This window comes from Pedobacter hartonius, assembly GCF_900107535.1.
GTDB lineage: Bacteria > Bacteroidota > Bacteroidia > Sphingobacteriales > Sphingobacteriaceae > Pedobacter > Pedobacter hartonius.
The window spans coordinates 230686-288356 of record NZ_FNRA01000003.1 but is presented as its reverse complement, the minus strand read 5'-3'; the positions used below and the strand labels follow the sequence as shown (position 1 = coordinate 288356).

53 protein-coding genes (2 of these 53 only partly in view) are annotated in these 57671 nt (G+C 42.9%); 37 read left to right on the top strand and 16 right to left on the bottom strand.

Annotation, left to right across the window (positions count from 1 at the left end; translation table 11 throughout):
- A protein-coding gene (locus BLW16_RS07280; protein WP_090555896.1) for a ligand-binding sensor domain-containing protein crosses the window boundary here: on the bottom strand, positions 1-2300 show its 5' portion. Its footprint begins 910 nt before the window's first position; 2300 of the gene's 3210 nt are visible here — the first part of the coding sequence; the start codon lies at positions 2298-2300; its stop codon lies beyond the left edge, outside the window.
- A gap of 296 nt (positions 2301-2596) precedes the next feature.
- On the opposite strand from BLW16_RS07280, the gene BLW16_RS07275 reads away from it, so the two are divergent.
- Positions 2597-3628 (top strand): FAD:protein FMN transferase, encoded by a 1032-nt coding sequence (locus BLW16_RS07275; RefSeq protein ID WP_217631531.1) that lies wholly within the window; start codon positions 2597-2599, stop codon positions 3626-3628.
- A 5-nt stretch (positions 3629-3633) separates the two neighbouring features.
- Positions 3634-4839, top strand: coding sequence for a Gfo/Idh/MocA family protein (locus tag BLW16_RS07270; protein ID WP_090555895.1), 1206 nt, complete (start codon positions 3634-3636; stop codon positions 4837-4839).
- Between the two features lie 54 nt (positions 4840-4893).
- Here the strand turns inward: BLW16_RS07270 and BLW16_RS07265 are convergent, their stop codons facing one another.
- The 4 genes from BLW16_RS07265 to BLW16_RS23195 all read right to left on the bottom strand — a co-directional run bounded on the left by BLW16_RS07265 (position 4894) and on the right by BLW16_RS23195 (position 8726).
- Positions 4894-5823 carry an AraC family transcriptional regulator gene (locus BLW16_RS07265; RefSeq protein ID WP_090555894.1) on the bottom strand — a complete coding sequence of 310 codons (930 nt, stop codon included), beginning with the start codon at positions 5821-5823 and terminating at the stop codon, positions 4894-4896.
- 9 nt (positions 5824-5832) lie between these two features.
- Positions 5833-7011: an MFS transporter gene (locus BLW16_RS07260; RefSeq protein WP_090555893.1), complete on the bottom strand. Its 1179-nt coding sequence runs from the start codon at positions 7009-7011 to the stop codon at positions 5833-5835.
- 45 nt (positions 7012-7056) lie between these two features.
- Positions 7057-7797 carry an SDR family NAD(P)-dependent oxidoreductase gene (locus tag BLW16_RS07255; RefSeq protein WP_090555892.1) on the bottom strand — a complete coding sequence of 247 codons (741 nt, stop codon included), beginning with the start codon at positions 7795-7797 and terminating at the stop codon, positions 7057-7059.
- 581 nt (positions 7798-8378) lie between these two features.
- Entirely contained in the window at positions 8379-8726 is a 348-nt protein-coding gene (locus tag BLW16_RS23195; RefSeq protein ID WP_217631530.1) for a helix-turn-helix domain-containing protein, read from the bottom strand.
- A gap of 556 nt (positions 8727-9282) precedes the next feature.
- Here BLW16_RS23195 and BLW16_RS07240 point away from each other — a divergent pair.
- A complete protein-coding gene (locus BLW16_RS07240; protein WP_090555891.1) occupies positions 9283-9471 on the top strand; it encodes a cold-shock protein in 189 nt (62 codons plus the stop codon).
- Positions 9472-9704: 233 nt separating this feature from the next.
- On the opposite strand, the gene BLW16_RS07235 is transcribed toward BLW16_RS07240, so the two are convergent.
- On the bottom strand, positions 9705-11054 hold the full coding sequence (locus BLW16_RS07235) for a RagB/SusD family nutrient uptake outer membrane protein (protein ID WP_090555890.1): 1350 nt from the start codon (positions 11052-11054) through the stop codon (positions 9705-9707).
- Between the two features lie 20 nt (positions 11055-11074).
- Entirely contained in the window at positions 11075-14179 is a 3105-nt protein-coding gene (locus BLW16_RS07230; RefSeq protein WP_090555889.1) for a SusC/RagA family TonB-linked outer membrane protein, read from the bottom strand.
- 739 nt (positions 14180-14918) lie between these two features.
- Here BLW16_RS07230 and BLW16_RS07225 point away from each other — a divergent pair.
- A complete protein-coding gene (locus BLW16_RS07225) occupies positions 14919-17534 on the top strand; it encodes a PAS domain S-box protein (protein WP_175470503.1) in 2616 nt (871 codons plus the stop codon).
- Positions 17535-17827: 293 nt separating this feature from the next.
- Here the strand turns inward: BLW16_RS07225 and BLW16_RS07220 are convergent, their stop codons facing one another.
- The 3 genes from BLW16_RS07220 to BLW16_RS07210 form a co-directional block, all read right to left on the bottom strand.
- On the bottom strand, positions 17828-18811 hold the full coding sequence (locus BLW16_RS07220; protein WP_090555887.1) for an SDR family oxidoreductase: 984 nt from the start codon (positions 18809-18811) through the stop codon (positions 17828-17830).
- 9 nt (positions 18812-18820) lie between these two features.
- Entirely contained in the window at positions 18821-20098 is a 1278-nt protein-coding gene (locus BLW16_RS07215) for a nucleotide sugar dehydrogenase (RefSeq protein ID WP_090555886.1), read from the bottom strand.
- A gap of 149 nt (positions 20099-20247) precedes the next feature.
- A complete protein-coding gene (locus BLW16_RS07210) occupies positions 20248-20826 on the bottom strand; it encodes a YceI family protein (RefSeq protein WP_090555885.1) in 579 nt (192 codons plus the stop codon).
- Between the two features lie 437 nt (positions 20827-21263).
- Between BLW16_RS07210 and BLW16_RS07205 the strand changes: the two genes are divergently transcribed.
- The 13 genes from BLW16_RS07205 (at position 21264) to BLW16_RS07145 (ending at position 37312) form a co-directional block, all read left to right on the top strand.
- The gene (locus BLW16_RS07205; protein ID WP_090555884.1) at positions 21264-24173 is read left to right on the top strand and encodes a CheR family methyltransferase; all 2910 of its coding nucleotides are present in this window, start codon (positions 21264-21266) and stop codon (positions 24171-24173) included.
- Entirely contained in the window at positions 24173-25735 is a 1563-nt protein-coding gene (locus tag BLW16_RS07200; RefSeq protein ID WP_090555883.1) for a PAS domain-containing sensor histidine kinase, read from the top strand. Before BLW16_RS07205 ends, BLW16_RS07200 begins: the two co-directional genes overlap by 1 nt.
- An 18-nt stretch (positions 25736-25753) precedes the next feature.
- Positions 25754-26770: a chemotaxis protein CheB gene (locus tag BLW16_RS07195; protein WP_090556142.1), complete on the top strand. Its 1017-nt coding sequence runs from the start codon at positions 25754-25756 to the stop codon at positions 26768-26770.
- 8 nt (positions 26771-26778) lie between these two features.
- Positions 26779-27429 (top strand): response regulator transcription factor, encoded by a 651-nt coding sequence (locus BLW16_RS07190; RefSeq protein ID WP_090555882.1) that lies wholly within the window; start codon positions 26779-26781, stop codon positions 27427-27429.
- 287 nt (positions 27430-27716) lie between these two features.
- Positions 27717-29807, top strand: a complete 2091-nt coding sequence (locus tag BLW16_RS07185; protein ID WP_090555881.1) for a TonB-dependent receptor plug domain-containing protein — start codon at positions 27717-27719, stop codon at positions 29805-29807.
- A 34-nt stretch (positions 29808-29841) separates the two neighbouring features.
- Positions 29842-30915, top strand: a complete 1074-nt coding sequence (locus BLW16_RS07180; protein ID WP_090555880.1) for an HmuY family protein — start codon at positions 29842-29844, stop codon at positions 30913-30915.
- 170 nt (positions 30916-31085) lie between these two features.
- On the top strand, positions 31086-31946 hold the full coding sequence (locus BLW16_RS07175; protein ID WP_090555879.1) for a heme/hemin ABC transporter substrate-binding protein: 861 nt from the start codon (positions 31086-31088) through the stop codon (positions 31944-31946).
- On the top strand, positions 31943-32989 hold the full coding sequence (locus BLW16_RS07170) for a FecCD family ABC transporter permease (RefSeq protein WP_245735163.1): 1047 nt from the start codon (positions 31943-31945) through the stop codon (positions 32987-32989). The genes BLW16_RS07175 and BLW16_RS07170 overlap by 4 nt, the downstream gene beginning before the upstream one ends.
- A 2-nt stretch (positions 32990-32991) precedes the next feature.
- Positions 32992-33780 carry a heme ABC transporter ATP-binding protein gene (locus BLW16_RS07165; protein WP_090555878.1) on the top strand — a complete coding sequence of 263 codons (789 nt, stop codon included), beginning with the start codon at positions 32992-32994 and terminating at the stop codon, positions 33778-33780.
- A gap of 21 nt (positions 33781-33801) precedes the next feature.
- A complete protein-coding gene (locus BLW16_RS07160; protein WP_090555877.1) occupies positions 33802-34827 on the top strand; it encodes a hemin-degrading factor in 1026 nt (341 codons plus the stop codon).
- A gap of 266 nt (positions 34828-35093) precedes the next feature.
- On the top strand, positions 35094-35858 hold the full coding sequence (locus BLW16_RS07155) for a hypothetical protein (RefSeq protein WP_090555876.1): 765 nt from the start codon (positions 35094-35096) through the stop codon (positions 35856-35858).
- A gap of 88 nt (positions 35859-35946) precedes the next feature.
- A complete protein-coding gene (locus tag BLW16_RS07150) occupies positions 35947-36612 on the top strand; it encodes a hypothetical protein (RefSeq protein WP_090555875.1) in 666 nt (221 codons plus the stop codon).
- Between the two features lie 43 nt (positions 36613-36655).
- Positions 36656-37312: an endonuclease/exonuclease/phosphatase family protein gene (locus BLW16_RS07145; RefSeq protein ID WP_175470502.1), complete on the top strand. Its 657-nt coding sequence runs from the start codon at positions 36656-36658 to the stop codon at positions 37310-37312.
- 538 nt (positions 37313-37850) lie between these two features.
- Here BLW16_RS07145 and BLW16_RS07135 read toward each other — a convergent pair.
- Positions 37851-38621: an alpha/beta fold hydrolase gene (locus BLW16_RS07135; RefSeq protein WP_090555873.1), complete on the bottom strand. Its 771-nt coding sequence runs from the start codon at positions 38619-38621 to the stop codon at positions 37851-37853.
- A gap of 922 nt (positions 38622-39543) precedes the next feature.
- Here BLW16_RS07135 and BLW16_RS07125 point away from each other — a divergent pair.
- The 13 genes from BLW16_RS07125 (at position 39544) to rplT (ending at position 47600) form a co-directional block, all read left to right on the top strand.
- A complete protein-coding gene (locus BLW16_RS07125; RefSeq protein ID WP_090555871.1) occupies positions 39544-39777 on the top strand; it encodes a hypothetical protein in 234 nt (77 codons plus the stop codon).
- Between the two features lie 6 nt (positions 39778-39783).
- Positions 39784-40200 (top strand): DUF6266 family protein, encoded by a 417-nt coding sequence (locus tag BLW16_RS07120; RefSeq protein ID WP_090555870.1) that lies wholly within the window; start codon positions 39784-39786, stop codon positions 40198-40200.
- A gap of 204 nt (positions 40201-40404) precedes the next feature.
- A complete protein-coding gene (locus BLW16_RS07115) occupies positions 40405-40629 on the top strand; it encodes a helix-turn-helix domain-containing protein (protein ID WP_175470501.1) in 225 nt (74 codons plus the stop codon).
- 270 nt (positions 40630-40899) lie between these two features.
- Positions 40900-41523 (top strand): DUF6266 family protein, encoded by a 624-nt coding sequence (locus BLW16_RS07110; RefSeq protein ID WP_090555868.1) that lies wholly within the window; start codon positions 40900-40902, stop codon positions 41521-41523.
- Positions 41524-41569: 46 nt separating this feature from the next.
- Positions 41570-41965, top strand: coding sequence for a hypothetical protein (locus BLW16_RS07105; RefSeq protein ID WP_245735162.1), 396 nt, complete (start codon positions 41570-41572; stop codon positions 41963-41965).
- A complete protein-coding gene (locus BLW16_RS07100) occupies positions 41884-42441 on the top strand; it encodes a peptidoglycan-binding protein (RefSeq protein ID WP_175470500.1) in 558 nt (185 codons plus the stop codon). Before BLW16_RS07105 ends, BLW16_RS07100 begins: the two co-directional genes overlap by 82 nt.
- Entirely contained in the window at positions 42438-42935 is a 498-nt protein-coding gene (locus tag BLW16_RS07095; protein WP_090555867.1) for a hypothetical protein, read from the top strand. The genes BLW16_RS07100 and BLW16_RS07095 overlap by 4 nt, the downstream gene beginning before the upstream one ends.
- A gap of 49 nt (positions 42936-42984) precedes the next feature.
- Complete coding sequence (locus BLW16_RS07090; RefSeq protein WP_090555866.1) at positions 42985-43356, top strand: DUF6266 family protein; 372 nt, start codon at positions 42985-42987, stop codon at positions 43354-43356.
- A gap of 249 nt (positions 43357-43605) precedes the next feature.
- The gene (gene rpiA / locus BLW16_RS07085; RefSeq protein ID WP_090555865.1) at positions 43606-44298 is read left to right on the top strand and encodes a ribose-5-phosphate isomerase RpiA; all 693 of its coding nucleotides are present in this window, start codon (positions 43606-43608) and stop codon (positions 44296-44298) included.
- Between the two features lie 144 nt (positions 44299-44442).
- Entirely contained in the window at positions 44443-46368 is a 1926-nt protein-coding gene (gene thrS / locus BLW16_RS07080; RefSeq protein WP_090555864.1) for a threonine--tRNA ligase, read from the top strand.
- Between the two features lie 13 nt (positions 46369-46381).
- Positions 46382-46951 (top strand): translation initiation factor IF-3, encoded by a 570-nt coding sequence (infC, locus tag BLW16_RS07075; RefSeq protein ID WP_090555863.1) that lies wholly within the window; start codon positions 46382-46384, stop codon positions 46949-46951.
- A 28-nt stretch (positions 46952-46979) separates the two neighbouring features.
- Entirely contained in the window at positions 46980-47180 is a 201-nt protein-coding gene (gene rpmI / locus BLW16_RS07070; protein WP_090555862.1) for a 50S ribosomal protein L35, read from the top strand.
- Between the two features lie 75 nt (positions 47181-47255).
- Complete coding sequence (gene rplT / locus BLW16_RS07065; RefSeq protein ID WP_037439531.1) at positions 47256-47600, top strand: 50S ribosomal protein L20; 345 nt, start codon at positions 47256-47258, stop codon at positions 47598-47600.
- Positions 47601-47673: 73 nt separating this feature from the next.
- Here rplT and BLW16_RS07060 read toward each other — a convergent pair whose 3' ends face one another.
- Both BLW16_RS07060 and BLW16_RS07055 read right to left on the bottom strand, forming a co-directional pair.
- Entirely contained in the window at positions 47674-48057 is a 384-nt protein-coding gene (locus BLW16_RS07060; protein ID WP_090555861.1) for a hypothetical protein, read from the bottom strand.
- 133 nt (positions 48058-48190) lie between these two features.
- Positions 48191-48967, bottom strand: coding sequence for an XRE family transcriptional regulator (locus tag BLW16_RS07055; protein WP_090555860.1), 777 nt, complete (start codon positions 48965-48967; stop codon positions 48191-48193).
- A 134-nt stretch (positions 48968-49101) separates the two neighbouring features.
- Here BLW16_RS07055 and BLW16_RS07050 point away from each other — a divergent pair, with 134 nt between their 5' ends.
- Entirely contained in the window at positions 49102-49452 is a 351-nt protein-coding gene (locus tag BLW16_RS07050; protein WP_090555859.1) for a GIY-YIG nuclease family protein, read from the top strand.
- A 166-nt stretch (positions 49453-49618) separates the two neighbouring features.
- Here the strand turns inward: BLW16_RS07050 and BLW16_RS07045 are convergent, their stop codons facing one another.
- A complete protein-coding gene (locus BLW16_RS07045) occupies positions 49619-52069 on the bottom strand; it encodes a transglycosylase domain-containing protein (RefSeq protein ID WP_090555858.1) in 2451 nt (816 codons plus the stop codon).
- 204 nt (positions 52070-52273) lie between these two features.
- On the opposite strand from BLW16_RS07045, the gene BLW16_RS07040 reads away from it, so the two are divergent.
- On the top strand, positions 52274-53155 hold the full coding sequence (locus tag BLW16_RS07040; protein ID WP_090555857.1) for a polyphosphate kinase 2 family protein: 882 nt from the start codon (positions 52274-52276) through the stop codon (positions 53153-53155).
- Positions 53156-53352: 197 nt separating this feature from the next.
- Here the strand turns inward: BLW16_RS07040 and BLW16_RS07035 are convergent, their stop codons facing one another.
- Positions 53353-53688: a hypothetical protein gene (locus tag BLW16_RS07035; RefSeq protein ID WP_139298272.1), complete on the bottom strand. Its 336-nt coding sequence runs from the start codon at positions 53686-53688 to the stop codon at positions 53353-53355.
- A 101-nt stretch (positions 53689-53789) separates the two neighbouring features.
- Between BLW16_RS07035 and BLW16_RS07030 the strand changes: the two genes are divergently transcribed.
- Positions 53790-54350 carry a pyridoxamine 5'-phosphate oxidase family protein gene (locus BLW16_RS07030; RefSeq protein ID WP_090555855.1) on the top strand — a complete coding sequence of 187 codons (561 nt, stop codon included), beginning with the start codon at positions 53790-53792 and terminating at the stop codon, positions 54348-54350.
- 100 nt (positions 54351-54450) lie between these two features.
- Here the strand turns inward: BLW16_RS07030 and BLW16_RS23190 are convergent, their stop codons facing one another.
- Positions 54451-54615, bottom strand: coding sequence for a hypothetical protein (locus BLW16_RS23190; RefSeq protein WP_175470499.1), 165 nt, complete (start codon positions 54613-54615; stop codon positions 54451-54453).
- A 149-nt stretch (positions 54616-54764) separates the two neighbouring features.
- Between BLW16_RS23190 and BLW16_RS07025 the strand changes: the two genes are divergently transcribed.
- From BLW16_RS07025 to BLW16_RS07010, 4 genes are all read left to right on the top strand, one after another.
- Positions 54765-55040 (top strand): hypothetical protein, encoded by a 276-nt coding sequence (locus tag BLW16_RS07025; protein ID WP_090555854.1) that lies wholly within the window; start codon positions 54765-54767, stop codon positions 55038-55040.
- A gap of 102 nt (positions 55041-55142) precedes the next feature.
- Entirely contained in the window at positions 55143-57380 is a 2238-nt protein-coding gene (locus BLW16_RS07020; protein WP_217631529.1) for a heavy metal translocating P-type ATPase, read from the top strand.
- 8 nt (positions 57381-57388) lie between these two features.
- Positions 57389-57601 carry a heavy-metal-associated domain-containing protein gene (locus tag BLW16_RS07015; protein WP_090555853.1) on the top strand — a complete coding sequence of 71 codons (213 nt, stop codon included), beginning with the start codon at positions 57389-57391 and terminating at the stop codon, positions 57599-57601.
- Between the two features lie 2 nt (positions 57602-57603).
- Positions 57604-57671: the 5' portion of an AraC family transcriptional regulator gene (locus BLW16_RS07010; RefSeq protein ID WP_090555852.1), read on the top strand. It continues 508 nt past the right edge of the window; only the first 68 of its 576 coding nucleotides appear in the window; its start codon is at positions 57604-57606; the stop codon falls past the right edge of the window.

Below are 57671 nucleotides of genomic sequence, written 5' to 3'. Positions count from 1 at the left end.
CGTTCTTTTCCCGTCCAGCTACCTACATTGCTTTCTGCCTGCACCAGGAAAGTATATTCGCCGGCAGACAGATCTGTAAAATAGGCTTTACGGTTGCTGTTGAGATAGGTCCATTGTTTATTCAGCCCCTTCATCAGGTATTTATAGCGTGTGACCTGGGGCGACGAGTAATTTAATGCAGAAAACTGTATACTGAAATTACCCTGATCGTGGGAAAGAACAATCGTATCCGTATACAAAATAGATTTACTAAGTGTGCCGGTTTTGTCATTAGGTACAATTTCCCTGTCGTTGATCTGAAATCCGGTAATATAGGTCGGCGGGCGTGGCTCTTGATGGGAAAAGCTGGCCGGATCAAAGGCTATCATTCCTTTGACTGACCCGAAATACATTTTTCCATTGGCATCTTTATAGGCCGAGTTATAGTTGAACTGATCTGTGATCAGTCCGTTGGACCGGGTATAGGTCTTAAATTTTTCGGTTTGCAGATCAAGGCAGATCAGCCCCCGGAGGGTGCTTACCCACAGGTGTTTGGAATTGTCTTCCAGCATACAAAATATGATATTGCTGGGCAGGCCATTTTCTGTAGTGAATTTCTTAATGGTTTTATGGTCCGGGCTTAATTTCATCAGACCGCTTCCCCCGGTAGCGAACCACATGTTATGGTTGCTGTCCTGCAGAATATAACGTACAGCGGCTTCATTCACATAGGCGCCTTTTACTTTGCCGGCAAAGTGTATATTGCCGCTGCGCCCTGTTTTTGGGTTATAGTAAAACGCCCCCCGGGATACGCTGCCCGTCCAGATATTGCCTTTGTCATCTTCCCGGATATGGAACACATAAGAACCATAAGGGATTTGTTTGATGCGGCTAAAGCTCTTGTGTTTGCTGTCATAGGTAAATAATCCGGAGTCATTATAAGCAGTACCTATCAGTAGGGTACTATCCTTTGTAAGATACATTGACAGTATAAAATCACTCGCATAGTTGTCCTCCTTGTTACGAATAAATTTAAAACGGTCTGTAATTTTCCCTGTGCGGGTATCCATGATTTCCAGGCCGTGGAAAAAGGGGCCAATGAATAACTGATTGCCCACTGACAGCAACCCGTGTATATTTGAATAAGACACGTCGGTTTTTTTTCCTTCGGCGCTGTAGTTAGTGAACCTGCCGGTTTGGAGGTTTAATTTGTTGATACCCGCATCCTCAGTCCCGATCCATAAGTTTCCTTTACCATCAGGGCATATCTCGCGGACGGCATTGCCGGAAATAGAGTTAACACCCGGCTGGGGATAGTATTTTTCAAATCTTGCATTCTCTTTTGAATAATAGCTTAAGCCGCCAAAAAAAGTTCCTGCCCATATGCCGCCCTGATTGTCTTTATATGCAGTATAAACGGCATTGTCAGCAATCGAATAAGGATCAGCTGCACTTTTACGCAGGTTGCGGCTGGTGTTTGTTTTCAGGTTGTAAATATAAATACCCGATTCGGTAGCCACCCAGTATTCCTGTTTGCCGGTAGCGGTAATATCCCGTACGTAAATATTTGTGTCTTTCCTGCCGCTCAGCTGTATGGATTGGGTCTGGCCTGTTTTGGTATGATATATTTTTAATCCCTGTGTAAAACAGCCCACTAACACTTTATCATCCTGCAAGGGGAACAAGGTATTGATAGACCTCAGTTTTGCCGGTATGCTTTTATCAATAATGCGGATGGTTTTAACAGATTTGGTCAGGGGAGAGTATACACTTGCCACTCCCTCATTATCGCCAACCCAGATGTTCTTATGCTGGTCGATTGCCACGCAGTTGCCGGATAGGTTGAGCACCTCAATTTTATTTTGCCGCTGTTTGTACTGGTACAGGGAGTAATCGGACAGGAACCATAAATTATCTTCGGCGTCTATCAACAGGCCCCTGATATAGGATTGCGGAGCGCCTTTTAAAAGAGTAAGTGATTCTTTGTAAGGGTCGTACCTGAAAATACCTGTTCCTGTACCTATCCACAATATTCCTTTTTGATCTTCCTTAATAGTGGTAATCACATTGTTGCCGATATCGCCAAGTGCGTTTTTTGTATTTTTTAAAGTTTTAAATGTATAGCCGTCAAAAGAGCAGAGCCCTCCACGGGTCCCGATCCACATCAGCCCTTTACTGTCCTGCAGTATGGAGGTAACTGAATTGTGCGCCAGGCCATCATCAACCTGGTAATGCCTGAAATAATAGGGTTGCCCCTGGCAGGTAAATACCATGCCAGCCATCAATACTGAAAGCAGGATCGTCCGAAAGAAAAGGTTCATAATTAGTTAGATTCAAATATATTAATAAACAGCTTGTTAGCAGCTTTCTTTTTTACCTTCAAAATCCGTTTTAATTCTGACGTATGTATCCAGGCAGTTATACCCGCTTAAGCAGCTAAAAGCTTGCTCATTGAGACGAATCAACAAAATATTGAACAAAATGTGCAGCGTTCAATAGTTTACAGTAGCCATGATAAACCATATATTTACTCCTGGTATGAACGCGGTTGTAGCACTGTAGTTGAGTAAACAAGATGTCTGTGGATGCCACAAACGGAAATTTCTGATATTAAACAATGAGTGGTAATAATGCAGTAAAATTTATGGTTCCGGCTTTGGTTATGTTCCTGTTGGTCATAAGTTCAGGATGGAAAGTGCCCCTTGCTGCGGATAGAAAAATTGAGATCAGCGGTGATGCACAGGGCACTACATATAAAATTATATATTACGCTCCAGATAGCATAGTCAGCCTTGGGCAAACCGATAGTTTACTTAACCGTTTAGACAGCTCGGTATCATTGTATTTGCCTACATCGCTTATTTGCAGGTTCAACCGGTCAGACAAAGGGATTACCATAGATGAACCTTTTCGTGTACTGATCAGTAAAGCCATTGAGATCAACCGTGCTACAGGCGGCGCGGTAGATGTTACCGTAAAGTCTTTGGTAGATGCCTGGGGCTTTGGTGTTAAAAAGCCTGCTGCAGCTCCGGGGCCAGAATTGATAAAAAGCATTTTGAAAAACGTTGGGCCCGGTAAAATATGGTTGCAGGGTAATTTTCTGCATAAAAAGTTTGCAGGTGTACAAGTAGATCTCAATGGTATAGCCCAGGGGTATACTGCTGATCTGCTTGCTGCTTTGCTTGAGCATCATCATATCTGTAACTACCTGGTTGAGATTGGCGGAGAATTGCGCATAAAAGGGCATAAACCCGATGGCGAGCGGTTTAAGATAGGTATCGAAGCCATTGACGGAAATGACATCCTGCCTGCTCCTTTAAGAAAAGTAATTACCCCGGATGATGGTGCTGTAACCACCTCAGGAAATTACCGTAAACATTTGGAGGCCAATGGCAAACAAATATCACATATTATGAATGCCAGAACAGGTTATCCCGCAATGAATGAGATGATCAGTGTTACCGTTTGGGCAAAAGATGGCATTACTGCCGATGGATATGACAATGGCTTTATGGTGATGGGCTTGAAAAACACAATCCGCTTTCTGGAGAAAAGAACAGATATTGCTGCTTATATCATCTACAAAAAGGATGATGGGGTAGTGGCAGATACGGTTACCAAAGGATTTAATGGTTACGATATACATTGATAAAGATGAAAAGAAGAACTTTCGTTAAAAATACCGGGCTGATAGCAGGTGGACTATGGTTAAATCATGCAGACCTTTTTGCAGCGAATGCCGGCCGGGTGATTAATATCGGCGTTATCGGCTGTGGCGACAGGGGGAAGGGAATTATCGGGATGATGGACCAGTTTCCGCAAAAGTTTAAGGTGGTGGCCATATGTGATGTACTGGATATGCGCCTGGATGAAGCCCGTAAGTTTGTAAAAAACGGTAACTGCAGGCAATATAAAGATCACCGGCAATTGCTGGATAATCAGCAGGTAGATGCTGTAGTAGTTGCCGTGCCGCTAAATATGCACTATCCGATAGCAGTTGATGTTTTAAAAGCTGACAAACACCTGTACCTGGAAAAAACAATGACCTATACTATTCAGCAGGCACTGGATCTGGTGAAATTAGTAAAGAGCAGGCCTAAACAGGTAGTACAGGTGGGGCATCAATACCGGTATTCGCCGCTTTATTTCAGGGTAAAAGAAATGATCAGCAAAGGGTATCTGGGCAAAGTAAGCCAGGTGGACTGCCGCTGGGATCGCAATGCCAACTGGCGCCGGCCAGTGCCTGATGCTTCGCTCGAAAGGCAGATCAACTGGCGTATGTATAAAGAATATTCGGGTGGCCTGATCGCTGAATTATTATCGCACCAGATTGATTTCATCAACTGGGCTTTTGACACCCATCCCTCTGATTTTATGGCAACAGGGGGAATTGATGTGTTTAAGGACGGCCGCGAAACATATGATAACGTACAATTGATGCTGCGCTATCCTGAGCAGAACATGGTAGGAAATTTTGGTGCCACCTGTGGCAACAGCCGCGATGGTTACCTCTTCAAAATTAAGGGAACCAAAGGAACTGTGTCTTTACTGATGGACAGGGGAATGTTTTATCCTGAAAAGGGTTTGCTGAAGGACAAAGGTACAGTAGACGGTGTAACGGGCGCAACTAAGATTACCTGGGATAAGGACGGCGGAACACCCATACTACCCGATGCAACTAAAGATGGAACCTGGTATGCCTTAAATGATTTCTATGACAAGATAGGTTCAGGATTGCTGCCAGACTCAAACATATATACCGGGGCCAAAACGGCTATATGTGTTCACTCTGCAAATCAGGCCTTGTACAACAATGAGATAGTGCATTGGAAGGATGAATATCAGTTGTCCGCACCATAGCATCATCAAAAGTAAGGATGTGCCTATAGTCAGGGCGATTGGTTTTTATGCATATCACAGCCCCTGACTTTTTCGGAATTCAATCGGTGTGATGCCGATGTTTTTTTTGAAGAAATGGCTGAAATTTGGCTGTTCTGCAAATCCGATAGCATATCCGATCTGCTGCAATGGCCAGTCGGTCTGCAATAGCAAGATTTTGCCTTCTTCCAGTAATCGGTTTTTGATGTGTGTACTGACGTTTTGACCCGTCTGTTTTTTTAATAAAGCATTCAGATGATTGGGGTGTATGGCCAGGTGACCGGCAAATTCTTTGGCGGTTTTCATTCGGATTGGATTTTCATAATTGATTCCTGAGGTTTCTTGTTCCAGCAAATGGAAAAAATCATGCACCTGTTTATAATCGTTTGTGCCGGTAACTGCCTTTTGATGATGCCCTGCCTTGCAGCTTTCTACCATAATTAGTTGAAGATATAACTGTAGAGCATCTTCCATAAAAGGGCCGGAAGCCTGTTCTTCCCGGTGCATCTTTTTAAAAATTTGGGTAATCGTGATGATGGTTTCTTTTGGCAATTGAATTACGCTTTTCGCTGTAGGGCTAAAGAGCTCGTATTTCTCTATAGCAGACTTAAGAATTACATTTTTATCAGTAAAACTTCTTTTAAAAATGCAGAAGTACCCGGTTGAAGCTGATTTTAAGCCAAGATTCTTCCATGAAATAATTTCATTGGGATGAACAAACAAGATAGTTGGCTGATCAATATGATAGGTATTTAGTCCTAAGGTGAAAATTCCTTTACCTTCATTGATAAAGATTATTTTATAAAAGTCGCGCCGGTTGGGTGACAAATAGTTTTTGCATACGATTTCCTCCCGGTTGATCACCTTGATGGACCAGTTTTCATAATGTTCCCTTCTCACAGGAAGCAGATCAGGAATGTTTCTCAGATAATCGATTTTTCTTTGGTCTAAATGAGTTGCTGACATATGTTTGTATTAATATTGATTGACGGCTTTTTGTTTTGCTCTAAATTTCTTTTCCATAATTTCCTTAATGCTGAGGGTAATCAGCGCCAGAATGCCAAATGATAACATGACCCATGGTGCACTATGCAGGCCATTACCTGCGATGGATAATCCGCTGATCGCTGTTCCGAGAGAGATACCCAGATTTCCAAAAGAGATAGAAATACTATTGGCAAATTCGGGCGCTTCGGGCGCAGTTTCTATCATATATGCCTGCCCCGTCAAAAAGCAAGGGGTGTGAAAGAATCCCCAGATGGCAATGAGTACAATCACCCAGGGAGACATCGAACCGGAATAATAAATAGGAATAGAAATTAATGTTAATCCTATAAGGAAACTGGCGGTGGTGATGGTGATATTTTTACTGAGCATTTTGCCGGCTGCAAAGTTGCCCAACACGCCTGTTATTCCGAATAGCAGGAGCATTGCACTAATTGTTTTAGGGTCCATTCCATTGATTTTGCCTAAATAATCTGCAAAATAACTGTAGGTAGTAAACATGGTACCATTCATTAAGAAGGTAAAGGTAGCGCTGGCAATAAATAATGGCTTGGTTAATATTTTTAGTTGTGTGCTGTACGATTTCTCTTCCTCTACCGGCATTGATGGAAGGCCTAACCATATGGCTGAAATGGCAATTGAACTGATAACTGTTTGTACCATGAATGATGCCTGCCAGCTATTAAATACACTGGCAATATAGGTGGCAAAAGGTACAGTTGTGATGGTAGCTATACCTACGCCACCAATTACAATTGCCATCATTTTATGTGCATCTTTCTTATCTGCAGCTACTGTAGCTGCACCGACGGCCGCAGAAACCAGGGCAGGGTGCAAAAATGCGGGTAAAAGCCGTACCAGCAGTAATAGCCAGAATGGGGGAGACAAAGAGGAGACCACTCCGGTAATTAAAAATATTGTCATACTGATTGCCATTAGCTTCTTCCTGTTTATACCAGAAGTCAGTATGGTGAGAAACGGCCCTGCAATAGCCGCAACCATAGCGAAGGCACTCAGTAATACACCAGCTTTGTCAATAGTGATATGATAATAACCGGCAATTTGGGGAAGTATCCCGATAACGCCAAATTCTGTGCTAATCACACCAATTAAGCTGATGCAGCCGATATAGGCTATTTTATTCTTCATATATCTTATATTAAATCGGTCGTTCCGTTATTGAATAAAAAAAGGTTACGCATTCATTCCCCCGTCTATTGTTAAGGTAGTACCGGTTATATATTTTCCTTCACTGCTTGCCAGAAAAACGACCAAACCTGCAATATCATCACCAGTTCCATATTCAGGAAGGGCCATTCTGCTCCGTAAAAAATCTGCCCATGGTGTATCAGAGGGATTCATCTCTGTGTCAATAGGGCCCGGCTGCACAAGGTTAACGGTGATCTTTTTAGGGCCCATTGCCCTGGCTAAACCTTTTGTAAAACCTTGCAATGCAGATTTACTCATAGAATAAAGTATGCTATCATCAGACACGGTAATGTCTGCCAGATTACTTCCTATAGAGATGATTCTTCCACCCTCTGCCATCTTTTTAACCACAGCATGGCTGGCCGTAAACACAGCTTTCACATTGATGTTCATGACTTCATCAAAGGCCTCCAAAGTAATATCTGCGAAATCGCCGGACGGGTAGATCCCAGCATTGTTAACCAGGATGTCTATAGGGCCAAACTGATCGATCGTATTTGATATAGCAGTTTGCAGTGCTACCGAATCAGCACTGTCTACCTGGATAGCCATAGCTTTAACCCCAAAAGATTTTAATTTTTCTTCCTGTTCCATGGCACGATGGCTGGATTTAGCGTAGGTGAAAATTACAGTTGAACCTGCAGCAGCAAATCTGTTTGCGATAGCTGCGCCAATACCGCGACTTCCGCCAGTAATGAATACTACTTTATTTGTTAATCCTTTCATTTTTTTACTTATTATTTTGTTAATTAGATGTTTAATTTAAACCTATCGTTCTTTTATAGGGTAAAAAATATTAGGTATTGATGGTGCTGATTAATAAAGGCTATGCAACAAAGGTATTATAATAAACCGATCGTTCCAAATAAAATTAATGATAATCTTAATATCTTTCGTACCCTCACAAGTCCATTTTTATGCATTACCCGATTTACATAACTCTTCTATTTTATTTTGAAGGTTTATATAAACTTGATTAAGTATCTTTTTTACAGATGTTTGAACACGACTCCGTCCAACACAAATACATCACGTTCCTGCTTTTAAAAGCCTCAGCAATACCAAACCCTATTCTGCTATTATCACTGGTAATAACAGTTACTTTATCTTTTAATTTCATGTCTAAGTAATTAGTACACTTCAAAGGTGAGGTTCTTTTGTCCTTCGTTACAAAGACATTTGACAGAATATTGGTGGGACAAATGTCCCTTTAAGGCGTTAATTTAAAGTTGCTCTGCTACCTGCAGATGTGTTTCTATTTAGCCGTAGCAGAGCATTGTTTTCCGGTATTGACTTTCAAAATAGCATCAGAGCAGGTTCTCCTGCACGGCCTGGTATACCGTCCTCACTGTTGGTCGGAAGCCGAGATGACGGGCTAGTGAACCATCTGCATGAAGATGCCAGGGATTCTGAAGCGGTTCAGATGATGATCCCATGATATAGCCGGCCAGCCGGCAGAAGTAGTCAGGATAATTGAAGCCCAGCTCAAAAGCCAGTTCCTTGACAGTAGTTTGCTCTCCATAATAAATGCGGCGTCTGGCTTCCAGTATCAGGCGGCTGATTATAAATTCTTTTGGTGAACGCCCCGAAAAATGTTTAACAATTTGGTATAAACTATCAGAAATGGATATTGCCTTGGTAAACGCGAAAGACATTCTTCATCGAAGCCCAATTTATAATAATCATTGCCATGTGCATTAACCGGAAACTGCTGAATTTGAGGCAATGTATGACTGGGGAGTTCAAATGGAAGATCCGTCGAAACGGTCAACATGGGATCCTGTGGTGGTGTAGAATTTAATTAATGAAACACCTTGCCTTGGCAGGGTAATGACCATTGACTTAACTTAGACCGGCATATGGCGTGTGCGCTACTTCGATTATCTGTCCATCAGGATCATAGAAGTCAACAGTATAGTATTCTTTGGAATAAGGCACTGAAATTCCAATTGCTGCAATACAATCACAGTAAGGAAAAAAACATATCACAGCCTGAAAAGCCAAATTTATCCCACACAAAAGTGTAAGAATTGTAATCTCCCAGTGATATCCGAAATTTCACATGAATTAACGTTTGGTGAAACAACTTTAATAACTATATTGAGCTGATTATTTAAACAATTTATTACAAATGAAAACTGCGTCAAATCAGCGCTCATAAAGCGAGGAATCAAATGCAGGTTTTATTACCATCAAAAAACAGTATTTACAATGAAAAACGGTACAGTAAAATTTTTTAACAGTGAAAAAGGCTTTGGCTTTATTAAAGACGAAAACGGAAAAGAGATTTTTGTTCATGTTTCTGGTCTGATTGACGAGATCCGCGAAAATGACGAAGTAGTATTCGATGAGCAGGAAGGCAAAAAAGGCCTGAATGCGGTAAACGTAAAACTAGCTTAATAAAAACAAATTATTCCAGTAACCGGGGATCGTGATCCCCGGTTAACTTCTCTCCTGTGCACTGATCAAATTATCCTTTTGATCAACAGATTTTGGTATGGCCTTTATAGGGTCTCAGCCCATCGCTTTTAGTCATTTTTTAAGTTACTCTCAGTAGGATAAGCTCTTCCATTAAAAAGGAAAAGCAACGATTTCCCGCTGCTTTTCCTTTTTAATGGAATGATATATTGAGGTTAATAACCTGGGTTTCTGTTGGCTCCGGCCAGATTTGGATCTACGAGTGTCTCGCTATACGGGATAGGGAACAGGTACAGGTGTTTATCAGGAAGTGACAACAGGGTTTGCGCCCTGTCTGTCCTGACCAGGTTAAACCAGCGGTCGGCCTCAAAAGGGAACTCTACCCGACGTTCGTTTTCGAGTGCCAGCAAGATATCGGGAAGTGTAGCTGCTGTACTGGCTGTTACACCTGCACGGTCACGTACAGCATTCAGATCTGCCAAAGCACCGGTAAGGTTGCCCTGTTGCGCCCTTGCTTCGGAACGGATCAGGTAAAGCTCTGCTGTGCGGATAATATAGGCAGGATCGGTTCCGAGTGGTGTACGGTAGTATAACTTGCCGTACCATAAGTTGCCCGGAGGGGCTGTCTGCGCAATTAATGCGCTTCTGCCTCCGCCCACCAGGGGATTGTTGAGTAAGCCTACCAGAACATCAGACGGGGCCCACTCACGGCGTCCGCCCAGGGCAGGCGGCAGCCACCAGTTGCTATGGTTATTCGTATTGGATACGGTATAGGCAAGTTCAAAGACTGACTCACTGGTGCTGACAGCGCTATTCGCAAAAAATGCACTGTAAGGTTTTAACAGGGAATAATCTGCTGTAGTAATCACCTGTGTTGCGTATTGTTCAGCCTGTGCCCATTGCTGCAGGTAAAGGTAAAATCTTGCCTTTAATGCCCATACAGTTTTTTGTGTTACCCGATTGCGGTTTAGCGCTGTTGGAACCAGCGGCTCTGCAGCATCCAGGTCTTTCAGTACCTGTGCATACGTCTCTGCCTGGGTGCTTCTCCTGATATCTTTATTGTCTGATGCCGTAATGGTAGGAGTAAGGATCAGCTGCGCGCCTCCCCAGCCACGTGCAAGATCGAAATAGGCCAGTGCCCGTACAAAATAGGCTTCGCCAAGGTACTGGTTTCTTGTGGCTGTAGTAAACAGGGGATCGTTTATTCCAGGAACAGTAGCAATGATGTAATTGGCAGAAGATATCGTTTTATAGATGGCAGTCCATGCCGAGCCTACATTGGTATTTGTCGCAGAGGTAAGGTGTTTGTTGATTTCACTTGGTGCAGACTGGGAGCCTGTCCATTGGATATCACCTGCCGATAAATAGGAGAGGGCAGGGAAGTTTGATCCGTAATAATCATTGCTGGCCAGCACATTGAACATACCATTAACGGCTGTTCCTGCCGAACTGGCGTTTGTAATGGCCTCCGACTGATCTACCTGTTGCTGGGGCTGGGTTTCCAGGAACTTTTTGCAAGAGCCCAGAAGTATAAAAAATGGTACGATGTATATTAATCTTTTCATCCTGTGTATTCGTTAATGAATTAAAAAGTTATGTTAGCTCCCACCTGAAGGGTTCTCGGCATAGGTGGTGTTCCGAGGTCGTAGCCCAATACCGTAGAAGAAGAGGATACATTTACCTCAGGATCTGGTCCGCGGTATTTGGTGATCAGCCAGAGATTGGAGCCGCTCACATATACCCTCACCGAAGAAAGCCTGATTTTTTCGATCACACTTTTTGGTATGGTGTAACCCAGGTTGACATTACTTAACCTCAGAAACGAGCCATTTTCTATGTTGCGGCTGGTTGGGCTGAGTGTATAGTTTGTGCCCAGGGCGGTAAGCCTTGGCATGTCGGTGATATCACCGGGCTGCTGCCACCTGTCGAGCTGGCGGGTATCTATCGCCCTGTTGGCATCACGTGTTCCGCCGCCTTCAAGGAAATAGGCATTGTTATTATATACCTTATTGCCATAGACAAAATTGAAGAATACCGAAAGGTCGAAGCCTTTATACAGGAACGTATTGGTAAGGCCGCCGGTAAATTTAGGAAGGGCCGTTCCCACGTTCTGCAGGTCACTTGAGGTGATCTTGCCGTCATGGTCTACATCTTCGTAAACTGCATTTCCTGTCTGCGGATCAACGTAGAGCTGTTTGTAAACAAAGAAGGAATTTACAGGCAAGCCTTGCACCATTCTCTCTGCTGCATAGGCTGCTACGACGGGGATAGGGAGTTTTTCAATTTTATTGATATTACGGGAGAAGTTGAAATTGGTGGTCCACCTGAAGTCTTTACGGCTGATATTGGTACTGCTGATGGATATTTCAAAACCTTTGTTACTGATCTCGCCGGCATTTTCAAGGATGGAAGTGAAACCTGAGCTTGTTGCCAGCGGCAGGTTAAGCAGCAGATCACTTGTATATTTATGATATACATCTGCTCCCAGAGTCAGGCGGTCGCTAAACAGGCCGAGGTCCAGTCCGATATTGATCTGGCGTGTGCTTTCCCATTTCAGTTCCGGGTTGGCCAGTTGTGTTGGAATAGTACCAGGGTTGTTCTGGTAGTTGGCGCCTGCTCCCCAGAGTCCTCTTGAGGCAAAGTCGTTGATATTGTTCTGATTTCCGGTTACACCGATACTTCCGCGTAACTTCAGGTCGCTGATCACGGAAACATTCTTCAGGAAGTCTTCCTGTTTGATCCTCCAGGCCACACCGGCTGAGGGGAAATATCCCCATTGGTGGTTAGCGCCAAATCTGGACGAGCCGTCTGCGCGGAGGTTGAATTCCGCGTAATATTTTCCGGCATAGTTATAATTCACCCTTCCAAAGAAGGACGAAAGCCTGTAGCTGGTCTTGGTAGAGGAAGAAGTTGTGCTTGCTGCGGAGGCGATCTGTTCAAAGGAATCATTCGGAAAGTTGGTTCCCTGTGCGAGAGTAGTTCCCAGTACTGTACCCTGCAGGGAGTTACCAACAAGGGCACCAAAATTATGTTTGCCCAATGTTTTATTGTACGCTAAGGTTTGCTCATTGGTCCACACCGTATTGTCCGAAATACTGGACGTACCCAGGTTATGGTTGGCTATACCAAGGTTGGTGAGGCTGTTCCAGTATTGAAATTCCTTATAGTTATTGTAATCAATACTCCAGCTGCTCCGGAACTTCAGATCTGGCGTTATTTTGGCCTCTGCATAAAAGTTGCTGATCAGTCTGTTGCTGGTAGAGTTCATGTTCGTATTGTTGATCAGCACATCCAGGTTGTCAAAACCCGCCCACTTTGCAGGGCTGCCGTCAGCATTTACTTCGGGAAGATACGTAGGTGTATGCAGGGCAGACTGCAGGATTCCTCCCTGAGGGCCATCCCCTACACGTGCGTTTGTCCTGTAGGTTTGGGTAAGGGTATTGGATGTACCGATACTAAATATATCATTGATCTTCTGGTCAATATTGATCTTGAAGGTTGCCCTTCTGAAATCGTTTGTTTTCAGATCTGCCTGTTGTTTGTTTAATCCTGCGCCTATATAATAGGTGGTCTTGTCGTTACCACCCGAGATGGAGGCATCATAATTCTGGAGGAAACCGGTTCTGAAAACTTTGTTCAGCCGGTCATACGTCTGCTGTTCCTGTGGCAGGCCGCGTGGGGCCGGCGAGGCAGTAGGGTTATCTGTTAATGCCCTGAAAGGCACGTATCTGTAGGTATTGATTGCTGCGGTATTATTGGCTGCAATGGCATCGGCTTCAGAGTTCCTGTACATTTCGTTTACGAGCTCTGCATGTTGCGGGCCTGTGCTAAGGTCCCACAATTTGGGTGCCCATGCCGCGCCGAAGTAGGTGTTCAGGGTAACTTTCGGGGCCGAGTTGAGTTTACCGCGTTTGGTAGTGATGAGGATGACGCCATTTGCGGCCCTGGCTCCGTAGATGGCCGTTGCATCTGCATCTTTCAAAACGGTAATGCTTTCAATATCATTAGGGTTGATGTCAGAAAGCGGGTTGTTTGCCTGGCCCTGTGTGGTAATGTTTTGCAGTGAATTACTGTTTACATACACACCGTCAATCACATATAAAGGGTCATTACTGGCATTGATGGAGGTAGTACCCCTAACGCGGATAAACATTCCGTCTCCGGGAATACCTGTAGAGGCACTGATCTGCAATCCGGCAGCTTTGCCCTGCAGCTGCTGCTCAAAGGTAGCTACCGGTTTATCTTTTACTTCTTCTACGCTGATGGTAGATACCGATCCGGTCAGTGATTTCCGGGTTTGTGTGCCATAGCCAACCACAACAACGTCGTTAAGCTGATTGTTATTTTCAGTTAACTGGATTTCTGCAGGGCTTCCGCTCACGATTACTTCCCTGGGCTGATAGCCAACAAAGGAGATCAGTAAAGTGTAAGGGAATTTCTGACCCGTTTCAAAGACAAATCTTCCTTTGTTATCAGTAGATACGGCGTGTGTTGTGCCTTTGATCCGTACTACGGCTCCGGGCAGTGGTTCTTTATTTGCGGCGTCAATTACTTTTCCTTTTAATTCGGAATTGATAGTAGCCGGGGGTACTGTTTGTGCGGTGATGTAGAATGGACTAACTAAAAGAAGAAATATAATAGCTAGCTGATAGGATAACCTGTATTTATTTTTGGAGGTAAATATTTCCATATATTTAACAATGTTTTATGTTAATGAGTGTTTTCGTTGCATAAAGCGTGCTGAAGTCCGGCGCGTGATTGGCGTTACAATGCTGTTCTTCATTCCAATAAACTGGCAAGGCTACCTTGCCAGTTTTGTTTGTCTGTAATTTTTTCTATCCGACCATTATTCGTGAGATTCTGTTTTTTTAATGATGAAAGCATTGATGTCAACCCCTGCAAGGAAAAAACCAGGCGCAGTTAAATGCAACAACAATACAGGCTTGTGCAATTGTCAGGAGAGACAGGCATAAGGCAGCTTTCTAACACAACTCCTGGCGAAGTCAGGTACATCTTTAGTATCATTGGTGTCATAATTTCAGTAAACATAAATATTATTTAATACTCTACCAAATCAATAGACTTTATGTTTTAAATATTACAAAAACCGTAAAAATTCAATTGTTTTATATTCAGCCATTTATAGGGCAGGGATAATGGCCATGCCTGGGACTGGTCAGTGTATCAGTCTGCTTGCCCACAATTGATTTAAATTTAATTCTGCTCAGTTTGTGGAGGATGTCTTAACTTTTTCAATAATCTTTTGTGACCGATATTACGTATGCTATATATATAACATCCTGTTTTTTTTCTGATAACATTACAGCCGGTTCCATTTGTCATATTTTTATTACAAAAAATACGAAGAATTGATAAACAAATGTTATACTCGCTAAAGGATAATTACTAAGATTGGAATGGGCAGAGTTATGAATGTTTTATCTAAGATGAATACGATGACAGGCAATGTTCCTGACTCCCTTCGTCATGTCATCGCCAATGCCCCCGTAGCCGTGGCTCTATTGGATAAAGAGTTGTGTTATCTCACAGCCTCGCAAAAGTGGAGAACTGACTTTAAACTGGGTGACAGTCTTGCAGGCAAGTGCCATGCTGAAATATTCCGTATTCCTGACAGAGACTGGATTGTGGCTTACCAGAGGGCGCTTGAAGGGCACAGCAGTAAAAACGACAGGGACAGACTTGTCTTTCCCAACGGACTGATACAATGGGTACGCTGGGAGGTGCAGCCCTGGAAGCTGGAGACGGGTGAAACCGGCGGTGTACTGGTTTACATGGACCTGATCATAGAAGACACTGAAAAAGATTCCTATTCCAGGAGGATGTTTGCATTGTACGAACAGACGAATGAGGTAGCCAGCATTGGAGGCTGGGAGGTAGATCTTGTGAAAAATGAAATATACTGGTCACAGATAACCAAACAAATTCATGGTGTGCCTAAAACGTATGTCCCTAATCTGACCCGTTCCATTGACTTCTTTAAGGAGGGAGACAGTAGAAATAGAATTCTGGCTGCCTTTTTAGCTGCGGTTGAAAAAGGGGAAAGCTATGATCTGGAGCTTGAGCTTGTTACCGCACAGGGGAATGGCTTATGGGTAAGGGTTAAAGGGAATGCAGAGCTGATTAATGGAACCTGCACCCGTGTTTATGGAACCTTTCAGGATATCCAAACGAAAAAACTGCAGGATATACAACTGGCTAACAGCGAGATCAAATACCGCTCGATCATAGAAAATTCATTATATGCCTTCCTGCAGACCATTCCCGGTGTGGCAATTACTGAAGCCAACCGGGCTGCAATGGAGATGTTTGGGTATACGCTTGAAGAGTTCCGGCAGGTTGGAAAGCAACTGCTGATGGATCACGAAGATCCGGGCTTACAACGGTTTCTGGAAACCAGGGAGAGAGAAGGGAAGGCCTCTGCAGAATTGACCGGAATCCGCAAAAATGGAGAACATTTCCCTTGTCATATATCATCGGCAATCTATACCGATACGCAGGGCAATAAGATCAACAGCCTCATGATCATAGATATTACCGAAAGACGGGATGCCGAGCAGAAGATCAGAAGAAGTGAAGAGCAGTTCAGGGGTGCGTTTGAGTATTCTGCAATTGGAATGGCTTTATTCAGCGTTGAGGGATGGTGCAAAAGGGCAAACCAAAGCCTGTGTGATATGCTTGGATATACCCAGGAAGAATTAACAAGCCTGCGTTTTGATGACATTACTCATCCTGATGACCTTCCGCGAAACATTGAACTGATGGATGAATTGATTGATGGAAAGAGGGACAGCTATCATATGGAAAAACGTTACCTCCATAAAAGCGGTAAGCCGGTATGGGTGCTGTTGGGGGTATCAATATTAAGAGAGGCCAATAATGACCCTATACATTTTATTTCCCAGGTGCAGGATATTGCCAAGATTAAGGAGGCTGAACAGGCGATGGCTGTCAGTGAGGAGAAATACAGAAAGATATTTGAGAACACGCAGGATATCTACTACCGTACCGATGAAAATGGGGTAATCACTGAAATCAGCCCTTCCATAGAGAAGTATTATGGTGATGAGCGGCAAAATATAATTGGAAATCCTGTGATCGATTTTTATTATTATAAAGAAGACAGGGATACGATCGTCAATGCGCTGAGGCAGGACGGTTCGGTCATAGATTTTGAGGTTAAACTAAAGACCAGGAACAGTGAACTGCGTTACGCTTCGGTGAATGCAAGGCTGATCATTGAAAATGGTATCATCCTGGGTTCTGAAGGGAGCATCCGCGATATTACCCTACGCAAATTACAGGCAAACGAACTCAGCTCTCTGAATACTGAACTGAAGGCGCTGAATACCCACCGCGAGAATTTGCTTTCCGTGGTAGGACATGACCTGAAGAACCCTGTTGCAGCAAGTCTTAAGCTTGCAGAACTGGCATTGATGGATCCGGAAGATAACACCCGTGAAGAACTGATGGAATATCTCGGTAAAATGAAGACCGGCCTTCAGAATGCTAACGGGCTGCTGGAAGACCTGCTGCTCTGGGCAAAAAATCAGTTCAACTCCCTGGATTTTAATCCTGTATGGATAAATGATGTGAAGTTGCAGGTTCTGATCAGTCTCAAGCGGCTCAAGCCTATGGCTGAAAGTAAAGGCATTGAGCTCATGGAGATTGTGGATGAGGGCCTGCCTTTGTTTGCAGACCGGGATATGCTGGATACGATCATCCGAAACCTGGTGTCAAACGCGATAAAATTTACTGCGGCCGGAACGGTTGTGGTTGGTGCCGTACGGAAGCCTGACTGTATCCTGTTCTGTGTAACCGATACGGGCAGCGGGATGTCTGAAAAGGTCATAAGTCAGCTGTTCGATAAAAGCTCACATTTTACGAGTTATGGAACTGCAGGAGAAAAGGGAACAGGACTGGGACTGGAGCTTTGCCTGGATTTTGTACATAAACACCGCGGCAAGATGTGGGTAGAAAGTACTGTTGAAAAAGGGAGCAGATTTTATTTTACTATACCGACCTAAATTAATTAGATAAAAAATGTAAATTTATGGAATTTGCTTCTGTCGATAATATTTAGAAGCAACACCATATATAAACATGGATGTGCTACCGGAAATTCCTTCTGTACAACTTCGTCACCAAAGAATATTCAGATAATTATGTTCCGCCGGTTACAGCTAACCAGTTAGTTTACGATAAGGTGCATAATCTGTTGACATATAAAATGTATTGAATTTTATGCTTTGTTGTATAGCTCACTATTATCATGTTTTTGGCCTGCTTTAAACAGGCCAAAAACATTCAGGTCTGTTTGCTACTGTTTGTTTTTCGTCCAGTCAAGCGTGAGTTTAATTCCTTCGCTTACCGGGAAAAATGGTTCGTAACCGAGGTCGGTTTTTATCCGGCTGATGTCTGCCAGGGAGTCATGAATATCGCCTGTTCTGGAAGGGCCGTAAGTTTGGCCGGGATCGGTATTGCCAAGTGTTTTCAGCATTGCCCACAACTGATTAAGGGTGATCTGTTCAGCACACGCAACATTGTAAACCGTATGGGGTAGCGGACCGGAAAATAACAGGGCTTTCACATTTGCCTGGATTACATTTTCGATAAAGGTGAAGTCGCGCGTCTGGTTGCCATCGCCGTTGATCAGCGGCGGGTGGTTTGTCAATACCGAGCGGATGAACAGGGGGATTACAGCGGCATAAGCTCCTCCGGGATCCTGTTTTGGTCCGAAAACATTGAAATATCTTAAGCCGATGCTATCAGTACCATAGGTTTTCCGGAATACATCAGCATACAGTTCATTCACCAGTTTGGTAACTGCATAAGGTGAAAGGGGATTGCCAATCTGTTCTTCTTTTTTAGGGAGTTCATGACTATCGCCATAAGTTGATGAGGAGGCCGCATAAACCATTCTCCTGCACTGTTCATCCTTAACGGACAGCAACATATTAAGGAAGCCATCGATGTTGACCTGGTTTGTGCTGATGGGATCGTATATAGAACGCGGTACTGAACCCAAAGCTGCCTGATGGCTCACATAGTCAATCTTACTGCAGGATCGCTTACAGGTCTCTAAATCGCGAATATCTCCTTCGATAAATTCAAAAGCCGGGTTGGAACCGAATTCCTCCAGGTTTTTCAGAGATCCTGTGGAGAGGTTGTCCAGCACGCGTACCTTTGCAGCTCCATATTTCAGCAGATAATGTACCAGGTTTGAGCCAATGAATCCGGCTCCTCCTGTGACCAGGAATGAAGTACTGCTGATATCCTGGATATGGTAAGGGCTTTCATACATAAGCGTGTTTTAAAGTCTTCCGTGTGCGATTTCCGGTGCAAACATCCCTTTGATATCGTATACCACTGTGTTGTTTTTAGAAAGCGCAGTAACGTCTATTGATTCAAATTCCTGGTGGGCCACGGCACCGATCACTGCATCGAACCTGCGGCCGGTGACCTCCTCGTTCTGACAGGTGATCCCGTATTCGAGCAATACCTGTGCGGGATCTGCCCATGGATCCTGGATGCAGATTTCAACATGGTATTCTTTCAGACGGGTAACGATGTCTATTACCCGGGTATTTCTGACATCGGGACAGTTCTCCTTGAAGGTGAAACCCAGGATGAGCACTTCACTGCCGGTTACCTGGATCTGTTTGCGCACCATAAGTTTAATCACTTCATCAGCTATATACTGACCCATGCCGTCATTCAGGCGTCTTCCTGCGAGGATAATTTCAGGGTGATATCCCGCTTCCTGAGCTTTTTGAGCGAGGTAGTAAGGGTCTACCCCTATGCAATGCCCGCCCACCAGTCCGGGTTTGAAATTCAGAAAATTCCATTTCGTACCTGCCGCTTTTAAAACCTCCTGCGTATTGAGTCCTATCAGGTTAAATATCTTGGCCAGCTCGTTCACGAATGCGATATTAATGTCCCGTTGTGCATTTTCTATCACTTTAGCCGCCTCTGCCACACGGATGCCGGATGCGGGGTAAGTGCCTGCGGTAATGATGCTGCGGTATAATTTATCTACATTTTCGGCAGCTTCAGGAGTAGATCCTGCGGTTATTTTTAATATTTGTGTAAGCGTATGGTCTTTGTCACCCGGATTGATCCTCTCCGGGGAATATCCGCATGTAAAGTCTTTGTTGAAGGTCAGTCCTGATGTTTTTGCCAGTACAGGAGCGCATTCGTCCTCCGTTACCCCCGGGTAAACTGTTGATTCGTAGATCACGAGGTCACCCTTTTTGAGGTATGTTCCTACGGTTTCACTGGCCTTGTATAGATGCTGAAGATCCGGATGATTGTACTTATCGGTTGGTGTAGGTACGGTGACAATATAAACTGTGGAAGACTGAATACCGGCAGGTTCGCTGGTAAAGTACAGGTTTTGCTGTACTTCCAGAAGCTGATCCCCGTTGATCTCCAATGTACTGTCAAACCCTGCATTCAGTTCTGCAATGCGGGAAGGTTTGGTATCAAATCCTGTTACTTTAAAATATTTGGCAAAAGCTACTGCTAATGGCAGACCAACATAACCAAGTCCGATTATAGCTATATGTGTGTCTTTGTTAATCTCCGTCATCTATTTATTTCTATCAAACAATCGGCGTGCAATTTATCGAAATAAATTAGAATCTTAATTATTATTAAAAAAACGTAAATAAGAGATAAGCCCCTGTTCCGGGTAAGGGACAGGGGCTTATAAAAATATACTGCCGGGGCAGATGGTAATTAGTTTTTTACAAATTCTGTGTTTGCTGTTAAGATAATCTCATCGCTCAGCATCGCATTAGGATATTTGGCACCCAAAGCATAGTCAGCTCTTTTTAACGTTCCCGTTACTTTGAAACCTGCAACAGTTTTTTTAGCCTGGTTAACAGTTGTACCTCTTAAAACTGCATCTAAAACCACTGCCTTAGTTACACCATGAAGTGTTAAATTGCCATTCACTTTATATTTGTTAGCAGATACTTTTTTTACTGAAGTGCTTTTGAAAGTTAATTTAGGGTATTTTTCAGCGTCAAAAAAGTCGGCACTTTTGAGGTGGCCATCTCTTTTATCGTCTTCAGTGTTTACTGAATTTACATCTGCACTCAGATTAACAACTGCATCTGAAAAATCAGGTTTAGAAGACAGGATAGTAGATTCGAAGCTTCTGAATGAACCTTCAACATCGCTAACCATCATGTGGGTAATGCTGAATCCTAATTTTGAATGTGCTTTGTCAGCAGTCCATGTGTCTTGTGCTGTTGCCTTAAATGAAGTTAAAGCCGCTGAAGCGGCGAATAATAGTACAAATAGTTTTTTCATTGTTTTTGAATTTTTATGTACTCAAAGGTGAAATAAAAAATTGAATGTTGTATTGATGTATGGTAAGAAAAGATTTAAAACGAAAGGGGGCTTTATCTGTCCCTGTACGACAAAACTAAAATCTATGGAAACTACAGGGCAGCAGTGAGATCAGCGCTTTGCCTGATCAGACGCTGAAAAATGAGAAAAAAACTGACGACGTATTAACTGTTCTGGCAGAGCAGGAAGTAAATGATACGGCGGCTTCTGAATAAAATAACTGAAATGGGAATTGCAGACAGAACTGTTGGAGTTTTGTCTGCAATTACTTCAAATTAGGGAACATTCTACACTCCTTTGTGTTATTTAAACTTTTGTTTTTTTATTGTTTAACATATTTTTGTAATTGGAAACATTTGCGTATATTTTATCCTTAGTATGTTTCCAACAATCACAAAATGACTCAACGTAAATCCAAATTAAACAGAGATGAACATGGCAGAGAATCTTTTCCGGTTATAGGAATGGGTGGATCGGCAGGTTCCTTTCATGCATTTGAAAAATTCTTTATGCACATGCCCATTAAAAGCGGGATTGCATTTGTAATTGTGATGCACCTGGATAAATCCCATGTGATAGACGTGGCGGGGATTCTTCAGCCGGTAACATCCATGACAATTAAAGAAGCGCTGGATGGTGTACAGATAGAGCCCGACCATATTTATATTATTCCTCCGGGGAAGGACATGGGAATTCATAACGGACAGCTGCTGTTAATGGAAGCTGCGCGCCTCAGGGGAGCGCATATGTCAATAGATTATTTTTTTCAGAGCCTGGCAGAAGACCAGCAGAGCAATGCCGTAGCTATTATTTTTTCGGGTATGGGTGCCGATGGCGAAACCGGGGTGAGGATGGTCAAGGAAAAACTGGGAATGGTGATGGTGCAGGAACCGGGAACAGCTGAATTTGACAGTATGCCGGTAACGGCAATCCAAACAAATATGGTAGACTATATACTTTCACCGGAAGAAATGCCTGTTAAACTGATACAATATCTGAACCACCCCGCAATCAGGGAGGCTCAGCCCGAGTCTGATTTTACACTCAACCAGACCAGCTATACGCATCTGCAAAAAATCCTCATGTTACTGCGTGCAAATACCGGACATGATTTTACCTTATATAAAAAAAGTACGATCGTCCGCAGGATTGAAAGAAGGATTGCTTTTCATCAATTGAACGACTACGTAGATTATATCAACTTTTTACGGGAAAATCCGGCTGAAATCATGCGGCTGTTTAATGAATTGCTGATCGGGGTGACCAAGTTTTTCCGGGACCGTGATGCTTTTGAGGCATTGAAGGGCAGGCTGTATCCGCTGCTGGCAGAAAAAAAAGAGAATGACCCGATCAGGATCTGGATAGCCGGATGTTCTACCGGGGAAGAGGCCTATTCGATAGCAATGCTCATCATTGAGCATCTGGATACGTTTAAGATGGCTAAACTGCCTAAGCTGCAGATCTTTGCTACTGATCTTGACCCGCGCGCGATAGATTATGCACGTTCCGCAAGCTATTTTTCAAATATCACCTCAGAAATATCACCCGAGAGGCTGGACCGCTTTTTTATCAAGGTAAATGAAGGTTATGTAGTGAAAAAGGAAGTACGGGAGATGATCGTGTTTGCCCAGCATAATCTGATTAAAGATGCTCCCTTTACCCGGTTAGACCTGTTATGCTGCCGTAATGTGCTGATTTATCTTACTTCAGAATTACAGAAAAAAATTATTCCCGTTTTCCACTATTCATTAAACCCTAATGGATTACTATTTCTGGGGCCGGCAGAATCAGTAGGGACTTTTGTAGACAGCTTTACCAGTCTTGACAATAAGTGGAAGATCTTTCAGCGAAACGAGGGGGCCGCCGCCTTGGGAAATATGCTTGATTTCCCTTTTCATGTGGCCAACCAGAGCCACAAAAATCTAACGATCCATTTGCCAATAAAAAGTTTGAAAAGCCCCCTTGCAGAAACATTCCATAAAATTTTGCTGGAAAGTTTTACGCCAACTTCTCTGTTACTCAGCGAAAGAGGCGATATTCTGTACATCAATGGGCAGACGTCCAGGTTTATGCAGATCAACTCCGGGGAAGCGATCTTTAATATCCACAGGCTTGCTAAAGACGAACTCAAATACGCGTTGGGCAATGCTTTGCACCAGGCCTGGGAGAAAAAGGATAAAATAGAAGTACCCGAAATAAAAGTGAAGGATGGTAATGAGGTTTATGTAGTCGGCTTCAGGGTAGACTATATCACAGAAGTACCTTTGCAGGACATGCTGCTGGTTACATTTACTGATTATGGGAAGCTAAAGAAAAGGCGCTCCGATAAGGGAAAAGGCGTTGACCCAACCAGGCAGGGCGCCGTGGAAGAACTGGAAAAGGAATTGATCTATACCAAACAGCAGCTTCACAGTACCATTGAACAAATGGAGACCTCACTGGAAGAACTGAAATCAACCAATGAGGAGTTGCAGAGTACCAATGAAGAACTGCAGAGCACCAATGAGGAGGCCCTGACCACTAAAGAAGAAATGCAGTCCCTCAATGAAGAGCTGATGACTATCAATTTGCAGTATCAGAATAAGGCCGAGGAACTGACGCAGCTGAACAATGATATGAAAAACCTGCTTGACAATACCGAGATAGGTACGATATTTCTGGATAACCAGCTGAACATCTTAAGGTTCACTCCGCAGGTGACCAGGTTGTTCAATGTGATTCCGGGAGATGTGGGCCGTTCTATTACCCATATCGTCTCTAACTTTGAATATCCGTCCCTGGAAGATGCAATCAAAGAGGTGATCGAAACGCTGGTAGGCAAAGAACTGGAGGTAAGCACAAAAAAAGATGAGTGGTATAACCTCAGGATCATGCCATACCGGACGATGGATAACTTTATCAACGGGGCTGTAGTTACGTTTACCAAGATCACCCCGGTGAAGGCGATGCAGCATAAGCTGGTCAGTTTACTTGATTATGCCAGGAATATGGCCGGTCTTCTGCCGGATGCGGCCCTGATTCTTGATAAGGACAGGAAAGTACTGGTGGCAAATGACCGGTTTCTGGAGCTGTTCAAACTTAAAGAAGAAGAAATGGTGGAGCAGCCATTTATGGAGATCGTTCATAATAAATGGAAAACCGATAAGCTGGATGAATTGTTAACCTCGTCAGATCCGGACAGTGTTTTTATGCAGCAGGAATTCCAGGGCCTGGGGCTCAGAGGTTTTTTTGTTAAAATTCAGGAGATCAGCAGGGATGAAAATGGTAAGACCCTGGTCTCGTTAGTTAGTTTTAAAACTCAGGAATAGTGAATAAGAATCAGCGTTCAACCAGGGAAAAGAACAGTCCTGTCTCTGCCCATACCAATCTAAGCGCAGACGAGATCAATATTCTGCTGAACGAGTTGCAGGTTTACCAGCTGGAACTCGAAATGCAGAATGATGAACTGAAAGTGTCATATGCCACTCTTGACGAGGAAAGGGCAAAGTTTGTAGGACTTTATGATCTTGCGCCAGTGGGTTATTTTATCCTGGATTACCTGGGCGTAGTAGAGGAAGCAAACCAAAATGGGGTAGACCTGCTGAGCATGTCAAAACAAACGATCCTGCGCAGAAGGTTCCAAAGTTTTATTGCACCTTATTCCTGGCAGGATTTCTATAATTTTCTGCACCGTATGCAGCATAGTGACGGAAAGCAGAGTGCCGAGATCAAACTTACGCTGCCGCATGATCAGATCATATATACCCGGATGGAAGGTATTGCGATATCAAGCCTGATTGTTACAGATATCAAATATTACATTACGATCATTGATATTACCGAAAGCAGAGGTGCCCAGCAGGTGTTACGGGAAACAAAAGAGCGCCTGGAAATGACCTTAAAAGCATCTGCAACCGGAACATGGACAATTGAATGTGATGCAAATAAAGTTTTCCTGGATACCCACAGTTCCAATATTATGGGCATCGGCAGCTGGACGTTTAACGGGACGATCAAAGGATTGATTGATCTGGTTCATCCTGAAGACCAGCTGCAGGTGAGGCACCATCTCATGAGTGCGCTGAATGGCTTAAAGGAAATTGACCTGGAATTCAGGATCGTAATAAACGGGAAGGTCAAGTATATTTCGGCCAAGGGGCATGAAATACAGGTGCCGGACGAAAGAATGTGTTATGCCGGTATATTAATGGACATTACCGATCGTAAAAAAATGGAGCAGGAGGCTGAGATGCTGAAGAACGGGCAGCAAAAGCTGATCCTCTCGGCCACCTTAACTGCCCAGGAAAAGGAACGCAATAACGTGAGCAGGGCATTGCATGACAGCGTTTGCCAGCTACTTTACGGAATAAGGCTAAACCTGGAGAGTATCCAGCGTATAAATAATTTAAAAGGTGAATTTAAGAACGTAAACGAGCTGCTGGACCAGGCCATTAGAGAGACGCGTCAGATTTCCTATGAGCTTACGCCCTCTGTGCTGAAAGATTTTGGTTTTGTAGCCGGAATCAAGGAAATGGCACAACGGACAAGTACCCCTCATTTTCAGATCGATGCTTACATTGATAGTCTCGCTGATTCACTGGATGCCGAAGTACAACTCTATATTTTCCGTATGATCCAGGAACTGATCAATAACTGTATTAAACATGCGCAGGCCACCCGTGCCGAAATCAAATTCAGTTTTATCAATAACCAGGTGGTCATTAAAGTCACGGACAATGGTATAGGGCTGAAAATGGATCCTGAAGAAGCCAGCAAAAGCGGGGCCGGTTTAAGCGGGATCAGAAACAGGGTTTATCTCTTAAATGGTAAGATCCGGTTTAGCAACACAAAAAAAGGTTTGGCAGTAACGATCACTTTAAATATACCTTAAACTTTAATTTTTATGAATATGGAACGTGAAACTGTAAGAAATATCATTACAATCGGAACATCAGCAGGTGGTATCTCAGCTGTTTCGAGGTTGGTATCTACCTTTCATGAGGATCTTGATGCTAGCGTTTTTATCGTTATCCATGTATCCAGGGATTCTATGACTGATGTCATCCTAAATATGATTCAAAAGAAGACTTCACTTAAATGTGTGATTCCTGCAGATCAGCAGCGCATAGAAAACAGAACAATATATCTTGCCCCGGCGGATCACCATATGTTAGTAGAAAAGGATACCATACGGGTAACCAAAGGTGCCTATGAAAATCATTGGAGACCTTCAATAGACGTGCTGTTCCGCTCTGCGGCAGTGGCGTATAATTCCTGCGTGACGGGCATCATTCTTACCGGACTGCTGGATGACGGAACTTCAGGGATGTATGCGATAAAAAGAAGCGGAGGATTGTGCATGATCCAGGAACCATCCGAAGCGGACTTCCCTGATATGCCAAATAATGTGCTGCATAATATGGAGGTGGATTATAACGTGTCCATTGATGAAATGGGACCTATATTGTCCGATCTTTTTTCAAGGGCAGGCTGCAAGGATACACCGGTGCCGGATGATGTGAAACTGGAAGCGGAGATTGCAAAAAGGATGAGCAGCAGTGTGGAAGACCTGAAGAAATTAGGAGAGATATCCCCGCTAACCTGTCCTGATTGCGGAGGTATACTGGTTAAAGTTGAAGCAGATGCAGTACCCCGCTACCGTTGTTATACTGGTCATACCTTTACGGAGAAGGCGCTGGAGAACGAACAGCTGAAAGGTATAGAAGAATCTTTATGGGTGGCCATCAGAATGCTGGAGGAAAGAAAGAATCTGTTACGAACAATGAAAAAATACGAACCGACGGGTAACGGCATAACTGAACAATCCAGGAAACAGCGGGCCGAAGAGATTCAGCTGCATGTTGACAGATTGAAGGTGATGCTGATGGATCTCGGAGAACATACAAACTCACTTCAAATTAATTAATAAGGACTATGATAAATTTGATATTAGCCGAAGACCACAACATTGTGCGTAACGGAATCAGCATGCTGCTTGGTGCAGATAAGGAGATCAGCATCAGGGGCGAGGCGGTAAACGGACGTGAAGTGCTCAATATGATTGCTGAAGGTATTCAGGCAGATATTATCCTGGCCGATATTAATATGCCTGAGATGGATGGTATTACACTGATCAAGGAAGTTAAACAACTGAGTCCTCAGACCAAAGTAGTCATGCTTTCCATGCTGGACAATGAGAAATACGTCGTTCAGGCTTTTGCCGATGGGGCATCAGGATACCTGTTAAAAAGCATCAGCGCCGATGAATTGCTGTTCGCCCTGAAACATGTAAATTCGGGAAATAAGTATATGTGTTCTGAATTGTCAATGCGGCTGCTGGATAAGTTACTGCACACCGTAAACACACCATTTGATCAGTCGAGGCATGAGATAGATTTTTCCCTGAGGGAGATCGAAATCCTGCACCTGATTGCAGAAGGGCTTACAAATAGCGAGATGTCTGATAAGCTGTTCATCAGTAAGCGCACAATTGAAGGGCACCGCCAGAGCCTGATCGAAAAAACTGGCTCAAGAAATACCGCGGCACTGATCAGATTTGCAGTACTGAGCGGTATTGTACAATAAATCATTCCTGAAATAAGTTTACCTCTGGTTGTATACCGGCCGTATACTGCTTTATCCTGACAGGATTTTGAAGGTAATAAACAATCCCCAAATTAGAAGGTTTCAATAATCAGATCGAAATATTTCTCACGATTTTACATGTATTATGTAAACTCTGCTCTATTTTAAGTGGCTTATTTATTTGAATATCAATACGTTGAGTTTTAATGCAAATATTATTTGGAATTATTCTTGATTACTCCTTATACTTGTATTATTATTTAAAATAATTCTAAATAGATACCTGAATGAAAATTATACTGCTCTTAGCTGCTGCGTTTGTATTTACTTTTAATTCGTATGCGCAGGATAAAACCGCTGGCAGTAAACGTAAAACCGACTCTCTGGGTAACGCCCTGAAAGAAGTAGTAGTCACAGGACAGTATCAGCCTCAGTCTCTCAGGAACTCTGTTTATCAAACCCGCATTATCACTGCCGAGCGCATTCGTTTGCGCGCGGCGACCAACATCCAGCAGGTATTGAATACCGAATTGGGATTCAGGTTTTCAAACGACCTTACTTTGGGTACCAGTGATATCCAGATGATGGGCATGACCGGCAGAAATGTAAAGATTCTCTTGGACGGGGTTCCGATGGTTGACAGAAGTGACACCCGTGAAAGTTTAAACCAGATAGACATCAACACTGTTGATCATATCGAAATTGTAGAAGGCCCGCTTTCTGTTTCATATGGAACGGATGCACTGGCAGGGGTGATCAATATCATCACCAAATCAGGTGGTAATAAAAAGATAAATATCAACGCCAGGGTGCAGGAAGAAACTGTCGGCGATTCTTATTCGGCATTTTCAAAAGATGGCTCACATATACAGCATGTAGGCGCAGGCTGGCAAAACAAGGGCTGGAATGTACTTGGAGGTTTAAGCCATAATGATTTTGGTGGTTTTAATGTCCCTGGAATATTGGCTGCTACTGAGGAAATAGCGGCAAATACCAACCGCTGGAAACCAAAAGAACAATGGCTTGCCAATGGGAGGCTTGGATATGTAAAAGACAACTTTAATGTATGGTACAGGCTTGATTATATTGATGAAACAATTGACAGCAAAGGCGGATACAATCCCAATAATTTCAGAGCCACCAACCAGCAATATATCACCAACAGGTATACGCAGCAGCTGCATGGCGACTACCGGGTGAACGACCGTCTGCAGCTGAGTGGTATTGTAGGTTATTCTAATCTGAAACGTACCACTAAAAGCATTGTGCACGATTATTCTACCGGAGCGGAAGAACTGTCCACTGGTGCAGGGGAACAGGATATTTCCAAATTCCGCTCGGCCAACGTAAGGACCACTGCCCGGTATAAATTATCTGACCAGGTTTCTTTCCAGCCGGGAATGGAGATCAACCTGGACAATGCGGACGGGGCACGGATAAAAGGCTCTCCGTCGATCAATGATTATGCATTCTTCGTTTCTTCGGAATTGAACCTGATCAAAGATGTGACCATCCGTCCGGGGCTGCGTTTCATCAGCAATACCGTGTATGACGCTCCGCCGGTTATCCCTTCATTAAATACGAAGATCAGGTTTAACGATTTATTTGACCTTCGGTTTGGATACGCCAGCGGGTTCCGTTCGCCGGCATTAAGGGAATTGTATTATGACTTCTTTGATGCGAGTCACTCCATCATGGGTAACGAGAACCTGAAGGCAGAGCAGTCAAACAGTTTTACTGCATCGCTCTCTATGTCTGAAACCGCCTCCGAAAACCTGCGCTTCCGCTCGGTGTTAAGCGGTTTTTATAACCACTTTAAGAACAGGATAGATTATGGCCTGTCCGCCGAAAATCCTACTGTCACCACACTGATCAATATTGCGAAGTATAAAACTACAGGCGGAACATTTGAAAACACGCTTTATCTGAAAGATTTCCAGGTTTCCCTGGGTTTCTCCTATATCGGAACCTATAACCAGTACAGTGCATCCGCCGCTCAATATGGCGAATCGCCGGAGTTTGTGTGGTCGCCTGAACTAAACAGCAATATCACCTATACCATTATCAGGACTAGTACTACGGCCAATTTGGCTTTCAAGTATACAGGTAAGAGGCCCGCCTATGAACTGGCCAGCATTGATAACCTGGAGCAAGTGAGGTTATCAAAAATAGGATCTTACAGCACTGCTGATCTGATGTTCACACAAAGGCTGTTCAGTACACTAAATTTAAATGCAGGTGTAAAAAACCTGTTTGACGCAAAAGTTTTAAGCAATACTGCGATTGCTACCACCGGTGCACATAGCACAGGAGGGATGGTGCCTCTGAATTACGGGCGCTCATACATCGTTGGATTAAGTTTTAACTGGGACAAATAATCAAACAATTTTTACCATCATATCACGCGAAATCATGAGCAAATTTACTAAAATCATTACTTTATTATGTCTTACTTCAGCTTTTGCCGCTTGTAGCAAAGATGAAGATCCAATCGTTGTAGTGCCTGCCTCGGATGGCAGCACCATGACATTGAACGGCCTTATCGGGACTGAAGTCGGAACAAGTGCCGGAAACAGCGTGTTCGTAGACTTCAGCACCGATAAACAAACTTCCGTAGCCCGTGCTTCATGGGATCTCGGGTTTTACTCCGGAGCAGATTTCAGGATAATCTTAAACCATTCAGCAGGTGCAACTGCCATTGCACTGAACGAAACAGATTTGAACAAGGTAACTGCGGCAGATACAATCAGCCTGGTTGCCTCTGCAACATTATCAATCGGCCAGGGTTTGGGCTTATTTACCACCATTGATCCTATTGAGGGAAATACAAGTGCCTATCTGGCAGGTACTGTAATCAAAGCTGTTTCTGCCACAGATGCAGATAACAAAGTTTACATTGTGAACCGCGGTTCTGCCGGGTTAACCAACAGGGGATGGGAAAAGATCCGTGTGCTGCGCAGCGGTACCGGTTATACCCTGCAGTATGCCAAAATCAATGAAACTACTTTTAAAACACTTGCCCTTGCAAAAGATGCAGCTTATAACTTTAAATACGCTTCTTTCGGAACGGGGGCAGTTATTGTTGAACCTGAAAAAGCAGCATGGGACATTGAATGGGGTTTAACTACCTACAAAGCAGATGCAGCTACTCCCTACACTTTCTCAGATTTCGTGATCATCAACTTTGTTGGAGGCATCACCGCCGCTGAAGTGATCTATTCGGGAACTGCGGCAACCAGTACCGTAGCTTATGCAGATTTTACAGAAGCTAACCTGACCGGGATAAACTTCCTTGGGACGAGAGACGTAATTGGAGGAAACTGGAGGGCTACCACTGGTACCGCTGGTGTGAAAACGGACCGTTTCTACCTGGTTAAGGATGGAGCAGGAAATATTTACAAACTGAAATTTATTAGTTTCCATGCGAGCGACAGCGGAACGCGTGGTAAGCCGGTTATAGAATACAAACTGGTTAAAAAGGCCTAAACTTGGTTAGTTTTGTTGTGCAAAGGCTGGCTTCCACGTGCTAATGGAAGCCGCCTTTTTAAATATAATGGATCATGCAATTATCTACATTCAGACCGTTAATTAGATAAGTCTTAAGGAATAACCCGGAGACCTTATTGTTAAACATAGAGCTCTACATTTATTAAATTATGAAGTTAAATATTTTAGCAGTGGCCATCCTCGCTTTAAGCCTGGGCGCCTGTAACAATCAAACGAAAGAGCGGGCGGCGACGGCTTTGACCGACAGTACAAAGATCGTTTCCCTGAACGGTTCTGTTAGCGAAGTACTGGCAGCCATAGGACTGGAGAAAAATATTGCAGGAACAGATATTACCAGTAATTACCCTGCAAGTTTGAAAGCCAAACCCAAAGTAGGCCACAATAAAAATATCAATGCGGAAGGAGTGATGGCGCTGCAGCCAGACCTGATCGTAGGCATTAAAAAAGAGGTAACTCCGGCTTTGCAGGCCCAGTTTAAAGCTGCAGGTGTAAAACTGCTGCTGGTAGACCAGGATTACTCTGTTGAAGGCACAAAAAAACTGATCTATTCCCTGGCAGATAGTTTACATGCGTCGGCCAGGGGTGATTCTGTTATTAAAGTACTGGAGGCAGATCTTGAAAAGGTAAAGCCTGTTAGCGCGCAGGATAAGAAGCCAAAGGTATTATTCATTTATGCCCGTGGTACGGGAACAATGATGGTCGGCGGCACAGGTACAGCAGTAGATAAAGCCATCACACTTGCCGGCGGGCAAAATGCAGTAACAGAATTTGCAGATTACAAGCCTTTGACGGCTGAAGCGCTGGTGAAAGCCAATCCTGATATCATCCTGTTGTTTGACAGCGGTTTGCAAAGCCTTGGCGGCCCGGAAGGACTGGCTAAGGTACAGGGTGTCAAAGAGACAAATGCCGGTAAAAATAAAAAAATCATCAGTATGGACGGCGAGCTGCTCAGCAGCTTTGGGCCGCGTTTAGGAATTGCCATTCAGGAATTAGCAGTAAAAATTAAGTGATCAGAAAAACCGGATATATATTGCTCTCTCTGACGGCTTTGCTTATCGGCGTAATGGTCTTGTCATCCTGTATCGGAGCGGTTGAGATTAGTGTGCCTGAGCTGCTGTCTATACTGGCAAACCGTACTGGATTGTCGGATGTAGCTAATTTCAGGCCCCAGCAGGCGGCAGTGCTGCTGAACATCAGGCTGCCGAGGGTTTTTCTGGGGGTACTGATTGGGGCTGGTCTTGGTATTTCAGGGGCGGCTATACAAGGGTTGTTCAGGAACCCCCTGGCTGAACCTGGTCTGATCGGTATTTCATCTGGTGCTACCTTATTTGCGGTGCTGATGATCGTGCTTGAGGTTGGCGTGTTTAAGTCGTTAAGTGGTGTGATGGGATTCTATGCCTTGTCGCTCGCCGCTTTTACCGGTGCCTGTATCACAACGGGGATTGTTTACAGGCTGTCTGTCAGGAACGGCAAAACAGTTATTACCACATTATTGTTATCCGGTATAGCGATCAATGCGTTAGCAGGAGCATTTACGGGGCTGCTGACCTACATGGCTACGGATGAGCAGCTGCGGACCATTACCTTCTGGAGCCTGGGCAGCCTGGGAGGGGCCAGCTGGGCAACTGTAACCGGTTTGCTTCCCTTTATACTCATTCCGCTTGCTGGCTTGCCTTTTTTAGCGAAATCCTTAAATGCACTGGCCCTCGGAGATGCGGAGGCATTACATATGGGGATTGATGTGATCATGATTAAAAGAATAATCATCTTACTGGCAACGATGGCGGTGGGAGCTTCTGTTGCTGTGGCGGGCATTATCGGCTTTATAGGGCTGATCGTTCCCCATATTTTGAGGATGACCTTTACGGCCGATCACCGTTTGGTGGTCCCCGGTTCTGCGATTTTGGGTGCCGCACTGCTCAGCCTGGCTGATCTGGTAGCCAGAACGATCGTTGTGCCAGCGGAGTTGCCTATCGGTATTCTGACGGCTTTAATCGGTACACCCGTATTTTTATATATTATCATTACAGAGCGTAATAAAAATAAAATATAAATATGATCATCGCACATGAACTAAGTTATCACGCAGGTAAAAAGGAATTGCTGCACCGCCTGAGCTTTGAGGCAAAAGCCGGTGAGATGCTTGCGATCCTTGGTGCCAACGGTGCCGGGAAAAGTACGCTGATGAAACTGCTTTGCAGGGAGATCAGTCCCAGCCACGGACATATCATCTTCAGGGAACGGAACCTGCAGCAGTATAAACTTCCTGAACTTGCAAAACAGCGCGCAGTGCTCTCACAACAAAACACAATCTCCATTTCTTTTATCGTTACTGAACTGGTCATGATGGGCAGGTATCCTCATTTTGACCAGTTTCCCGGTGAGCGGGATATAGAGGTGGTCAGACAGGTAATGGAAGAAACCGGGATCACCGCTCTTGCCGGAAGGGATTACAATACGCTCTCCGGTGGCGAGCAGCAGCGGGTGCAGCTGGCACGTGTGCTGGCCCAGATATACGATACTCCGGATGCCTGCCTGTTTCTGGATGAGCCAACCAATGGGCTGGACCTGCTGTACCAGCAGCAGATGATGGAACTGGCACGGCGTCTGGCCAACAAAGGGTATTGTGTAATCTGTATCTTGCATGATATTAATTTTGCATCCCGTTTTGCAGATAAAATACTGATGCTGAAGGATGGGAAAAAGGTGGCGATAGGTACTCCTCTGGAAGTAATCAACCATGAAAATATCTATGAGACCTTCAATATCCAGGTGAAATTAATGGAATGTGAAGGATATGATTGTCCGCTGGTTATCCCGGCAATGATTCAAAATAATTTATAAAATATTTAAAGAACTTAACAGATGAACGTAATTGAACTGAAAAGCCAGTGGGAAGCTTTTAAAACTGAAAACCCTAAAGTAAGGATCAGAGATGCCGCCAAACGTTTGGATACTACTGAAGCAGAATTACTGTCTACTTTGGCCGGAACGTCAGTTACCCGTTTGAAAGATGATTTTCAAGGGGTTCTTAAAACTGCGGAAAGCCTGGGCAAGGTGATGGCTTTAACACGTAATGATTTTTGCGTACATGAACGCAAGGGTGTTTATTCGAATGTTTCTTTTACAGGCCCTATGGGACTGGCCCTGAATCCGGATATCGATCTTCGCCTGTTTATGTCTGCCTGGTCTACGGCATTTGCTGTGGATGAGAACGGGCGCAAAAGCCTCCAGTTTTTTGGAAAGGACGGGGAAGCCATCCACAAAATTTACCTGACAGAAACAAGTGATACAACTGCCTACGAAACGCTGGTACATGATTTTACTGCGGAAGATCAGCATGCGGCCCTGGTGATTGTTGCGGACAAACAGCAGGCGGAAGAGAAAGCAGATGCGGAAATTGATGTACCTGCTTTCCAGGAAAACTGGCTTACGCTGAAAGATACGCATGATTTTCACGGATTGTTAAGGAAATTCGGTGTGACAAGAATACAGGGTTTGCGCCTCGCACCTGAAGGACACGCGGTTCAGATCTCGTACGACTCCCTGAAGGACATTTTTAATAAGGCCTCGGAAACAGACCTGGAGATCATGGTATTTACAGGAAATAAAGGATGTATCCAGATCCACACCGGCCTGATAAAAAAACTGGTACAGGCCGGTCCATGGTTTAATGTGCTGGATCCTGATTTCAATATGCATCTGCGTGAAGACGGAATTGCAGCGGTATGGCTGGTGAAAAAACCTACTTCCGATGGTATTGTGACAAGTATTGAGGTGTTTGATGCAGAAGGTACCATTATCGTTCAGTTCTTTGGCAAGCGCAAGCCGGGAATACCGGAGAATGAGAACTGGAGACTGATGGTAAACGAACTTGCTGTTATACTATAGTATATCGATATATGATTAGGAAAGGGCGCTCATCGGGCGCCTTTTTTTGCCCATGTTACGCTGCAAATTTTTGATGCTGATTTGTTTTTCGGTGTAATTATCTAAGTATAAATACGCTATATGAATTTTAAGTAATTGTACTCTTACCAGACCGGCCGTCTGTTCATAGCTTTGAATTGTCACCTGAGAAGCGCTTCGGACTGACAAAGGCGGATACCGAAAAGCCTTAAAACAGAGTAGGTCGAAAACTGAAAAACTTAAATAACATGGCTACCACACAAGATCTTACATTAAACGCAATAACCGCAACCACTGTTGTTGACGCTACAACATTTACAATTGGTTTTGATTTTACAGACGCCGGTCAGAAAAAAAATCTGCAGTATCTGCAGGAAAACAATTACCAGTTATTTGCTTATAAAGGTGCTTCGGGACCAAAACAAATTACTGCAGGTTTACCAACCTGGTTTGCTGAACCATTTACAGAAATGTTTGGTGTTGTTGAAATCGATTACACGCCCAAATACAAAGTGTATGTATTTAACCAGTCTGTAATTGGTGCAAATACAACAATCAAAATGCAGGTATTATCTGACGAAGTTGGTTTAGGTACTGCCCTTGTTTTTAATTCAGACGGTTCTATTACCAGTACATCGGGTTCTGTTCCGGCGGACAGTATCCAGATCAAAAATAACAGACCTGCATCTACATCCAATGTAACAGTAGGTTTAGCAGCATTAATTAACGGTTCCTATGCTCCGTTTTGTGCATTTACTTCTACTCCGCAGGGTTCTATCAATATGACCCCACATGAAAAAATCTGTATGTTCGCTGCCCAGATTGGTTTACAATCAGGTTCAGTAACTGCAGAAGCGGCTGCCCCAGGATGTACATTTTCTTTTTCAGCGTCTACTATAGGGTATGATCTGCTGGTGATTGACGGAACTTATGGGTTGAGAAATGTTGACGGTACTCCGTATGTAACCCAAATCTCGTCTGGAGAATCACTGAATCAGCTGTTGAACCTCTGATTTCAGCATTCCATAAAGAACCACAGCGCAAGATTTCCTGTGGTTCTTTATCATCAACAGGTATTGGCAGTGATTAACATCGATAGCTATGGGTAGTGTTTCATTAAACATTCAATTTGACAGCAATGGTATCAGGCAGCTTAAAAGTAACAATGAGAAAGTTGTAATTATAAGATCTTTTGCGCAGGATGATGCTTACGCTGTTGCCTGTTTTGTTTTTTCTCCGTTTACAATAGAAAATATCGTGCAGTTTGCCCCTGTCTGGCAGGAATATGCTACAATACAGAAAATCGTTTCTTTTGATATCCTTACAGCTGGCATCGTCACCAGCATATCAGCCGGCTATAAAGCACAGTTGACTGGTGCTGAATTTCAGAATATAACTGCAGCATATTCATCTCTGGTATATGGTTTTGAAAACCTCAATAATGGGTATCCGGCAATAACAGGCGGGCTCACACAACAAATAATGGGCGACGGGAACATTTTCGATGCGATTGTCAATGTATCTTCTATTCCGTATAATCAAACCACTTATTACCAGCCGCTTGATTCTGTTAAAGTTTTTGTAGCCAGTGGGATTTCAAATAATATGATCATCCCTTTCAGTCTTCTTTCTCCTTCAGGCGGGATGAAAATACCCGAGCTGAGTACAACCGTAGGTAAATATCTGGAAGTAAATATCAGCAAAGATGCGGCTATCTATTTTGACAGCACCAACAACGTATTTGTTTTATTGCCAACACCTTATTAATCAAATTTATTATTCGTTATGTATCAGTTTTAACAGAAATATTATGAAATTAATTACATGGAATATGCAGGGTGCAAGCCATAGCACTGAAAATAAATGGAACGAAGGTGTGATGAATTTTTTTGGCAGCCGCAGTGCAGATATCTGCTGCCTTCAGGAGTGCGGCGGGGTTCCTGCCTCGGCACAACTGGTGAATGCCAACTATGGTGGTATCGTGAATCTACAATACTACACCTGGGGTACATTACGCAGTCAGAAACATATTTTATTTTATCCGGCTGACCCCAATGGAAATAGGTGCAATATTGCAATTGTAGCAAAATTTGCACCTATTGGCAGTGGCCTGGTCTTTCCCGCAGTTGCACCGGTATGGCGTCCGGCCCTTGGCTTTCAAATTGACGCAACAAATTTCGTATTCAGCTTTCACGCGATCAGTCCCGGCGGACCGGATGCGGCAAATATGCTGACAGCTATAAATAATACCGTTGGAAACAACTGGATTACAGCAGGAGATTACAATCGTGAACCGCCAACATTGCTTACACCTTATACAATCTGTCCGCCAAATAACAATACCTATTCCTCAACAAATCCTACCCGCGCAATTGATTATTGTGTGAATAACGTGAATAGTGCAATTACAGGGACTGTTTTAGGACTTTATTTATCGGATCATTTTTCTGTGGAGTATACTTTTTAGCGCAAATTGCCATTTAGCTTTCCAGCCCTATTGTGTCAATTGCAAACGCAGTTGCAAAAAAAAGCTGGTGCTTACGGTTATCCAGGCGGGCGGCCTTGCGGCTTGTTTACATAACATGACTCACAGCCTTAAAACAGCATGCCCATTACATGGGCTACAACTAGTTGTAGCCCATGTAATGGGCATGCTGTTTTAAGGCTTTTAATATGTTTTTTTAAAACCAGGCAGCTGATGATTAACTGAATTTTTTAATAGCATCCGGAGTAACAGGAGTAAAGAAATTAACTAAATTACCATCTTGGTCGCGAAACAACAATGAGCGGTTTCCCCAGGGCATTGTTGTCTCCTGAATAACCTCGCTTAATAAATCTTTAATTTTCCCGTATTGCTCATCAACGTTTTTTATTATTACCTGTTCAATCGTAATTAGCCTCACTTTCAGTGCACATAACAGGTGGAATTCTATAACCTTCCATTAATGAGTATCCTTTTCCGTCTTCTGTTGATATTGGCACACCTGCTTGTTCAGATAGTATGATTATTTCAACAAAAACTGCTCAACGATATTCAGATAAGTAGCTGGTTCTTCAAGCAATGGTATATGTCCGGAATATTGCATCTCCACAAATGTTGCATCTTTAATTAGTGAAGCCACTTCCTTTCCTTCTGCCGGAAAGTTTAATCCGTCGTACTTTCCGCTGATCACTATGGTTTTTGCTTTTATTTTCGAGAGCTCTTTTCTGAAATCAAACCCGGCAATAGCCTTATTTGCCACATGAAACTGTTCGGGGCTGAGTGTTGTTTTAAATAACTCCAGGTGTTTTTGCATCGGTTCAGGATCATATACTATATATTTTAGAAGCTTCGCAAGGATTGAATTCAAATCCAGGCCTTTAATCTCTGTTTCATGTTCTTTAAATAACCGTCCCAGAGATGAGGTGATTCCATTGGATTTTGTAACAGTCAATACCAGTTTATTGATCCGGTCCGGACTGGTAATTGCAACCAGCTGAGCAATATAACTGCCCATGGAAACTCCCAGCAGATACGTTTTTTCAATGCCAAAATAGTCCATGATTCCTAAAATGTCATTCGCGTGATCCTCCAGTGTATATTGTAAAGGTTTGTCTGACTGTCCGTGACCACGACAATCCAATGCAATGGTTTTAAAATTTTTAGACAAGGGTTTTATGAGGGTTCCGAAATGTGATTGATGATCTCCGCCTATACCGTGTATTAATATAATAGGGTATCCGGTCCCCTGAACGTCCACATATAGCTGAATGCCATTGATTTTTATAAGTCCCATATGATTTAAAATTTACCTCTATGATGTGCGTTTATCTTAATTAAATAAAAATTAAACGAAATACTTATGTGATTATTTTATTTGAGCTGAAGTCACCTCAATCGGTTAGGTTGGTATTTGATAATATAATAATGCTGGAATTATGATTCTCTACCATTGGCTGCAACCATTATTTCCTAACCTGTATAGATAATTTATTTTCTTTATTGTTTAATTAAATCTTGATACTTACATTTGTAGTATTAAAATAAACTGTATATGAGTAATTGTTAAATAATATATTAATTTTATAACATATATAGAAATTTTAAGTGTTCTATTTAAGAACCTCGTCTGCGCAAATGTGAAAATTTACCCTGGCAAATCTGTACGCGCGTAAATATGCTGACAAGGTTTATGAAAACGACAAACTCATGAAATTTTTCTCTGGCCTATGGCGTCATCAGGAAGGAGTTTTTCTGCCCTGTTCAACCCGTAAGAGTTCTGTTATCAGTATGTACCGCAGCAGGTTCAGGGAATTAGTCAGATCAAAGAATTCTGTGAAAAGCTTTCAGGGGCGTTTGGTAATTTTCAGGGCTTTCGTGAAGGAATGGTATCATTATGTGAATAGGATGAACGGATAGATAAAACTTAACACATATGAAATTAGCGTGTAGCTTTAAATAAGGCATTGCCCGGGTTTAGTTTTGGGCAATCCCGGTACACACCTACATTAATCCTACTGCAAACCTACCCCTGACCTACTCAGCGGGTAGGTTTACGATAGCGTTAAGATAGGAACAATAGGCGCTTAATGGATGGTTGCGTAAAAGGCAAACCGGCCGGAATGCTGCGCCAATTGCAGACATGTGCCGTCAGCGGGCGGGTTTTGCTTTAATTTTAAATTTTTGCTGCTTATTTTGGTTTAAACTTTAAACTCAGGATGATGGCAATACAAAAATATGGGCCTTTTGGCCCTTTCTCCGGAAAATTAGGAAATGTAATAGGTTATATAGACCAAAAGGGACAGCAACGTCTGCGTACTATTGGTGCGCACAAATTTGTTGATCCAAGTGTCCGTTTGCGTGAAACCTGGTTAAAAACGTCGCTGACCACGGCCTTTCTCAAACCAGTCATTGAATTCATCAGAATGGGTTTTGCTGCCCAGGCAAAATGAGAAGGAATGAGCGCCTACAATTTGGCCGCATCGGTAACAAGAAAGGCAATCACCGGAACTTATCCGGACCTGCAAATCGATTTCAGCAAAGTATTGTTCTCTTCAGGGATGATGCCCGTGGCAAGAGAACCCGAAACCATTGCCGTTGATGGAGGACTGATGTTTACATGGGATCATACCCGGCTCGAAAATGGAACAAGGGCTGGCGATCAGGTTATGCTGATGGCTTATTTCTCCGGGAACTCAAAGGCTGTGTTTTTAAGGAGCGGAGCAAAACGCAGCCAGGGGTATGAGTTTTTAAGCCTGCCAGTTCTTGCGGAACAAGAACCAGTTGAAACTTATATTTCTTTCATTTCAGAAGACCATAGCAGCATTTCAAACAGTGTTTACACCGGGCAGATCTTGTGGGGAGGTGTTAAATAATTATTTATATAGAAAATAAATTTCAGAAAGGCTACCGGTAATTTTAAACAGATGTTTGAAATTGTTTTCCGACTAGTTTTATTCTTATTAATTAAATTATGTAAATTAGTTGTAGCACATGTGTTTTTAATTATTGTTTTTTATTAACTTTTTATCATTTAAGAAATTATGTACAAAAATCTCAAAGAAATGATAACTAATTTGATGAATTTAGTTATCGATTTATCACACCTGGTAAAAGGCCATTTTGAATTAACCAGCGAACAAAATGATGCTTTCCTGAATACGGCGGATGTTGCAGACATTTTAAATTTGTCCGTCCGTACTATACAGCGTTATGCGCATAGCGGAATCATTAAGTATAAGAAAGTTGGGGGCACTAACTTTTATTTAAAATCAGATGTCTTTGCTTTGCTAAAAAACCGCTAAAATTAGTTCTCCATTTCCCCGCTAACTGTCCTTCTGATTACCTGCTGGTTGATCCCATCCCATTCTCACGAAATCCCGCCGCTATTCGAATTGTTGATATCCCATCCATTTTTTTAATCTTCCTCGCGGCAATTGATGACAAATTACGACACATCTTGTTGTTTGTTAGGTAGTTATGTTTTTATGTAATACTTTCGTTCAACAATTCAACGCTGCGCCGGCCTGCCTTGGATTGAAATAACAGCGTATTAAAATTTAAACTTAAAAAAAATGACAAAGTACAAAAACGGGCCGCTTGGCCCATTCTCGGGAAAACTAGGAGACAAAGTTTATTCCTCCTGGAAAAATGATGATGTAGTAAAGGATGCACCTGAAAAAACAACAAAAGAACCTACACAGCGGCAGCTAGAGCAACGCGAAAAGTTCAGTTTATTGACAGCATTTTTCAGTTGTATTTATGATGTGATCGCTGTAGGGTTCCAGGCCTTTACATATAAGATGACACAAATGAATGCTGCAATGAAATTTAATACGGACATTATTACCGGGGTTTCTCCAAACTTCAGTATCGACTATCCGAAAGTACTGATCAGTAAAGGAAAATTGAATGGGCCCATTGGTGTAAAACTTAAATGTGATGCCAGTGGGCAAATGAAATTAAGCTGGGAGTTCCAAGCTGAATGTGACCAGGCAACTGACAGGGCTTGTATTTTATTTTATGATGAGTCAATAAATGACTGTTTTATCATTTCAGGAATTGTGAGACGGGAGGATGCAGCACTGTTATTCTTTAAGCAGCATGATGCAATAGATGACCTTGTCCACGTATGGTTATTTTTTATTTCAGCGAACGGAAGAAAAGTCTCCAACAGTGTATATGCCGGGAATGGATAATATTTTGATAATTAACTAATTATTTACTTTAAAAAAAATATGTTTTATGAAACCTAAAATTATGCCTCTTTATGAGGTGTACGAGCCGGAATGGCCCGCAGTCTCCTTCATCACAAGATGGGAAAGAGAGCTTGTATTTCTTTTACTATTATTCATCTGGTGTTTTGCACCCTCATGGCTGCGTCTGGCAGATCGGACGACGGGCAGTGTAGATCAAAGCATCTGGCTGCTGATCCTGCTCAGCCTGCTCAGTTTTCTCCTCATCGCAGCATTGGTCTGGTGGCTGCTGCAGCGATCCTGGGCAAGGCTAAAGCTGCCTTCAATTGGTTTGATTGTTTCACATTTTAAAAGCTTAACCCCATGGCAACAATTAGGATTTTACTGGGCATCTTATGCACTGCTTTTGCTGGCAGCATTGGGATGTTTGATGGCCCTCTGCTAGAACAGCCCAGGGTGAAAGAACGGATACTGCGCTCTACTATTGTGCATCTTGCAAATATAGAAATTGGCACAATGGAAAAGACCGGACATAATGATGGCGGGCAGATAGAGCGTTACCTGGCAACCGTGCATTTAAAAAGGGGGCAGCCTTACTGCGCTGCATTTATATCGTGGGTGTTTAGCAAAGCCGGCCTTCCTAAACCCAGGTCTGGATGGTCTCCCGATATGTTTCCCCCGTCAAGGATATCCAAATTGGCACTGCCTGCAAATTTGCTGGGCATCTATTTCCCTGAATACGGTAGGATTGCACATGTGGGCCTCATTGCCGGTACTAAGGATGATTGGGTGATTTCCGTGGAGGGAAATACAAATGTAAACGGCAGCAGGAACGGGGGCGGCGTGTACCGCAAGTGGAGACAGATCAGGACTATCTATAAGATTGCTGATTGGGTGTCAGAAAGGAGAGGAGGGCCATGAGAGTACTGGCGTTAGGCTGTCTGCTGCTGGTCAGCTTTGAGGCCTGTAGCTTATTCAGGCAGACTACGAAAACCAAAGAAGAAGAAAGCACATCTGCCCGAACCGACACCGGTTTGAGAATCATTTCGGAGCGAGAGCGCAAGGCTTTCTCGAATATGCTCACCTTTAAAAGAGATTCTGGAAGCCGTAATTATACCGTACAGGTATGGCCATTGGGAAATTTTACTTTTTCGCCTGAGCGGGGTTTTGAGGGGCAGGCAGAAAAAGTCCTGATCACCGGTCAGGACCGGCAGGTAAGGTCTTCTTCGAATCTTGTGAAAACGCAGGAGTTGAGCAGGGGTAAAACTACTGGTGAGTTAAAGCAAAGTACTGAGCGTAATGCTAAAAGCAGCATCAATAAAACAGAAAGTTCTCCATCCTGGAAATGGATAATTGGTATCACTGTTTTAGTTTGTCTGATATTGATCTGGAGGTTTAAGCCCAGTCTTTTTTGAAATTTTACAACCACAGTTTTGGTTTTTTCCGGAACTGTGGTTTTCTTTTTTGATAACAGTATGGTTATTTAAATATCTGGCGATAATTGATGACAATAAACGACACAACCAGCTGATTATTGCGGTAGTGGCTCCGGAAGGCACAGCAAAAGTAAGCTGGACAGTAAATTCATCCGAAACAGATCTTAACCAGGATACAGATTACGTTATTGCTGTTTTTTACGGCACGACTATCAATAAGTATATCCTGGATATGAAGATAGCAGCGCGTAAAGATGTATCTTTCGTAGCGTCGTTTCCCTTCGTGTTCTACGGACATCCTGTTCAGGGATGGATATTCCTGGTATCAGCCGATGGAAAACGGGTGTCAAATAGTGAATATCTGGGGCAGCTTCTAAATTACAGCCTAACCAGATTTTAAATTCTCCTCCCAAATGCAGAGTGACAGCTTCACATTAGGGGTAATCCGACTTAATCCCTCACTATAATCTTTTTCCCTTTAATTTTAAATTTGACTTCCCCGCTTAGTTACAACATAACCAGTACATCAGATATGTTTGAATATCTTGAAGTGGGCGATGGATTATTTACTGTCCTCTTTTAAAGAGTTTAGTTATTTTGTTTAATTTTATGGCGCCTAACCGCAAAATCACCATTTAAGCTTAACATTTTGGATAAGGAACCAACGAATACAAAAGATCTTGAAAAACAGGTTGCCGCACGTGAAGCCGTTAAATATATCCGTGACAATGATATTGTCGGACTGGGAACCGGATCAACCGCTTATTACGCTATTCTTGAAGTAGCAGAACTTGTGAAAAATGGACTGAAGATCAAAGGAGTACCTACTTCTGAACATACAGCATCTCTGGCTACTTCCCTTGGGATTGAATTGCTTGACATGAATTCTGTAGAATACATTGATGTAACGATTGATGGAGCGGATGAATTTGATGTGCAGCTCAACCTGATCAAAGGAGGAGGAGGTGCACATTTCAGGGAAAAGATAGTTGCTTCACTCACAAAAAAAGAGATCATCATTGCCGATGCGGCAAAAAAAGTAGATAAACTTGGTAAATTCAAAGTACCTGTAGAGATTGTTCCGCTGGCCCTGAATTACGTGAAAAGAGCATTGACAAAACTGGGTGGAACCGGCGAGGTGAGGATGAAGGATGGTTCTCCATTCATTACTGATAACCATAATGTGATTATAGATGCCGATTTCGGACTGATTGAAGATGCCGCAAAACTATCCGAAAGCCTTAACCAGATAGAAGGAATTCTGGCGCATGGTTTATTCGTTAACCTGACAGCAATGGTCATTGTTGGCAAGGGAACTGAAGCCCTGACCTATACCAAATAAGCGGCGGTTACTTACACTAAATAAAAGTATTGGGATTCATTTTTCCTATTTCTTTCTTAAAACCTTATCTTTGTAGCTGAAAGATCACCTTGTAAGTGATTATTAAATAATATCAATTAATTCACATATAAATCATAGTTGTAGATGATTAACATTACATTACCGGATGGCTCGGTCCGTCCGTACGAAAATGGGACTAGTGCCCATCAGATTGCTTTATCCATTTCTGAAGGCCTTGCACGTAACGTGCTTGCCGCAGAAGTAAATGGCGAGGTCTGGGATTCATCCAGGCCCATTGAAAAAGACTCAACAGTAAAACTGCTCACCTGGAATGATACCGCCGGTAAGGCTACTTTCTGGCATTCTTCTGCGCATATGATGGCAGAGGCGCTGGAAGCACTTTACCCGGGCACAAAATTCGGTATCGGCCCGGCTATTGAAACAGGGTTTTATTATGATGTGGATTTTGGAGACCATGAATTCTCATCGGATGATTTTAAGGCGATTGAGAACAAGTTCATGGAACTTGCCAAACAGAAAGAAGTTTTTGAGCGGACAAGTGTTTCTAAAGCTGATGCGATTTCCTATTTCACAGCAAAAGGAGATGAGTATAAGCTGGATCTGATCCAGGGACTGGAAGATGGAAAGATCACCTTTTATAAACAGGGTGCATTTACAGATCTGTGCCGTGGCCCGCATATCCCGAATACCGGATTCGTTAAAGCTGTAAAGCTGATGAATGTTGCCGGGGCGTACTGGAGAGGGGATGAGACCAAAAAACAACTGACCCGGATCTATGGAGTTACTTTTCCAAAGGCAAGCGAGCTGACAGAGTATTTGCTGATGATCGAGGAAGCGAAAAGACGCGACCACAGAAAATTGGGTAAAGAACTGGAGCTGTTTGCTTTCTCTGAAAAAGTGGGTATGGGACTGCCGCTGTGGCTGCCAAAAGGAACTGCCCTGCGCGAACGTCTGGTGAGCTTTTTAACTAAAGCACAGGGAAAGGCTGGTTACGAGCAGGTGATCACCCCACATATTGGTCACAAGAATTTATACGTTACTTCCGGACATTGGGATAAGTACGGCAAGGATTCATTCCAGTCGATAAAGACCCCGCAGGAAGGAGAGGAGTTTCTGTTAAAACCAATGAACTGCCCTCACCATTGCGAGATCTATAAAGTTAAACCGCGTTCTTACAAAGATCTACCTTTACGTTTTGCTGAATTCGGTACGGTTTACCGCTATGAGCAGAGCGGAGAATTACACGGCCTGACAAGGGTGCGTGGATTTACCCAGGATGACGCCCACTTATTCTGCAGGCCTGACCAGGTAAAAGAGGAATTTAAAAAGGTGATTGATCTGGTACTGTATGTGTTTAAGTCCTTAGGGTTTAATGACTATACCGCACAGGTATCATTGAGGGATCCTGAAAATAAATCCAAGTATATCGGTACCGATGAAAACTGGAAACTTGCAGAAGACGCCATCATTGAAGCGGCAGCTGAAAAAGGCCTGTCTACCGTTGTAGAATTAGGTGAAGCGGCTTTTTATGGCCCTAAGCTGGATTTCATGGTAAAAGATGCGTTGGGCAGAAAGTGGCAGCTGGGAACTATTCAGGTGGATTATAACCTGCCTGAGCGTTTTGAACTGGAATACACAGGCAGTGATAACCAGAAACACAGACCGGTGATGATCCATAGAGCGCCCTTTGGTTCCCTGGAGCGGTTTGTGGCAGTTTTGATCGAACATTGCGCAGGTAACTTCCCGTTATGGCTTTCACCTGAACAATTTATAATCCTTCCTATTTCAGAAAAGTATGAAGATTATGCTAAAAAAGTTTCAGATGAACTAAATAATTCCGATATTCGCGGTTTGATTGATTTCCGTGACGAGAAGATAGGCAGGAAGATCAGGGACGCAGAGGTTAAAAAGACTCCATATATGCTGATCATTGGGGAGAAGGAAATGATAGAAGGCAAGTTATCAGTGAGAAAGCACGGTGAAGGCGATTTAGGAGAGATGACCATAGAGGCGTTCAGAGAATTATTAATTAAAGAAATAACAGTTTAAATAGTATATAAATTTGGCATTAGGCAGACCAGGATTTAACAGGGGACCACGTCCTCCTTTTAAGAAAAAAGAAGCAGAACATAATATTAATCAGTTTATCAGGGCCCAGGAGGTCAGGTTAGCTGGAGATAATGTTGAACCGGGGATTTATCCTTTGGCAAAAGCTTTAGCCCTTGCCGATGAACTGGAGCTGGATCTGGTAGAAATATCACCTAATGCAGTGCCTCCGGTTTGTAGAATAATCGATTACAGCAAGTTCGTTTACGAACAAAAGAAAAAGCAGAAAGAGATTAAGGCAAATGCTAAACAAACAGTAATTAAGGAGATCCGTTTTGGTCCTAACACGAATGATCATGATTTTCAGTTCAAACTGAAACATGCACAGAGTTTTTTGGAAAGCGGTGAAAAAGTGAGAGCATATGTACATTTTAAAGGTAGGGCAATCGTTTACAAAGAGCAGGGGGAGATCCTGTTGCTTAAGTTTGCGCAGGCTTTGGAAGACATAGGAAAAGTTGAACTGTTGCCTAAATTAGAAGGTAAACGTATGTTCTTAACCCTTGCTCCAAAAGTTGTAAAAAAATAAATAAGTTACATAGATAATAACACAGGTTATGCCAAAAATGAAAACCAATTCCAGTTCTAAAAAGCGATTTTCGATTACTGGAACAGGTAAAATTACTAGAAAGAACGCATACAAAAGTCACATTTTAACAAAAATGTCTACTAAACGTAAGCGTAATTTAGGTCACACCTCAATGGTGTCTGCTGCTGATATGGGCAACGTTAAGCGTATGCTTGCTATCGGTAAATAATTAATTTTTTAACCAGGTACCCGGTAGTAAGTTTGCTGAAATACGCAACACCGTTTATCAAAAAACAACAACACTATGCCACGTTCGGTAAACGCAGTAGCTTCGAGAAGAAGACGGAAAAAAGTCCTTAATATGGCCAAAGGCTATTGGGGATCAAGAAGTAAAGTATTCACTGTAGCAAAAAATACGGTTGAGAAAGGTTTGCAGTATGCATACCGTGACCGTAAAGTTAAGAAAAGAGAATTCCGCGGTTTATGGATTCAACGTATCAACGCTGGAGCCCGTCAACATGGTATTTCTTATTCTCAGCTGATTGGTAAATTGGCTACTAAAAATATCGGTTTAAACCGTAAAGTTTTAGCTGATTTAGCGATGAATCACCCTGAAGCTTTCAAAGCTGTCATTGATACAGTTAAGTAGAAATAAAAAATAGATCAATAAAAAAGGGGAGCAATTTGCTCCCCTTTTTTATTGATCAGTAATTTCTGGTGAATTAAGCTTTTTTCTCTTTTGAGGCTCTTTTCTGAGCTTTCTTCTCCGTCTGCAGGGCGGTCAGCTTTTTCTTTTGTGCTGCGTTGAGAACCTTATCCAGTTTTGCCTCAGTTTCCATTTTAATCGCTTTGTGCTGATCTTTCTGTGCCTGTTTTGCTTGATGACCTGATGTGTGCAGGCTTTCGGCTTTCTGAAACTTATCCAGCTCTATGGCATAAACTTTTTGCTTTTGATCGGCAGTCAGTGAAAGCTCCTTTTGCAATTTAGCGGTACTTTTCTCTGCTTTTTGTGCCGGAGTGGTTTTTTCTTTATGGGTTGCAGTCTGTGCATGGGCTGCAGTAAATCCAATTAAAGCGATAGCGAGTGTCAGAAATAGTTTTTTCATGTCTGTAATTATAGGTGATGACTAATCATGAGCCTTTCATTTGAAGATGCAGGCTCTCATGACCGTCTCATTTTGTTTGGTTTTGTGTATTGGATCAGAAAAAAGCAAAACGGTTTAATCCAGGGATGAAATATTAATTTTTATTCATTTGTGAAAGTGATTTCTGCATCTGGGACATCATATTGGTCAGGGTTTCTATCGTAGGCTCAGGTGTAGGATCAGGCAGGGTAGAGCTGATAAAGGCTTTTGCTTTCCAGATCTCCAGAATATCTTCGGCTGCCACCATATAAGGGTCATACATCTTGTTATCTGAAACAAGTTTCATCTCTTTGTTCTCTTTGAAACGGTTTCCTGCGCGTTTGTATACCACCCCTTCATTCTTGCTGACAATTACATAGGTTTCTCCGGTTTTAACATCATTCCAATTGTCCATATACTCTCCAATGATCACACTTCCGGGCTGGATAGGCAACATGGAATCTCCCACGATCTCAAAAGCCCTGAAAGTACCCTGTTTTAATGCAGGCAGGGGAAGCTGAAATTTTGGCAGGTCTTTGATATATTCAGGGTCAGCAAATCCATTTAAATAACCTGCACTGGCCTTTACGGGAACCATTTCAATATTCTCATTGTCATGCTGATCAACGGAAATACTGAGGATCCTGAGGTTGGATCCCTGGCTTTTTAATTTTGGTTTCCATTTTTCATTGACAGTTTCGTTGATAAACTCATCAATTGTCAGTTCAAAATACTCTGCTATTTTTTTTAGTAATTCATATTTAGGCTCTGCCCGGTCTTCCTCGTAGGCACCTACGAGTGATCTTTTAATTTCCATTAAATCAGCAAATTGCTGTTGTGTATGGCCTTTTTTCTTTCTTAAGTATTTGAGATTGCTGGAAATATTCGACATAAAATAAAAGATTAGAAATAATTTGTTTTTACTAAAATAGTTAGTAATATTGTACCAATAAAGTTAGTAATATTTATTCGTACTCCAAATATATATACTAATTTAATTAGTGGTAATAATTTAAGCTGAAAGCAATGAAAAAATTTGTCTACATCGTAACCGATAGGAACCGTACTAGTTTACACGTTGGAATGAGCGCTGATCTGATTAAAACGCTTGATTTTTACAAGCAGATGCCAAGCCTGTTTTTTGACAATGCACAGCAGCTTACCCGGTTGGTTTATTTTGAAGAGTTTAAAACGGAGAGCCAGGCGCTTAGTCGCTTTAAACTGATCAGCCGGTTTACCAGAATGCAGAAAGAACGTCTGGTACGTTCATGTAACCCCGACTGGATTGATCTGACCATAGGTCTGGATTTTGAGCATATCACCATGAACAGGCCAATACCTACGCAAGTGAAAATGCCGCTGACAATCATGTCATAGCTTTCTTGACCCGGCGCCATTATATAGCAGTACATAACATAACTACTGCCATAAATGAGAAAGGCCGGCTGGTTTTTGAGTTCCATCCGGCCTTTTGTGTATATGCTTGCTGTTTCGGAGATATACCCTTGCGCGCCATTCTGCTTCTCCAGATCAGGTCCAAGGTCTAGTTCTCTGTTTTCTCGTTCTTTTTTCTCTCCCGTTCTTCCTGACGCTGTTTTTTTCTGAGTTCCCGCTCTTCCTTACGGGTTAAGGGTGCTGGCGGCAATTGTTTTGGTGAAGGTTCAGGGGCCTTCTTTTCTTCAGGTTTTACTTCTTCCTGTTTTTCCTGGGTAGCGGCTTCGCCTTCGGCAGGCGGAGTAAAACTGGTTGAATCTACAGCCAGGCTATCCGTTGCTGCCGTATCGGCAACATAAACAGGTGTAGGGCAGTCAATACTCCTGGTAATCGGCACTGTTGCTTTAGGGAAAGGCCCATAGGTATAACCGGAGCTCTTATCACGGTAAACTTTTTCCATGAATTTTGCAAAGATAGGAAGCGCAGTATGTGATCCTTCGCCAGTTTCACCGTTTTTAAAGTGGGCAGAGCGTTCGTCACAACCCACCCAAACACCCGTTACCAGGTCTTTAGTGATGCCCATATACCAGGCGTCTACATAATCAGATGAGGTACCTGTTTTTCCGCCAATCTGGTTATTCTTTTTCCAGAGATCCCATTCCCATAGCGCCTGGGATGTTCCTCCCGGTTCTTCCATTCCACCTCTGAACATATAGAGCATCAGCCATGCAATTTCTTCTGAAAGTACCCTTTTTGTCTTGGCTACAAAATCCTCGATCACATTATTGTCCTGGTCAGTAATTTTCTCTACCAGGATCGGATCTGTTCTTACCCCTTTGTTAAGGAAAGTACCATAAGCCCGTACCATTTCGTATACGGAAACATCATTAGGACCTAAACTTACAGAAGGTACAGATTGCAGGTGGCTGTCGATGCCGCATTCATGCGCCCATTTTACCACATTATCCCATCCTACCTTTTCCGTTACCTGTGCAGTTACGGTATTTACCGAACGGCCCATGGCAGCGCGGAGTGACATCTCTCTGTAAGTCGTATTCCAGTCGGCATTTCTTGGTTCCCAATACTCCGTTTTACCGTTTTCTTCGTATTTGATTCTTACAGGTTTATCCACGAAGGTATCGCAGGGGCTCATGCCACTTTCAAAAGCAGCAAGGTAAGCGAAGGGTTTGAATGTAGATCCTGCCTGCCTTTTGGCCTGGTTAACGTGATCGTATTTAAAGAACTTATGGTCTACGCCGCCCACCCATACTTTGATCTTGCCGGTAAACGGATCGAGTGTCATCATACCGGTATTCATGATCTTTCCATAATAGCGGATAGAATCCAGTGTAGAGAAAAGCGTATCCCGGTCTCCCTTATAGGAGAAGATCTTCATTTTCTTCTTTTTATTGAAATAGGCTGTGATGGAATCGGGTGTATTTGCATATTTCTTTTGTAACAGGGAGTAGATCGGCAGGTTATGCATGGCACGGCCGGGGTAATCAACTTTGTGCTTTTCCGAATCTTGCCATGGATCTTCATTGCCCCATACATTGTAAAATCTCTTTTGTATGATCCTCATCTGATCTGCCACCGCTTCCTCTGCATATTTCTGCAGTTTAGAGTCGATGGTAGTATAGATCTTTAGTCCATCTTCATACAGATCATACTTGTTGTCTTTACACCATTTTTCGAGGTACTTGGATACAGCAGCTCTCAGGTAGGAATCTCCGTCACTTCCTTCATCTATTCTTCCTGCTTTTAGTTTCAGTGGCAAGCTTTTATAATCGGTTAGTTCAGCATTGCTGATGTATCCGTATTTATTCATCTGGGACAGAGAAACGTTCCTTCTTTCCAGGGCACGTTCCGGATAACGTACAGGGTTATAGGTAGAAGTTCCTTTGAGCATTCCTACCAGCATGGCTGATTCGGGAACGGTAAGGGAATCTGTCTGTTTATCAAAATATATTCTGGCGGCTGTTTTGATACCGTAAGTGTTGTTTCCAAATGATACCGTATTGAGATACATGGTAATGATATCATTTTTGGAATAGTTAGATTCCAGCTTTACTGCGGTCATCCATTCTTTAAGCTTTGAAACAATGGTACGGACAACGGGGATATGTTTGATAAACCCCTGTGACTTATTGTACCTGGTCCTGTACATGTTTTTAGCCAGCTGCTGGGTGATGGTGCTCGCACCACGTCTGTCCCCGGTTGCTGTGGAGAGTCCGCTGGATAACAGTGAGCGGAAGTCAATCCCCATATGTTTGTAGAACCTGACATCTTCCGTAGCCACCAGCGCATTGATCACACTAGGGGATATTTGTTTAAAGTCAACCGGCGTGCGGTTTTCCTTGTAATACCTGCCTATCAGTACACCATCTGAAGTATAAAGTTCTGATCCTACGCTGAGGGTTGGTGTTTTAATATCATGGATAGAGGGGGAGTAACCAAACAGCCAGAGAAAATTTAGCTGCAGTGCGCAAAAGAAGATGATGATACTGAAGATAAATATGGATAAATATCGGAGGTATTTATTATGGATCTCTTTAAACATTTGATATGGTCAAAAAATTTAGTAAAACAGTTCTTATGAAATTCTTGTTAAAGACTTAATGTGCAAATTAACGTAAATAAATCACTAAAATTTTAGCCATTCTAAAATACGTTGCCTTTCATTGGCTCCGGGTAGTTTAAGCTGCCTGGTTTTAAGCAGATTAAACAATCTAACCTACCACACGGTTTTTTAAAACACATATAAATGAGCAAAGATACAGATCGCTTTTTGGCGCCTTCAGGGCGGAAAATAAAATTGAAAGACTTTAGTACAAATTATACGGGAGATACGGACAAAGAGGTCGGGAAAGTCACCCTCGAAGTAGTGAAGGAGAAACTGAGCAAATACCAGGAGACCTTATATGCAGGAAACTCACATTCCGTTCTGATCATTTTTCAGGCAATGGATGCAGCAGGGAAGGACAGTGCCATATCACACGTAATGTCTGGCTTAAATCCGCAGGGCTGTCAGGTGTTCAGCTTTAAAACGCCTACTGCCAATGAATATGAACATGATTTTTTATGGCGGCATTACCTGGCCCTTCCGCAAAGAGGGAGGATAGGTATCCATAACCGCTCTCATTATGAGAATGTACTGGTCTGTAAGGTGCACCCCGAATACATTCTTAATGAAAGGATCCCGGGATATGCCGATACGAAAAAGGTGAATGATGATTTCTGGAAAGCGCGTTATGAAAGTATCCGCAATTTTGAAAAACACCTTACAGAGAACGGGACGATCATCCTGAAGTTTTTTCTGCATGTTTCTGAAGAAGAGCAAAAGGAACGTCTGATCGAAAGGATCAATGACCCCTCAAAAAACTGGAAGTTTTCTTCGGCAGATCTTACGGAACGGGACCTCTGGAAGAAATACATGTCGGCCTATGAAGAGGCAATAAATGAAACCTCAACAGAGAAAGCACCATGGTATATCATCCCGGCCGATAAAAAGTGGTTTGCGCGTTTGACCATCAGCCAGGTCATTGAGCAGGCTTTTAAAGATCTCGATCTTAAATTTCCGGAATTGCCTGAACAGGAAGTGGCTAAGCTGGAAGAGCACAAGGAAAAACTTCAGGCAGAAGCATAAGTAATCAGGGATTGAAGCTGAATATTAACGTGCTAAATCGTAAGTTATTCATTTGATGGCAGATAGGCTCTACATTAATGGTAAGATATTTGTTACAATAAATATAGTGTGTGTAGCGCCTCATAATTTATGATAAATTTAAGGAAAAATAGTGTGTGTTTTGAGCCCCTTTTACCGATTGGTAGAGGGGTTTTTTATTAACGGGTATTTATTTCTTCCCCAATGCGGCGCACAGTTCGCTCGTCCAGTATAATATCCAGCCGGTCTGCGCTTAGGTCATGTTGGTAAAATGGAAGGTCACCTGCTTCTAATTCATCATCAGGCACTTTTTCCCAGCTTTCATTGTCAGCTTCCAGGCGGATGGCTCCAAGGATACCACCATAATAGATAATCTTATACTGTCCTTCTTCAGCCGGCAGAATGGTGAGTGTTAATTCATTCTCTCCAAATCCTATTTTAATGTTAAATACGTCCATAGATGCATTAACCAAAATTATGGTCGATTGTTTGATTGCAAGTGTACTTGTGTTCAAAGGGGAACTTTAGTCCCTGATTTTGTATATGTTTATAAGGCTGCTAAAAACAAAACACGGGCAAAAGTGTTGAAATAACTCATCTACCAAAGAGAACAATTATGGAAAATTATCAAAACTCAAGAGATAGTTCGAACAACACACAGCCTACCGACGAGCATATCAAAACTTTAGAAGGTGCTGCGGCACTTGAAAAATTAAAACATATCGCTACAAAAGCAGAGACCTGTTTCTTCTGTACAAATATTAAAACGGGATTGCCATTGTCTGTGCGGCCTATGGCTGTACTGGACGTTGATGAGGAGGGAAATTTATGGTTTATGAGTATGAAAGACAGTACCAAGAATGCCGAGATTGCGTCTGACCCTTTTACCCACCTCTTTTTCCAGGAATCTACCAATTCCGGTTTTCTGAATATCTATGGTATTTCTGAGATCGTTACTGAGCAGGAGAAAATTGACGAATTATGGAAGCCCTTGCTTAAAGTGTGGTTCCAGGATGGCAAGGATGATTTGAATATCAGTTTGTTGAAAGTGGTACCTACCAATGTATACTACTGGGACAATAAACATGGTGATATGGTGGCCTTCGCTAAAATGGCGGCTTCCGTGGTGACAGGTAAAACGATGGATGATTCTGTAGAAGGTAATCTCGATTTTTAAGTCGTGATCATTTCATAAAAGCCGGTATTTCAACTCAGAAATGCCGGCTTTTATATATTGCAGTTATTAGCCCTGACTGCAGGATATTGTCATTCCGTCACTAGTGAGCGATGGTGGGCTGAGGTTCTTCAATATGCAATACATAATGTTTTATCAGCTGATAAGTCACTTTAAAGAACTTTAAGGTGAACAACAAAAGGAACATTGGGATCACGATAAATATGGCTACTGCCATATGTAATGCAAAGATGATAAGGTTACTCATAATGTATCTATATTTGGTTAGAGAAAAGGTAAGTATTTTGTGTGAAAAAATGAAAAAAAATGTTAAGTAATTTGTAAAATTAATTGCAAAGAAGATCAATGCGCTTTTCTATATAATTTTTTATTATTTTTAGCGTTAAGATCACAATTATGGACAGAGAAATTACCCTTAAGGATTTTAGTAGGGAAATCAATGGTGAAAGTATTGAATGCGACTTTGGCAGGAGGAAGCTGAAAATATATGATCTCAATAAAAATCTGATATCAATAGTTGTATTTTCGGCCAGTGTGCCTGAACTTTTTAATGTGCATGATCTGCTTGACCGCCCAACCAATATCGGTGAACTGGAATATTTTGTTTATCAGAACGGATATGACCACAAGTACTGGTTATACTGCGTTAAAATTACTTCAATGTATGAATAGCGCCTTTAACCCGGGCTTGGTTCGAATTTTGAAATTTTATAACAAAATCATGTAAATCTTTAGCCTGCCGGGGGTGTATCTTTGTGATATAAATAGATACAGATGTCAGCTCCAGATCTTCAGACAGTTTCTCTTCCGGTATTAGGTATGACTTGTGCAGGTTGTGCATCAAGTGTGCAATCCATTTTAAATGCACAGCCGGGAATAGAAACTGCAGAAGTCAATTATGCAACGCAGCAGGTTAGGATTGCGTATCGCCCTCAGTTTATAAAGCCTGCACAATTTAAAGAGACATTGCAAAGTGTGGGGTATGATGTTATCCTGGATAAGGTAAATGCCACAGCAAAACAGGCTGCTGCACAGGAAGAAAGTTACAGCACTTTAAAAACAAGAACTATTCTGGCCGCGGTGCTTACATTACCCGTAGTGATTATCGGCATGTTTCTGATGGACATACCTTACGCAAACTATTATATGCTGGTTCTGACCACACCTGTGCTGTTCGTGTTTGGAAAGAACTTTTTTATCAATGCCTTTAAACAAGCCAGACATCACCGGGCAAATATGGACAGCCTTGTGGCGCTCAGTACGGGTATATCTTATCTTTTTAGCGTATTTAATACTTTTTATCCGGAATACTGGCATAGTAAAGGGATACACCCACATGTATATTATGAGGCAGCAGCCGTAGTGATCGTTTTTATCATGCTGGGTAAACTGCTGGAAGAGAATGCAAAATCAAATACTTCTTCGGCTATTAAAAAATTGATAGGCCTTCAGCCAAATACGGTGATCGTGATAGGTCTTGACGGGGAAAAGGAAATAGAGATTTCGGCAGTAAAAACGGGCGATCTTCTATTGGTGAGGCCGGGTGACAAGATCCCTGTAGATGGAAAGGTATATGCCGGAAGTTCGTACGTAGATGAGAGTTTAATCTCTGGTGAACCCGTTGCAGTACTGAAAGAAAACGGTAACAGTGTTTTTGCAGGTACGATCAATCAGAAAGGCAGTTTCAGGTTTTATGCCGAAAAAGTTGGTTCAGATACCGTGCTGGCGCAGATCATCCGGCTGGTACAGGAAGCCCAGGGCTCCCGGGCTCCGGTTCAGAAGTCGGTAGATAAAATTGCAGGGATATTTGTGCCTGTAGTTCTTTTTATCGCCTTGCTTACCTTTGGTGCATGGCTGACGTTTGGAGGGGAATATAAATTGAGCCAGGGACTGATGGCGATGGTTACCGTACTGGTGATCGCCTGCCCCTGTGCGCTGGGACTTGCCACGCCTACGGCAATTATGGTGGGGATAGGCAAAGGTGCTGAAACCGGTATCCTCATAAAAGGTGCCGAAGCACTGGAAACAGGATATAAGGTAAATGCGGTAGTACTGGATAAAACGGGTACGCTCACCCAGGGCCGTCCTGCGGTAACGGCGATAAAATGGGCTGCGGGGCAGGAGGTAAACTCAAGATTCCTTCTGGGGATATTTCTTGCCATGGAACAGCAGTCTGAACATCCTCTTGCCGCAGCGGTAGTAAGTTTCCTGAAGGGACAAGCTATTGAAGCGCAGGAAGTGAGCGCTTTTAAGAGTATCACGGGTATAGGAGTAGAGGCGCAGCACAGGGGCGAATTCTATTTTGCAGGCAGTGATAAAGTGCTTTTCAGTCGGCAGATAGTAGTTCCTGCAGAACTGAGTGCAGAAATCAATGATTTTCAGCAGCATGCCAGAACCCTGATCTACTTTACCGGAAGCAGCAAAATACTGGCCGTAATGGCTATTGCAGATGAGTTGAAAGAAGGATCAAAAGAGGCAGTAAACACTTTGCAGGCACAGGGAATAGCTGTTTATATGCTTACCGGCGACAATAACTTTACGGCAGCAGCTGTTGCCAGGGATACAGGTATTGAGCATTACCGGGCAGAGGTACTGCCATCAGAAAAAGCAGATTTTATAAAAGACCTGCAGCGGCAGGGACGGGTTGTGGCTATGATCGGGGATGGAATTAACGACAGCGAGGCACTGGCACAGGCAGACCTTTCCATTGCGATGGGCAGAGGATCAGATATCGCCATGGATGTAGCAAAACTAACCCTCATATCGTCTGACCTCAGGTTGGTTCCGAGGGCATTAAAATTGTCGCATGCTACCGTAAGGACAATCAGGCAGAACCTGTTTTGGGCATTCATATACAATCTGATTGGCATACCTTTAGCAGCAGGGATATTATACCCGGTAAACGGATTTTTGCTGAACCCGATGATTGCCGGTGCGGCGATGGCACTGAGTTCAGTTTCGGTAGTAAGCAATAGCCTGAGGCTGAAATTAATCAGGCTCAGATCAAATTAAATACAGACATGAAGACATTAAAATTTAAAACGAATATCAAATGTGATGGTTGCATCACAACAGTAACACCACATTTAGATGCGCTGCCGGGATTGGAACAATGGACCGTGGATACAAACGTGCCGGATAAGATCCTGACCGTAACGGGAAGTACAGAGGCATTGACGCAAGAGGTAATAGATACTTTAAAAAAAGCCGGTTACCAGGCTGAACTGATCTGATCATGGTATTACATGTAAAAAATATGGTGTGCGACCGCTGCATTCTGATTGTAAGGCAGCAGCTGACGAA

Bases quoted from the DNA above. Each gene is read 5' to 3' on its own strand.
- BLW16_RS07025 (WP_090555854.1), top strand. From the start codon at position 54,765: ATGGACAGAGAAATTACCCTTAAGGATTTTAGTAGGGAAATCAATGGT.
- BLW16_RS07210 (WP_090555885.1), bottom strand. From the start codon at position 20,826: ATGAAAAAACTATTTGTACTATTATTCGCCGCTTCAGCGGCTTTAACT.
- BLW16_RS07275 (WP_217631531.1), top strand. From the start codon at position 2,597: ATGAGTGGTAATAATGCAGTAAAATTTATGGTTCCGGCTTTGGTTATG.
- BLW16_RS07155 (WP_090555876.1), top strand. From the start codon at position 35,094: ATGGCTACCACACAAGATCTTACATTAAACGCAATAACCGCAACCACT.
- BLW16_RS07110 (WP_090555868.1), top strand. From the start codon at position 40,900: ATGACAAAGTACAAAAACGGGCCGCTTGGCCCATTCTCGGGAAAACTA.
- BLW16_RS07235 (WP_090555890.1), bottom strand. From the start codon at position 11,054: ATGAAAAGATTAATATACATCGTACCATTTTTTATACTTCTGGGCTCT.
- BLW16_RS07060 (WP_090555861.1), bottom strand. From the start codon at position 48,057: ATGAAAAAACTATTTCTGACACTCGCTATCGCTTTAATTGGATTTACT.
- BLW16_RS23190 (WP_175470499.1), bottom strand. From the start codon at position 54,615: ATGAGTAACCTTATCATCTTTGCATTACATATGGCAGTAGCCATATTT.
- BLW16_RS07185 (WP_090555881.1), top strand. From the start codon at position 27,717: ATGAAAATTATACTGCTCTTAGCTGCTGCGTTTGTATTTACTTTTAAT.
- BLW16_RS07220 (WP_090555887.1), bottom strand. From the start codon at position 18,811: ATGTATGAAAGCCCTTACCATATCCAGGATATCAGCAGTACTTCATTC.
- BLW16_RS07105 (WP_245735162.1), top strand. From the start codon at position 41,570: ATGAAACCTAAAATTATGCCTCTTTATGAGGTGTACGAGCCGGAATGG.
- BLW16_RS07225 (WP_175470503.1), top strand. From the start codon at position 14,919: ATGAATGTTTTATCTAAGATGAATACGATGACAGGCAATGTTCCTGAC.
- BLW16_RS07230 (WP_090555889.1), bottom strand. From the start codon at position 14,179: ATGGAAATATTTACCTCCAAAAATAAATACAGGTTATCCTATCAGCTA.
- BLW16_RS07020 (WP_217631529.1), top strand. From the start codon at position 55,143: ATGTCAGCTCCAGATCTTCAGACAGTTTCTCTTCCGGTATTAGGTATG.
- BLW16_RS07270 (WP_090555895.1), top strand. From the start codon at position 3,634: ATGAAAAGAAGAACTTTCGTTAAAAATACCGGGCTGATAGCAGGTGGA.
- BLW16_RS07180 (WP_090555880.1), top strand. From the start codon at position 29,842: ATGAGCAAATTTACTAAAATCATTACTTTATTATGTCTTACTTCAGCT.
- thrS (WP_090555864.1), top strand. From the start codon at position 44,443: ATGATTAACATTACATTACCGGATGGCTCGGTCCGTCCGTACGAAAAT.
- BLW16_RS07055 (WP_090555860.1), bottom strand. From the start codon at position 48,967: ATGTCGAATATTTCCAGCAATCTCAAATACTTAAGAAAGAAAAAAGGC.
- BLW16_RS07150 (WP_090555875.1), top strand. From the start codon at position 35,947: ATGGGTAGTGTTTCATTAAACATTCAATTTGACAGCAATGGTATCAGG.
- BLW16_RS07145 (WP_175470502.1), top strand. From the start codon at position 36,656: ATGAAATTAATTACATGGAATATGCAGGGTGCAAGCCATAGCACTGAA.
- BLW16_RS07175 (WP_090555879.1), top strand. From the start codon at position 31,086: ATGAAGTTAAATATTTTAGCAGTGGCCATCCTCGCTTTAAGCCTGGGC.
- BLW16_RS07100 (WP_175470500.1), top strand. From the start codon at position 41,884: ATGGCAACAATTAGGATTTTACTGGGCATCTTATGCACTGCTTTTGCT.
- BLW16_RS07240 (WP_090555891.1), top strand. From the start codon at position 9,283: ATGAAAAACGGTACAGTAAAATTTTTTAACAGTGAAAAAGGCTTTGGC.
- BLW16_RS07040 (WP_090555857.1), top strand. From the start codon at position 52,274: ATGAGCAAAGATACAGATCGCTTTTTGGCGCCTTCAGGGCGGAAAATA.
- BLW16_RS07135 (WP_090555873.1), bottom strand. From the start codon at position 38,621: ATGGGACTTATAAAAATCAATGGCATTCAGCTATATGTGGACGTTCAG.
- BLW16_RS07205 (WP_090555884.1), top strand. From the start codon at position 21,264: ATGACTCAACGTAAATCCAAATTAAACAGAGATGAACATGGCAGAGAA.
- BLW16_RS07095 (WP_090555867.1), top strand. From the start codon at position 42,438: ATGAGAGTACTGGCGTTAGGCTGTCTGCTGCTGGTCAGCTTTGAGGCC.
- BLW16_RS07190 (WP_090555882.1), top strand. From the start codon at position 26,779: ATGATAAATTTGATATTAGCCGAAGACCACAACATTGTGCGTAACGGA.
- BLW16_RS07195 (WP_090556142.1), top strand. From the start codon at position 25,754: ATGGAACGTGAAACTGTAAGAAATATCATTACAATCGGAACATCAGCA.
- BLW16_RS07120 (WP_090555870.1), top strand. From the start codon at position 39,784: ATGAGCGCCTACAATTTGGCCGCATCGGTAACAAGAAAGGCAATCACC.
- BLW16_RS07015 (WP_090555853.1), top strand. From the start codon at position 57,389: ATGAAGACATTAAAATTTAAAACGAATATCAAATGTGATGGTTGCATC.
- rpmI (WP_090555862.1), top strand. From the start codon at position 46,980: ATGCCAAAAATGAAAACCAATTCCAGTTCTAAAAAGCGATTTTCGATT.
- rplT (WP_037439531.1), top strand. From the start codon at position 47,256: ATGCCACGTTCGGTAAACGCAGTAGCTTCGAGAAGAAGACGGAAAAAA.
- BLW16_RS07255 (WP_090555892.1), bottom strand. From the start codon at position 7,797: ATGAAAGGATTAACAAATAAAGTAGTATTCATTACTGGCGGAAGTCGC.
- BLW16_RS07160 (WP_090555877.1), top strand. From the start codon at position 33,802: ATGAACGTAATTGAACTGAAAAGCCAGTGGGAAGCTTTTAAAACTGAA.
- BLW16_RS07165 (WP_090555878.1), top strand. From the start codon at position 32,992: ATGATCATCGCACATGAACTAAGTTATCACGCAGGTAAAAAGGAATTG.
- BLW16_RS07030 (WP_090555855.1), top strand. From the start codon at position 53,790: ATGGAAAATTATCAAAACTCAAGAGATAGTTCGAACAACACACAGCCT.
- BLW16_RS23195 (WP_217631530.1), bottom strand. From the start codon at position 8,726: ATGTCTTTCGCGTTTACCAAGGCAATATCCATTTCTGATAGTTTATAC.
- BLW16_RS07050 (WP_090555859.1), top strand. From the start codon at position 49,102: ATGAAAAAATTTGTCTACATCGTAACCGATAGGAACCGTACTAGTTTA.
- BLW16_RS07045 (WP_090555858.1), bottom strand. From the start codon at position 52,069: ATGTTTAAAGAGATCCATAATAAATACCTCCGATATTTATCCATATTT.
- BLW16_RS07260 (WP_090555893.1), bottom strand. From the start codon at position 7,011: ATGAAGAATAAAATAGCCTATATCGGCTGCATCAGCTTAATTGGTGTG.
- BLW16_RS07265 (WP_090555894.1), bottom strand. From the start codon at position 5,823: ATGTCAGCAACTCATTTAGACCAAAGAAAAATCGATTATCTGAGAAAC.
- BLW16_RS07125 (WP_090555871.1), top strand. From the start codon at position 39,544: ATGATGGCAATACAAAAATATGGGCCTTTTGGCCCTTTCTCCGGAAAA.
- BLW16_RS07115 (WP_175470501.1), top strand. From the start codon at position 40,405: ATGAATTTAGTTATCGATTTATCACACCTGGTAAAAGGCCATTTTGAA.
- BLW16_RS07215 (WP_090555886.1), bottom strand. From the start codon at position 20,098: ATGACGGAGATTAACAAAGACACACATATAGCTATAATCGGACTTGGT.